This is a genomic window from Streptosporangium sp. NPDC002544 (assembly GCF_040295965.1).
In the GTDB taxonomy this organism is placed as follows: domain Bacteria; phylum Actinomycetota; class Actinomycetes; order Streptosporangiales; family Streptosporangiaceae; genus Streptosporangium.
In genome coordinates this window covers 1-57083 of the sequence record NZ_JBEOWJ010000040.1, presented here as the reverse complement: position 1 = coordinate 57083, position 57083 = coordinate 1, and the positions used below count along the sequence as shown (strand labels likewise).

General features: G+C 68.8%; 54 protein-coding genes (1 of these 54 running past the window's edge). 18 read left to right on the top strand and 36 right to left on the bottom strand.

What is annotated here, in order from left to right; translation table 11 throughout:
- Positions 1-1506, top strand: the 3' portion of a protein-coding gene (locus ABT061_RS41060; RefSeq protein ID WP_350928457.1) for a galactose-binding domain-containing protein. Its footprint begins 1962 nt before the window's first position; the window shows 1506 of its 3468 coding nt (coding positions 1963-3468); its start codon lies off the left edge, out of view; it ends in the stop codon at positions 1504-1506.
- A gap of 192 nt (positions 1507-1698) precedes the next feature.
- On the opposite strand, the gene ABT061_RS41055 is transcribed toward ABT061_RS41060, so the two are convergent.
- The gene (locus ABT061_RS41055; RefSeq protein ID WP_350928455.1) at positions 1699-1959 is read right to left on the bottom strand and encodes a transposase; all 261 of its coding nucleotides are present in this window, start codon (positions 1957-1959) and stop codon (positions 1699-1701) included.
- Between the two features lie 72 nt (positions 1960-2031).
- Here ABT061_RS41055 and ABT061_RS41050 point away from each other — a divergent pair, with 72 nt between their 5' ends.
- Complete coding sequence (locus tag ABT061_RS41050; RefSeq protein WP_350928453.1) at positions 2032-3417, top strand: FAD-binding protein; 1386 nt, start codon at positions 2032-2034, stop codon at positions 3415-3417.
- Positions 3418-3633: 216 nt separating this feature from the next.
- A complete protein-coding gene (locus ABT061_RS41045; protein WP_350928451.1) occupies positions 3634-4710 on the top strand; it encodes a hypothetical protein in 1077 nt (358 codons plus the stop codon).
- 166 nt (positions 4711-4876) lie between these two features.
- Here the strand turns inward: ABT061_RS41045 and ABT061_RS41040 are convergent, their stop codons facing one another.
- Positions 4877-5482: a helix-turn-helix domain-containing protein gene (locus ABT061_RS41040; RefSeq protein ID WP_350928449.1), complete on the bottom strand. Its 606-nt coding sequence runs from the start codon at positions 5480-5482 to the stop codon at positions 4877-4879.
- Positions 5483-5569: 87 nt separating this feature from the next.
- On the opposite strand from ABT061_RS41040, the gene ABT061_RS41035 reads away from it, so the two are divergent.
- Positions 5570-6196 carry an SAM-dependent methyltransferase gene (locus ABT061_RS41035; protein WP_350928447.1) on the top strand — a complete coding sequence of 209 codons (627 nt, stop codon included), beginning with the start codon at positions 5570-5572 and terminating at the stop codon, positions 6194-6196.
- Positions 6197-6231: 35 nt separating this feature from the next.
- Complete coding sequence (locus ABT061_RS41030) at positions 6232-6732, top strand: DinB family protein (protein ID WP_350928445.1); 501 nt, start codon at positions 6232-6234, stop codon at positions 6730-6732.
- Between the two features lie 241 nt (positions 6733-6973).
- On the opposite strand, the gene ABT061_RS41025 is transcribed toward ABT061_RS41030, so the two are convergent.
- The 5 genes from ABT061_RS41025 to ABT061_RS41005 form a co-directional block, all read right to left on the bottom strand.
- Positions 6974-8152 carry an ABC transporter permease gene (locus ABT061_RS41025; protein ID WP_350928443.1) on the bottom strand — a complete coding sequence of 393 codons (1179 nt, stop codon included), beginning with the start codon at positions 8150-8152 and terminating at the stop codon, positions 6974-6976.
- Entirely contained in the window at positions 8139-8816 is a 678-nt protein-coding gene (locus ABT061_RS41020) for an ABC transporter ATP-binding protein (RefSeq protein WP_350928441.1), read from the bottom strand. Before ABT061_RS41020 ends, ABT061_RS41025 begins: the two co-directional genes overlap by 14 nt.
- Complete coding sequence (locus tag ABT061_RS41015; RefSeq protein ID WP_350928439.1) at positions 8809-10548, bottom strand: peptidoglycan-binding domain-containing protein; 1740 nt, start codon at positions 10546-10548, stop codon at positions 8809-8811. Before ABT061_RS41015 ends, ABT061_RS41020 begins: the two co-directional genes overlap by 8 nt.
- Position 10549: 1 nt before the next feature.
- Complete coding sequence (locus tag ABT061_RS41010; protein WP_350928437.1) at positions 10550-11419, bottom strand: hypothetical protein; 870 nt, start codon at positions 11417-11419, stop codon at positions 10550-10552.
- A gap of 221 nt (positions 11420-11640) precedes the next feature.
- The gene (locus tag ABT061_RS41005; RefSeq protein ID WP_350928435.1) at positions 11641-12525 is read right to left on the bottom strand and encodes an NAD(P)-dependent oxidoreductase; all 885 of its coding nucleotides are present in this window, start codon (positions 12523-12525) and stop codon (positions 11641-11643) included.
- Positions 12526-12574: 49 nt separating this feature from the next.
- Between ABT061_RS41005 and ABT061_RS41000 the strand changes: the two genes are divergently transcribed.
- Complete coding sequence (locus tag ABT061_RS41000) at positions 12575-12982, top strand: MerR family transcriptional regulator (RefSeq protein ID WP_350928433.1); 408 nt, start codon at positions 12575-12577, stop codon at positions 12980-12982.
- Between the two features lie 223 nt (positions 12983-13205).
- Here the strand turns inward: ABT061_RS41000 and ABT061_RS40995 are convergent, their stop codons facing one another.
- On the bottom strand, positions 13206-14117 hold the full coding sequence (locus ABT061_RS40995) for an aminoglycoside phosphotransferase family protein (protein ID WP_350928431.1): 912 nt from the start codon (positions 14115-14117) through the stop codon (positions 13206-13208).
- A gap of 1270 nt (positions 14118-15387) precedes the next feature.
- On the opposite strand from ABT061_RS40995, the gene ABT061_RS40990 reads away from it, so the two are divergent.
- A complete protein-coding gene (locus ABT061_RS40990; RefSeq protein ID WP_350928429.1) occupies positions 15388-16287 on the top strand; it encodes a GAF domain-containing protein in 900 nt (299 codons plus the stop codon).
- Complete coding sequence (locus tag ABT061_RS40985) at positions 16284-17618, top strand: ATP-binding protein (protein WP_350928427.1); 1335 nt, start codon at positions 16284-16286, stop codon at positions 17616-17618. The genes ABT061_RS40990 and ABT061_RS40985 overlap by 4 nt, the downstream gene beginning before the upstream one ends.
- On the opposite strand, the gene ABT061_RS40980 is transcribed toward ABT061_RS40985, so the two are convergent.
- From ABT061_RS40980 to ABT061_RS40950, 7 genes are all read right to left on the bottom strand, one after another.
- Positions 17599-18534: a hydroxymethylglutaryl-CoA lyase gene (locus ABT061_RS40980; RefSeq protein ID WP_350928425.1), complete on the bottom strand. Its 936-nt coding sequence runs from the start codon at positions 18532-18534 to the stop codon at positions 17599-17601. The genes ABT061_RS40985 and ABT061_RS40980 overlap by 20 nt on opposite strands.
- Entirely contained in the window at positions 18531-19313 is a 783-nt protein-coding gene (locus tag ABT061_RS40975; protein WP_350928423.1) for an enoyl-CoA hydratase/isomerase family protein, read from the bottom strand. The genes ABT061_RS40980 and ABT061_RS40975 overlap by 4 nt, the downstream gene beginning before the upstream one ends.
- Complete coding sequence (locus tag ABT061_RS40970) at positions 19314-20564, bottom strand: CaiB/BaiF CoA transferase family protein (protein WP_350928421.1); 1251 nt, start codon at positions 20562-20564, stop codon at positions 19314-19316.
- Entirely contained in the window at positions 20561-22726 is a 2166-nt protein-coding gene (locus ABT061_RS40965) for a hydantoinase B/oxoprolinase family protein (protein WP_350928419.1), read from the bottom strand. The genes ABT061_RS40970 and ABT061_RS40965 overlap by 4 nt, the downstream gene beginning before the upstream one ends.
- Positions 22727-22741: 15 nt before the next feature.
- Positions 22742-24811 carry a hydantoinase/oxoprolinase family protein gene (locus ABT061_RS40960; RefSeq protein ID WP_350928417.1) on the bottom strand — a complete coding sequence of 690 codons (2070 nt, stop codon included), beginning with the start codon at positions 24809-24811 and terminating at the stop codon, positions 22742-22744.
- 6 nt (positions 24812-24817) lie between these two features.
- Positions 24818-26110 carry a hydroxymethylglutaryl-CoA reductase, degradative gene (locus ABT061_RS40955; protein ID WP_350928415.1) on the bottom strand — a complete coding sequence of 431 codons (1293 nt, stop codon included), beginning with the start codon at positions 26108-26110 and terminating at the stop codon, positions 24818-24820.
- Between the two features lie 146 nt (positions 26111-26256).
- Positions 26257-28176, bottom strand: coding sequence for a helix-turn-helix domain-containing protein (locus ABT061_RS40950; protein WP_350928413.1), 1920 nt, complete (start codon positions 28174-28176; stop codon positions 26257-26259).
- A gap of 662 nt (positions 28177-28838) precedes the next feature.
- Here ABT061_RS40950 and trpS point away from each other — a divergent pair.
- Entirely contained in the window at positions 28839-29819 is a 981-nt protein-coding gene (gene trpS, locus ABT061_RS40945) for a tryptophan--tRNA ligase (protein WP_350928411.1), read from the top strand.
- 232 nt (positions 29820-30051) lie between these two features.
- Here the strand turns inward: trpS and ABT061_RS40940 are convergent, their stop codons facing one another.
- Genes ABT061_RS40940 through ABT061_RS40900 form a run of 9 tightly spaced genes read right to left on the bottom strand, consistent with a single transcriptional unit; the run spans position 30052 to position 38894 of the window.
- On the bottom strand, positions 30052-30630 hold the full coding sequence (locus ABT061_RS40940; RefSeq protein WP_350928409.1) for a TetR/AcrR family transcriptional regulator: 579 nt from the start codon (positions 30628-30630) through the stop codon (positions 30052-30054).
- 23 nt (positions 30631-30653) lie between these two features.
- Positions 30654-31496 carry an amidohydrolase family protein gene (locus tag ABT061_RS40935; RefSeq protein ID WP_350928407.1) on the bottom strand — a complete coding sequence of 281 codons (843 nt, stop codon included), beginning with the start codon at positions 31494-31496 and terminating at the stop codon, positions 30654-30656.
- Entirely contained in the window at positions 31493-32239 is a 747-nt protein-coding gene (locus tag ABT061_RS40930) for an HpcH/HpaI aldolase family protein (protein ID WP_350928405.1), read from the bottom strand. The genes ABT061_RS40935 and ABT061_RS40930 overlap by 4 nt, the downstream gene beginning before the upstream one ends.
- Positions 32236-32949, bottom strand: coding sequence for an ABC transporter ATP-binding protein (locus ABT061_RS40925; protein ID WP_350928403.1), 714 nt, complete (start codon positions 32947-32949; stop codon positions 32236-32238). Before ABT061_RS40925 ends, ABT061_RS40930 begins: the two co-directional genes overlap by 4 nt.
- Positions 32946-34670, bottom strand: a complete 1725-nt coding sequence (locus ABT061_RS40920) for a branched-chain amino acid ABC transporter ATP-binding protein/permease (RefSeq protein WP_350928401.1) — start codon at positions 34668-34670, stop codon at positions 32946-32948. Before ABT061_RS40920 ends, ABT061_RS40925 begins: the two co-directional genes overlap by 4 nt.
- On the bottom strand, positions 34667-35539 hold the full coding sequence (locus ABT061_RS40915; protein WP_350928399.1) for a branched-chain amino acid ABC transporter permease: 873 nt from the start codon (positions 35537-35539) through the stop codon (positions 34667-34669). Before ABT061_RS40915 ends, ABT061_RS40920 begins: the two co-directional genes overlap by 4 nt.
- On the bottom strand, positions 35539-36738 hold the full coding sequence (locus tag ABT061_RS40910) for an amino acid ABC transporter substrate-binding protein (protein WP_350928397.1): 1200 nt from the start codon (positions 36736-36738) through the stop codon (positions 35539-35541). Before ABT061_RS40910 ends, ABT061_RS40915 begins: the two co-directional genes overlap by 1 nt.
- A gap of 9 nt (positions 36739-36747) precedes the next feature.
- Positions 36748-37866, bottom strand: a complete 1119-nt coding sequence (locus ABT061_RS40905; protein ID WP_350928395.1) for a DUF5624 domain-containing protein — start codon at positions 37864-37866, stop codon at positions 36748-36750.
- Complete coding sequence (locus ABT061_RS40900; RefSeq protein WP_350928393.1) at positions 37863-38894, bottom strand: hypothetical protein; 1032 nt, start codon at positions 38892-38894, stop codon at positions 37863-37865. Before ABT061_RS40900 ends, ABT061_RS40905 begins: the two co-directional genes overlap by 4 nt.
- 279 nt (positions 38895-39173) lie before the next feature.
- On the opposite strand from ABT061_RS40900, the gene ABT061_RS40895 reads away from it, so the two are divergent.
- On the top strand, positions 39174-40070 hold the full coding sequence (locus ABT061_RS40895) for an alpha/beta hydrolase fold domain-containing protein (RefSeq protein ID WP_350928391.1): 897 nt from the start codon (positions 39174-39176) through the stop codon (positions 40068-40070).
- A gap of 272 nt (positions 40071-40342) precedes the next feature.
- Here ABT061_RS40895 and ABT061_RS40890 read toward each other — a convergent pair whose 3' ends face one another.
- On the bottom strand, positions 40343-40933 hold the full coding sequence (locus ABT061_RS40890; RefSeq protein ID WP_350928389.1) for a TetR/AcrR family transcriptional regulator: 591 nt from the start codon (positions 40931-40933) through the stop codon (positions 40343-40345).
- A gap of 141 nt (positions 40934-41074) precedes the next feature.
- On the opposite strand from ABT061_RS40890, the gene ABT061_RS40885 reads away from it, so the two are divergent.
- Positions 41075-41986, top strand: a complete 912-nt coding sequence (locus ABT061_RS40885; protein ID WP_350928387.1) for an alpha/beta hydrolase family protein — start codon at positions 41075-41077, stop codon at positions 41984-41986.
- A 223-nt stretch (positions 41987-42209) separates the two neighbouring features.
- Here the strand turns inward: ABT061_RS40885 and ABT061_RS40880 are convergent, their stop codons facing one another.
- From ABT061_RS40880 to ABT061_RS40870, 3 genes are all read right to left on the bottom strand, one after another.
- Positions 42210-42743, bottom strand: a complete 534-nt coding sequence (locus ABT061_RS40880) for an SET domain-containing protein (protein ID WP_350928385.1) — start codon at positions 42741-42743, stop codon at positions 42210-42212.
- Entirely contained in the window at positions 42721-42957 is a 237-nt protein-coding gene (locus tag ABT061_RS40875; RefSeq protein WP_350928383.1) for a hypothetical protein, read from the bottom strand. Before ABT061_RS40875 ends, ABT061_RS40880 begins: the two co-directional genes overlap by 23 nt.
- A 185-nt stretch (positions 42958-43142) precedes the next feature.
- Complete coding sequence (locus ABT061_RS40870; RefSeq protein WP_350928381.1) at positions 43143-44141, bottom strand: SDR family NAD(P)-dependent oxidoreductase; 999 nt, start codon at positions 44139-44141, stop codon at positions 43143-43145.
- Positions 44142-44221: 80 nt separating this feature from the next.
- Between ABT061_RS40870 and ABT061_RS40865 the strand changes: the two genes are divergently transcribed.
- Complete coding sequence (locus ABT061_RS40865) at positions 44222-44824, top strand: TetR/AcrR family transcriptional regulator (protein ID WP_350928379.1); 603 nt, start codon at positions 44222-44224, stop codon at positions 44822-44824.
- A 112-nt stretch (positions 44825-44936) separates the two neighbouring features.
- A complete protein-coding gene (locus ABT061_RS40860; protein WP_350928377.1) occupies positions 44937-45293 on the top strand; it encodes a helix-turn-helix domain-containing protein in 357 nt (118 codons plus the stop codon).
- A 15-nt stretch (positions 45294-45308) separates the two neighbouring features.
- Here ABT061_RS40860 and ABT061_RS40855 read toward each other — a convergent pair whose 3' ends face one another.
- Together ABT061_RS40855 and ABT061_RS40850 are read right to left on the bottom strand one after the other, a co-directional pair.
- Positions 45309-45911, bottom strand: a complete 603-nt coding sequence (locus ABT061_RS40855; RefSeq protein WP_350928375.1) for a ClpP family protease — start codon at positions 45909-45911, stop codon at positions 45309-45311.
- On the bottom strand, positions 45908-46534 hold the full coding sequence (locus ABT061_RS40850) for a ClpP family protease (RefSeq protein ID WP_350928373.1): 627 nt from the start codon (positions 46532-46534) through the stop codon (positions 45908-45910). Before ABT061_RS40850 ends, ABT061_RS40855 begins: the two co-directional genes overlap by 4 nt.
- 486 nt (positions 46535-47020) lie before the next feature.
- Between ABT061_RS40850 and ABT061_RS40845 the strand changes: the two genes are divergently transcribed.
- Entirely contained in the window at positions 47021-47209 is a 189-nt protein-coding gene (locus tag ABT061_RS40845; protein WP_350928371.1) for a hypothetical protein, read from the top strand.
- A gap of 209 nt (positions 47210-47418) precedes the next feature.
- On the opposite strand, the gene ABT061_RS40840 is transcribed toward ABT061_RS40845, so the two are convergent.
- Entirely contained in the window at positions 47419-47958 is a 540-nt protein-coding gene (locus tag ABT061_RS40840) for a TetR/AcrR family transcriptional regulator (protein ID WP_350928369.1), read from the bottom strand.
- 58 nt (positions 47959-48016) lie between these two features.
- Between ABT061_RS40840 and ABT061_RS40835 the strand changes: the two genes are divergently transcribed.
- Entirely contained in the window at positions 48017-49189 is a 1173-nt protein-coding gene (locus tag ABT061_RS40835) for an FAD-dependent monooxygenase (protein WP_350928367.1), read from the top strand.
- A 309-nt stretch (positions 49190-49498) separates the two neighbouring features.
- Positions 49499-50152 carry a Pr6Pr family membrane protein gene (locus tag ABT061_RS40830; protein ID WP_350928365.1) on the top strand — a complete coding sequence of 218 codons (654 nt, stop codon included), beginning with the start codon at positions 49499-49501 and terminating at the stop codon, positions 50150-50152.
- A gap of 302 nt (positions 50153-50454) precedes the next feature.
- On the opposite strand, the gene ABT061_RS40825 is transcribed toward ABT061_RS40830, so the two are convergent.
- Positions 50455-50919, bottom strand: a complete 465-nt coding sequence (locus ABT061_RS40825) for a GNAT family N-acetyltransferase (protein WP_350928363.1) — start codon at positions 50917-50919, stop codon at positions 50455-50457.
- Positions 50920-50945: 26 nt separating this feature from the next.
- On the opposite strand from ABT061_RS40825, the gene ABT061_RS40820 reads away from it, so the two are divergent.
- Complete coding sequence (locus tag ABT061_RS40820; RefSeq protein WP_350928361.1) at positions 50946-51473, top strand: CGNR zinc finger domain-containing protein; 528 nt, start codon at positions 50946-50948, stop codon at positions 51471-51473.
- Here the strand turns inward: ABT061_RS40820 and ABT061_RS40815 are convergent.
- Both ABT061_RS40815 and ABT061_RS40810 read right to left on the bottom strand, forming a co-directional pair.
- Positions 51452-51664 carry a hypothetical protein gene (locus ABT061_RS40815; protein WP_350928359.1) on the bottom strand — a complete coding sequence of 71 codons (213 nt, stop codon included), beginning with the start codon at positions 51662-51664 and terminating at the stop codon, positions 51452-51454. The two genes, ABT061_RS40820 and ABT061_RS40815, sit on opposite strands and share 22 nt — an antisense overlap.
- Positions 51665-51751: 87 nt before the next feature.
- Positions 51752-52567: a dienelactone hydrolase family protein gene (locus tag ABT061_RS40810; RefSeq protein WP_350928357.1), complete on the bottom strand. Its 816-nt coding sequence runs from the start codon at positions 52565-52567 to the stop codon at positions 51752-51754.
- Positions 52568-52693: 126 nt separating this feature from the next.
- Here ABT061_RS40810 and ABT061_RS40805 point away from each other — a divergent pair, with 126 nt between their 5' ends.
- A complete protein-coding gene (locus tag ABT061_RS40805) occupies positions 52694-53662 on the top strand; it encodes a GlxA family transcriptional regulator (RefSeq protein ID WP_350928355.1) in 969 nt (322 codons plus the stop codon).
- A 266-nt stretch (positions 53663-53928) separates the two neighbouring features.
- On the opposite strand, the gene ABT061_RS40800 is transcribed toward ABT061_RS40805, so the two are convergent.
- Both ABT061_RS40800 and ABT061_RS40795 read right to left on the bottom strand, forming a co-directional pair.
- On the bottom strand, positions 53929-55602 hold the full coding sequence (locus ABT061_RS40800; RefSeq protein ID WP_350928353.1) for a hypothetical protein: 1674 nt from the start codon (positions 55600-55602) through the stop codon (positions 53929-53931).
- Between the two features lie 268 nt (positions 55603-55870).
- Positions 55871-57083, bottom strand: a 1213-nt coding sequence (locus ABT061_RS40795) for a hypothetical protein (RefSeq protein WP_350928351.1), incomplete at its 5' end; no start/stop codon positions are given.

The window sequence follows — 57083 nt, the reverse complement described above, 5'->3', positions numbered from 1 at the left end:
CCGGCCTACCAGCACCTGCTGTACCAGCAGCCGCCGCGGATCTACATCGTGAGCGACCCCAACTCCGCCACCGGCACGCTGATCTCCGGGTCCGGCTTCGGCCCGGACTCCCAGGTGGCCATCGGCGGCTATCCCGCGAAGCTCGTGCAGTACGTCTCGCCCAACTACCTCATCGCGCACTTCGCCCCTGGCAAGACCACGGGTGACCTCACCGTCACCAACGCGGCGGGCGCCGGGACCAAGCCTGGCCTGATTGGCGGTAACAACGTCGCCCTCGGCAAGCCGACGTCCCAGATCTCCACGCTGACCGGCTACGGCGACCTCAGCGCGGGCAAGGGCGTGGACGGCAACACCAGCGGCGACTACACGCAGCAGGCGATGGCTCACACCAACTCCGCTGCCAACGCCTGGTGGCGAGTCGACCTGGGCCAGGTGTACAACCTCGACAAGATCCAGGTGTGGAACCGGACGGGCGCCCAGTCAGAGGTGGACCGCGACAAGGACTACTGGGTACTGGTGTCCAGCACCCCGTTCACCGACGACAAGTCGGCTGCGGCATGGGCGGCGACGCCCGGGGTGTGGTCGTTCCGCGACAGCGGCACCATGGGCCGACCCACCATCATCGACGGGCCGATGACCGGACGCTACATCCAGGTACAGCTCAGCGGGACCAACTACCTGGTCGTGGCCGAGCTGATGGCCTTCATTACCGAGACGGCGCCGCCCCCGCCGGTCATCACGTCGCCGGCTGACGCCGCGGCGGGCAACGGCGCGGTCACGGTCACAGGCACCGCCGAACGGTGGTCGACCATCACCGTCAGGGACGGCGGCACAACGGTCTGCACCACCGAGGCCGACCTCACCGGCAGTTGGTCGTGCACACCCGAGTCGGGTCTCGCGGCCGGCTCGCACAGCCTGACCGCGACCGCGACCAACGCCGACAAGCACACCTCCGAGCCCTCCACACCGATCTCGTACCTGGTGCTGAACGGCGCCGGCTTCACAACCGGCGGCGGCTGGGTGACCGAGCCGAGCCTTGGTACGAAGAGCGACTTCGGGTTCACCGCGAAGTACCTGAAGAACGGCAACATCCAGGGCAACAGCCAGTACACCTACCGGAAGACCCTGACCGCCAACCAGGTCGCCGACTCTAAGGGGAGCTACCTGCCCGCAGGTGACTACGACTGGGCCATCAAGAGTAACGTGATGACCGCTTTGGCACAGTCCTGCACGAGCACTACACCGAAGGTGTGCACCGCCACCTTCACCGGGAAGAGCGCGATCACTGCCGTCAACCAGGCAACTGAGATCGCCTACAGCCTAGGCGACGGCTACCAGTTCCAGGTGGACATCACCGACAACGGCGAGCCCGGCTCGGGCAACGCGACCACCAACCCGGACACCTACGCGATCCGAGTCTGGGACGCTGGCGGCACGTACTACCAGCTCGGCGCGCCCACAGCGCAGCGGCCGCTGAACGGAGGCAACATACAGGTTCGGCCGTAACCGCAACGGGGAGCGGCCCGAGACCCAGCGGTCTCGGGCCGCTGCTTTTCAACCGACGTAAAGGGGCATCGACTTTTTCGTCGTCAGGTCAGTGACGACGCACATCCCCTTCGTGGCCCTGGTTCCGGGGCTGTAAGAACAACGGCTCTGTCTTTCTTTCGACTCTGTCTCTCTTTCGGTGGTGACCGAGAGTCAGGCCAAGGGGATGCGGTGGCGGAGCAACGCGAAGCCGACTCGGCCGCGCATCTGGCGCATGATCCGCTTGGTCTTGGTGTTCACGCCTTCGGTGCCGCCGTTGTGGTAGGGCAGGGTGAGGGCCGCGCGGACGGCGTCGCGGTCCTGGTCAAGGCCGCGGAGGAAATGGCTGGCCCTGGGGATCCCCGTGTGGCGGGTCGACTCCTTCATCGACATACACCGGGAGTACCGGACGGACTGGGCCGCACCGGTGACCACTGACGTCGCGGACCTGGTCGGACGCCCAGCGCGCTCGCTTGCGGCAATCGCCGCCGGCCTTCTCGGATCACGATGACCGAGCCCGCGGCGGCCGACCTTCCGATTCGGACCGATGCCGGGGCACTCGACGCGGCTGCGGGCGATTTTGGAGGCTTGATCCGCTGCCGTCCCGCCGCGGCGCTCAAGGCCACCACTGCCGGCCAGGTCTCCGCTGCCGTGAACCTCGCCGTGGAACGGGGCTGGGGAATCGGCGTACAGGGCCGGCGGCACAGTACGGGCGGACAGGCTCAGATTTCCGGCGGGCTGGCGCTGTCGACCGCAGGACTGGACCACCTCTCCGTCGACGAGCGCACCCGGCAGGCCGACGTGGGCGCCGGCGTGCGCTGGGACACCCTGGTCCGGCACACGCTGAAGCACGGACTGATCCCTCCGGTGCTCACCGACTATCTGGGGCTCAGCGTCGGGGGGACTCTGTCGGCCGGCGGATTCGGGGGTTCCTCGTTCCACGCCGGCGGCCAGACCGACAACGTCGACGAACTGACTGTGGTGACGGGAACCGGTGAGGTGGTGACCTGCTCTGCTCGGCGGAATCAGCACCTCTTCGACGCGAGCCGAGCCGGTTTCGGACAGTTCGGCGTGATCGTCGCCGCACGGCTTCCCCTGGTTCCGGCATCGCCTGTCGTCCGTACCTGCAAGGCGCTCTATACGGACCTCCACCAGATGATCGAGGACCAGCGGATCCTGACCGCCGCCACGGGTGTCATCTCCGTTCAGGGCTTCGCGGTCCCGAATGAGCCGGAGCGGCTCGCGCGCACGTTCGGCCCCGACGCCAGGCTCCACCTGCCGTCGCCGGATGACCGGCCGTGGATCTACCAGATCAAGGTCGCCCATCCGGTGGGCGACCGGTGGACGCCCACCACGACGTGTGATCCGTTGTCGGGCCTGTCCGTGCCGCCCGGCCAGTGGGTCGCGAAGGAGTGCGACGCGCTGGAGTTCGCCGACCGGATGGCCCCGGACGTCCGGCTGATGTCCGAGGCGGGGCTGTGGCAGGCCTCGCACCCGTATCTCAGTGTCTTCCTGCCCGCAGGCCGGTCGGCGGACGTGATCAGCGCCGCCCTCGACACGAGGTCGCCGGCAGATCAGCGGCACGGGCCCGTCATCATCCAGGTGCTGACGCGTCGCGCCCTGCGCACGCCGAACATGCTGCTGCCGGCCGGCGACCAGCCGGTGCTCTTCAGCCTGCTCCCCAACGCGTATCCATCCACTCCGGCGCGCGTCGCGGCCCTGATGAACGACAACCGCCGCATCCACCACCTCGCCTGCCGTGCCGGGGGCACGCTTTATCCGTTCGGATCGCCGCCGACGGATCTGGAACGGCCTCGGCACCACGTGCTGCGTACTCCGCACCAGCGCGACATGAAGCGCCTGTTCGATCCGCATGGACTGTTCGGCCGCTGAGCGCCGATGCCGGGGAACGCGTCAGTGGGCCGACACGGCCCACCTGCGGAACACCGAGCCTCCCCGGTAGTCCGGACACCGGCGATGTGACAGCGGGAGCGACCTGCTCCGATGCTGTTCCCGGGTGGTCACCGCCACCCACTGGTAGGTCGGGGTCGGATCGAAACCGTCGACTTCGGGGGGCGGCGTCAGGCGGAAGTCGTACGATTTGCCACTATGAGGTCGCGAGTGACGGCGCTGGCCGCCTGCTTGATCACGTTGGGCTGTGCCGCGCAGCCCCCGCTCGCCGCGCCGGCCCCCTCACCGTCGAGCACGCCCACCGTGTCGGCCCCTTCGGCATCGGCCACACCTACCACGGAGGTCTCCGAGAGGTGGGTCCAAGTCCCCGGTCTGTCCACCGACACCGCGTGGGAGCGTGGCCTGCGCGACGTGACCGCTGTCGGTCCCGATCTGGCGTGGGCGATCGGGTACACCGGCTGGGAGGACAGCGTGAGGGCGTCGCTGCGTACCTGGGACGGGTCACGGTGGCGCGCGGTGCCCGTCGAGGATGCTCTGGGCGGCCTGGCGAGCATCGACTCCGACGGGCCGCGCAACGCGTGGATGCTGGGCGGAGGTTTCGACGAGACCCTGGCCCAGCACTGGGACGGGCACGCCTGGCGGCGATACCGGCTCTCTGGGTACGGGCGGGACGTGGCTGTGGACGGCCGCCGGGTGGTCGTGATCTCGGACACTGCGGTACTGACCTGGAACGGCACCGCCTTCGTCACCGAAAAGGTGCTCGGCGGCGAGGAGACCAGGCTGGTCGCGGTGGACAGCGGCGCCGGTCACACCTGGGTCGCCGGGATACGGGACTCGGTGCAGCCCGTGATCTGGCACGGGCACAACGGCAGGTACGAGGAGACCACGCTGCCCGAGGGCTCCCTCACCACGATCTTGCAGATCAGCCCCGACGACGTCTGGGCGGTGGGCAACATCGGCGAGCGGCCCCTGGTGCTGCACTGGAACGGCCGATCCTGGGAGCGGCCCACCATCCCGCCGTGGAAGGCCGAGCTGCAGAGCGTGACCGCGTTCGGGCCTGACGACGTCTGGTTCGCGGGCAAGGACCACGACGAGCCCGGTGGGGTCTCGGTCCTGCACTGGGACGGCCGGAACTGGACGAAAGAGGTGCCCCCGCCGGACGGGGAGGGGCACCACGCACTGATCGAGCGGGTCCCCGGCACTTCCCAGCTGTGGCTGATGGTCAACGTGGCCAACGGTGATTCCGAGTCGATCGTCACCTTCCGCCGGGAATAGCGGAGCCGGCCTGGTCGGGTGGCTGTCGGATCGGTGCCGCTCAGATCGTCCCGAAGCACGATCTCGCCGGTGGGGCTCTCGTAGCCGACCTCGGCGACGTAGTCCCACGCGGGTTCTGTGCGGGAAGGCTCGCTGTCGACGCGAACAGACGGTCATCTCGCCGAGCTCACCGCTGGATCCCGCCGTGAGACGGCCGATGAGGGCCGGCGCGCACGTGCGCACGTATCCCTTGCAGGCCGAACAGGATGAGAAGCTCGACCACGCCGCCGTCGGCGCTGCCCAGCCAGTGCGGCAAGGACGTGTCGAACTCGGCCGCCTCACCGGGCGGCAACGTCAGGTCGCGCTCGCCGAGCACCAGCCGCAGGCGACCGTTGAGCACGTACAGCCATTCGAAGCCTTCGTGAGTCTGTGGGGTCGGTTCGAGCGGTTCCGGCCGAGCGGGGATGATCATCTTGAACGCCTGCGTACCGCCCGGCCGCCGGGACAACGGAACGAAGATCATCCCGAACCGCCGGATCGGCTTCAGGTGGATCCGGGGGTCGCCTGTGCGCGGGGCACCGACGAGGTCGTCCAACGGAACGTCGTAGGTACGGGCCAGCGGCAGCAGCAACTCCAGGGTCGCCCGGCGCTGCCCGCTCTCCAGCCGGGACAGGGTGCTCTCCGACACCCCGGTCGTCGCCGCGAGATCGGCGAGGGTGATGCCGCGGTTACGACGCAGCGCACGCAGCCGCGGCCCCACCGCGTCGAGCACGTCTTCCGTTTCATGGTCCACGAGACCATCTTGCCAAAACCGCAAGATTTCGTGCCAGATCGTGATGAGTCCGGCAAGACTGAGCGCATCCCGACAGAAGGAGCCTCGATGAGCACCACCGATGTGGTCACGTTCTGGGAGGGCGTCTACGCGGCCCGACCCGCGGCCACCGACCCGCAGCCGAACGACCGTCTCGCCGAGACGGTCACGGGCCTGCCTCCCGGCGACGTGTTGGACCTCGGATGCGGCGACGGCGGCGACGCGCTGTGGCTCGCCCGCCGGGGGTGGCACGTCACCGCCGTCGACATCTCGGCCGTGGCGGTCGAGCGGCTCGCCGGCCTTGCCCGCTCACGCGGCCTGGGCGACCGGGTCATCGCCGAGCGGCATGACCTGCACGAGTCCTTCCCGCAGGGCGGGTTCGACCTGATCTGCGCCCACTACCTGCACACCCCCTTCGACCTGGACAGGGCAACCGTCCTGCGCGCGGCCGCGCACGCGCTGCGCCGGGGCGGGCGGCTGCTGGTCGTCGACCACGGCTCGACCGCGCCGTGGTCGTGGAACCAGGATCCCGACGTCCGGTACCCGACCCCGCGGGAGGTCGCCGCGGGTATCGATCTGGACCCGGCGACATGGACGGTCGAGCGGGCCGACGCACCCCGCCGGATCGCGACCGGACCGGGCGGGCGCACCGCCGAGGTCACCGACCACGTCCTGCTCATCCGCCGCACCGCCTGACCCGGCGCCGGCGCCGCTCCCCCATGAAGGCCACCATGCCCACCGCCTCCCGCCGCAACCGCCGCGGCGACACCCCGCCGCCCCGGACCGGAAGCAGCGAGATCGAGATCCTGCGCGGCTTCCTCGACTACCTCCGGACCTCGATTGCCGCGAAGGTCGACGGTGCCCCCGAACCGCAGGTCCGAACAGCCGGAGTGCCGTCGGGCACGAACCTGCTCGGCCTGCTCAATCACCTTACTTTCGTCGAGCGCTCGACGTTCCTCGGGGACAACGTCACCGACTGGCAGGCGACGTTCCAGGCCGCACCAGCGGACAGCGTGGCCGACGTCGTCGCCCGCTACCGAAAGACGGTCGAGCGCGCGAACGAAGTTCTCGACGGTTGCACCGACCTCGGCGCACCGGTCCCCCGGCCGCGGCCGGAAAGCCCCGCTCCCAGCATCCGCTGGGCACTCACCCACATGATCGAGGAGACCGGCCGCCACGCCGGCCACGTAGACATCCTCCGCGAACTGATCGACGGCGCGACCGGGCGCTGATCCACCTCCTCCAACGGCCGTTGTCGCGCCGCTTCCTCCGATCCGCGTGCACGGTGGCGACCGTTACGCTGCGGTGGTCGGGTGAGTCGTCGGCCGGCAGGCCCTCGACCGGGTAGACCGCCTCCCATGCCCCGCAGGGCGTGAACTCCGCGGGAGGAAGTGACGGGGGTGCGCGAGAGACGGGCCGCGCCGCACAGTTGTCGAGAAGAGCTTTGTGGCACGGCCGGCCGTGCCACAAAGCTCAGCGCAGTGCGTCGACCGGTTCCATACGGGCCGCGCGCAGCGCCGGATACAGGCCCGCCAGGAGCCCTACCAGCGCACCCGCCACGGGCGCGGCCAGCACCAGCCGTACATCCAGGACCGGGGTCCACTGACGCACGGCCGCCACCGCGACGACGGCCACCATGCCCAGGCTGGCCCCGATCACCCCGCCGGTCAGGCCGGTCAGGCTGGATTCCAGCAGGAACTGGGCGGCGATGTGGCGGCGAGCCGCGCCCAGGGAGCGGCGCAGGCCGATCTCCGCGACCCGCTCCATGACGGTGACCAGGGTGACGTTGGCGATGCCCACCGCGCCGACGACCAGGGAGACCAGGCCGAGGACGAGGAAGAGGCCGTTGACGTCGTCCTGGGCGCCGTCACGCGCCCGCTTGGGGCTGGGCGGGGCGATCACCTGCAGTTCACCGCTGCGGTTGGGGCTGAGCGCGAGCGGCGCCTGGCGGGCGATCAGCTCGGCGGCGCCCAGTTGGGTGGCGACCAGGACGCGGGTGACGTCCTTCAGCCCGAAGTCGGGACCGAGCGCGGGCGGGACGAGGACCGCGCTGTCCAGGATCTGCTCGCGCCGCATGTCGCCGATGATGCCGATGACGGTGTAGGCGCGGTCCTTGATGAACACGGCGGGCGCGTGCTCCAGGCTGGTGATGCCGAGCATGGCGGCGGCCTGCTCCCCCAGCACGACCACGCGGTCGCGGCGGGCGACGTGGCCGGCGTCGTAGAAGCGCCCGGCCAGCATCCGGCCGTGGGTGGTCCCCGGTAGGTCGGGGGTGGCCGCGACGACCGCGAGGGTCTGCCCGGCCACCCTGGTCGGGTCGAGCAGGTTGTTGGCGGTCACGACGAGGTTGGAACTCCCGTCGCTCTGCGCCAGCGCCGTCGCCGACGTCACGCCGCGCAGGCGTCGCAGTTCGCCGGCCGCCTCCCAGGACACCAGGGGGTGGTGGCCCCCGCGCGGCACCTCGACGGTGATGCTGGTGGCCAGCAGCTCGTCGAAGCGGCCGACGATCTGGTTGCCCGCGGTCGCCGCGATGCCCAGGGTGACCACCAGCGTGGTGATGCCCAGGACGGTGCCGAGGGTGGTCAGCGCCGAGCGCACCGGGCGGGCGAGCATCCCGGCCAGGGACTCGGCCCACAGGTCACGGAGCTTCACGGAGCACCCCGTCAGTGATCCGGACCCGGCGTTTGGCCCGGGCGCTCACCTCGTCCTCATGCGTGATCACCAGGATGGTCAGGCCATCGGCGCGCAGGCCGTCGAACAGGTCGAGGATGGCCTCGGTGTTGCGGCTGTCGAGGTTGCCGGTCGGCTCGTCGCACAGCAGCAGGGCGGGCCTGGCCATCAGAGCGCGGGCGATGGCCACGCGCTGGCGCTCGCCACCCGACAGCCGGTCGGGGACGAAGCCGACACGGTGCCCCATGCCCACCTGCTCCAGTGCCTGCTCGGCCCGTGCCCGCCGGCCGCTTCGCGGATGCGGGCCGTACACCTCGGCCAGCATCACGTTCTCCACGACCGTCCGGTGAGACAGCAGGTGGAAGGACTGGAAGACGAAGCCGATGCGGGTGCCGCGCAGCCGGGTCCGCCCGCCGTCGCGCAGCGCCGTGGTCTCGACGCCATCGAGGCGGTAGGAGCCGGAGGTCGGCCGGTCGAGCAGTCCGAGGATGTTGAGGAGGGTGGACTTGCCGGATCCGGACGGCCCAACGATGGCGACGTAGTCGCCCGGGCCGACGCGCAGGTCCACGTCGGCCAGCGCGCGCACCGGCGGATCGGTGGGGAAGTCGCGGCAGACGCCGCTCAACTCGATGACGGGCTCAGACATCGCTCACCACCACCCGATCGCCCTCCTTGAGCTCGCCCGCGCGCACCGGTGTGACCTCCACGTCGCCGTCGGCGGTCAGCCCGGTACGCACCTCGACCTCGCGGGTGCGGTCGCCGTCCAGCGCGACCCTGACCCGCGGCCGGCCGTCGGCGGAGGTGACCACAGCGGCCACCGGGACGGCCAGCACCTCGCCGTCGGTCGAGCCGACCGAGATCCGCACCGTCATCGGCGAGCCGACCAGGGATTTGAGCCCCTTGGCCGAGCCGGGCGTGAGCAGGATGGGCACCGAGCCGGTGTCCGACTCGCCCTTCTGCCCGTTCTCGCCCTCCTCCGGGGTCAGGCGGGCCTCCTCGCCGGTCGCGGTCAGCGTGGCGGACAGCTGGGTGCCGTCGATGGTCTCCATGCTCGCCTCCTGGCCGGGGCGCAGCAGCTTGGCCTCCTTGGCGTCGACCGACCCGCTGACCGCGAAGGTGGAGCTGGTCACGGTGGCGACCTTGCCCTCAATGGTGTCGCCCGGCTTGACCTCCGCCTTGTCGATGCGGGCGGGCAGCTTCGGCAGGAAGACGATCTCGCCTGCCGGCACGCTCACGCCGTAGGTCTTGCGGAACTCAGCCAGCATGGTCCGGGCATCGGCGAGGTTGGCCTTGCTGTGCGTGACCTTCATCTGCAGCGGCGAGACCTTCCTGGCCCGGCTCAGCGCCTGGGCGGCGGTGGCCTCGGCCTCCTTCGCGGTGCGCACCGCCTTGCGCAGCTCCTCCAGCCGCCTGTCCCGGTCGACGCGGACCTGCTCCTCGTAGGCGGCCATCGCCTGCTGGGCGTCGTAGAGGTCCTGCCGGGCGTTGGCCAGCTTCATCTCCAGCAGGCTCGTGTCCACCGCGCTGGGCGTGGGCGCCGGGGTCGTGGTCGGCGTGGGTTCCGGTTTCCTGGCCTCCGTCAGCGCCTGCTCGGCCGTGAGGACCTGCTCCTCGGCAGCTCGTACGGCACGGCGCAACGAGGCCAGCTGGGTCTCCTGCTCGGGCGTGACCTCCGGCGCCTCTGCCAGCGCCCTCTCGGCCGCCCGCAGGTCACGGCGGGCGTTGTCGTGGCGGAGCCGGAGCGGCCGCACGTCGAGACCCTCGCCCAGAGCCTTGCGGTCGGCCGCCAGGGTCTCCTCCGCGGTCTGTACGGCTTGGCGCAGCTGCTGCAGGGTCTTGCGGGATTCCAGGTCGGGTTCCTGCGCCCGGTAGCCGCGCTTGACGTACCAGCGCTTCACCGCCGCCACGGTGGCCGCGTCGAAGACGCCGGTCACCTTCACTCGCAGGGCACGCTGGAGCTGCTTGACGTCGTCGCCCTCGGTGCCGGGCACGAGCGGGCGGTACATCGGCCGCTTCCCTCGCAGGGCGAAGACCGGCCGCCCGTTGACCTGCATCAGCACGTCGCCCTCGCGGATCGGCCCGGGATCGGGAGCCGTGGTGACGCGTTGCGGCGTGCCGTTGGCTCCGCCGTTCGCTCCGCCGACCATTCCGGCCAGCGTGACCGGCAGCGGCGAGCCGTACGTGAGCGTGCCGCTGACCGTGACGGTGCTGGTGAGCTTGCGCCGCTCGACCGGCGCGGTGACCAGGGAGGGCTTGGGCGGTTGGCGCGCGGCCGCCTCGTGGGCCGGGGAACGCAGCCGGGAGCCGACCGCCCAGCCCACACCCGCGATCACCAGTACTCCCGCCACGATGAGGGCGAGCACTCTGGACCTGCGCACGCTACCCCTCGGTTGTCATGGCGGCCATGTTCAGGCCGGGGAGGAGCTGGGCGCGGTCGTAGACCTCGTTGGCTTTGGGCCGATAGGCGGCGTAGAACTCCTTGCCGCACTCCAGGTCGTCCAGGGCCGCTTTGATCTCGCGTTGCAGCAAGGGCCGCGCCTGGTCGGCCGTGGGCTTCTGGCCGAGGAGCTTGCCGAACTCGGTCATGAACGGCCCCTCGGTGCTGCGGACGATCTGCGAGGGGCGCTGGGAGGTGACCCGGTAACCCTTGCCCTTGAGGCAGTCGGCGAACGCGCTCGCCAGCTCCACCAGCTTCGGATCGCCGTCGATCTCGCGGCTGATGATCTGCTTCACCATCGCGCTCTGGGCCTTGGCCACCTCCTCCATCGACTTCAGGTTCTTGCCGGTGGCCTTGTTGATCATTTCGAGCGTGCAGGCGTCCATCGTGTTGAAGTACGCCTCCCGCTGCGGCTTGGACAGCCCGGCGATGACCTTCCCGTTGGGGTCGTCGTCGGCGTTGCCCCCGCTGAGGGAGAGGGCGGCCATCCGGCCGACCCCGTCGTTGGGGTAGACGGTGGAGGCGGCGAACCCGAAGCCGTATTTGCTGCGATACGCCTTCATCGCGGGGTATTCGCCGGACATCTCCTGCTTGACGGCATCTGGTAGCTCTGGCCGGGAGACGACCGGATGGTAGGTGAAGCCTTTGCTCTTCATGCAGGTGGCGAGCTGGGCCTGGTTCTGGCGCTGCTGGTCGGCGGAGGGTGCGGCCGATGGCTGGGGCCCTTCGGACGAGGCGCAACCGGTAAGGGCCGCCAGGAGTGAGGTGGATAGGGCTGCGGCGATCGCGAGCAGCACACGGGCGTTGGTCATGGGGCTGCATTGTCACGAGCGCATGCTGAAGCGAATCTGAAGGCGGCTAAACACATGGTGAAAGGCCCGGCTCCATGATCTGGAACCGGGCTTTCCGACCTGCGGGGTGTTCACGGGTGGGTGTGAGCCGGGGTGGGTCGGAGCCCTGGAAGATCGCTTCCCGGGCCCCCTACACGGAGTCGACCTCACCGAGACCGCTGAGATCCCGGTGTCGGGATCGGTCAGTCATTGCGGGGTTTGCTGAACTCTTCGATCAGCACGGGATACTGCTCCCCACCGTGTCCGGCGGCGACCGAGCGGTCGGCCATCGCCTTGATCAACTTCGGCAGTTCGGCGTTGACACCCACCGCCTCGCTCTCCTCGATCAGGTGTGCCATCGCCCGCACGTCGGTCTCCAGGGCCGACACCTCCGCCGGGAAGGAGCCGCTGTCGATCTGCTCGGCATACCCGGGCAGCCATTCGGCCACAACGGTAGCGATCTGCTGCGCAAACGGCGCGTACGTTGCGGCGTCCACACCGGCCGTCCTGAGCAGGGCGGTGCCCTGGAGCCAGGCGTTCAGGACGCTCCACATCATGGCGAGGCCGGCCACGTCGTACAGGGACGCCAGCCCATGGTCCGCACCCAGGTAGGTGACGGTGCCGAGCGCGTCGAGCGTTGACCTGTGCGCCTCGAAGTACGACTGCGGCCCGCTGTGCAGAATCACCGCATCGGCGGTCCCGATCGCCGACGGGATGGCCATGATGGCGCCGTCCAGATAATGGGCGCCGCGCTGCTCGGCCCATTGCGCGGCTTCCCGGGCCTGGGCCGAGTCGCCCGAGGTCAGGTTGATCAACATCGTGCCGTCCAGCTCGATATCGCTCGCGCCGAGCAGCTCGTGCACGGCCTGGTAATCGGTGACGCAGATGATCGTCAGGGAACCTGCCTTGAGCGCGTCACCGACCGTTGGCGCCAGCCGTGCCCCCTTGGCCACCAGCTGGTCGGCCTTGGAGGTCGTGCGGTTCCACACGGTTGTGGGATGCCCGGCTTTCAGGAACGCGCCGGCGAGCGCCTGGCCCATCAGTCCGAGGCCGATGACCGTCACGGATGTATTGGTTTTGCCGTTCATGGCAGCATCGTCAACGTTGATACCGGTGTGAAGGTCAAGTGAGGTTTTGATGCTGATCGGGGAACTGAGTCGTCGCACGGGCGTCAACGCCCATCAGTTGCGCTACTACGAGGCCCAGGGCCTGCTGGAGGCGGACCGGGGCGCGAACGGTTACCGCGAGTACGACGAGAACGCCGTGCTGCGGGTGAAGCAGATCCGGCACCTGCTTGGTGCCGGTTTGTCCTCTGAGGACATCGCGTACCTGCTGCCCTGTGCGGTCGGAGAGGCCCCGGAGCTACTCGGGTGCCCCGAGTTGCTGGCCGCGATGCGGTCACGGCTGCAGCGACTGGACGATCAGATGGACAGGCTCGCTCAATCCCGCGACGCTCTTGCCGACTACATTGACGCCGCCGCTCGAATGGCCGGCGAGAGCTGTCTCCCCTTTGCCGATACCGACCAGGAGCCCGTGCCCGCCTGAGCGATCTGCTGGGTTTTCGGCCAGGAACCCGGGAGCCCTTCCTGACCCGTTCGCAAGGATCTTCCAGGTGGTAGTGACTGCCGGTTGCCTGTCTCGCGCGGCCGGCGGGTGTCTGCGGACGGGTTCACGTGCGGAGCCAGGTACAGGCGAACATCCAGAGCTTCAGAGCACCCACCGAGACTCTGCGACCCCGACGTGAGCTCGACCGCTGGTCCCGGTGGAGTCAGCCGGCACGATCATGGTCAGCCAGGACTTCATCGATGACGCGGCGGTTGCCCGCGGCTTTCCTCTCGTCCCTGTCGATGGTCTCGACCAGGCTGATCAGGGCCTTCCACAGGGCCCAGCCGCGAGCCCGCGCCCACATGGCGGGATCCTGACCGACAGCGCCGCGGAAGGCCTCCCGGCTGTCGCCCGAGAACATCGTCCACGCGATCACCAGATCGCAGGCGGGATCGCCGACTCCTGATGTCCCGAAGTCGATGACGGCGGCCAGCCTCCCGTTCCTGACCAGCAGGTTGCCGCTCGCAACGTCGCCGTGGAACCACACCGGCGGCCCGGACCAGGCCGCCTTGAGGGCGGCGTCCCACACAGCCGATGCCCGGGTGGTGTCGATGCGGCCGTCCAACACGGCGAGGGAGCGGCGTGTCTCATCGTCGTAGTAAGCCGGTGACGCACCCCGATAGAAGCTGTGCGCACCCGCCGCCGGCCCGCCCGTCGCGTCGACGCGCTGCAGGGCAAGAATGAAGTCGGCAACCGAGGTCGCGAACTCGGGCAGGTCGCCGATGCGGTCAAGGCTCGCGGTCTCGCCGTCCAGCCAGCCTCGGATCGACCAGCTGAACAGGTACCCCTCGCCCGGAGCCCCCTTCGCCAGAGGCGCGGGAATGGCGACCGGCAACGACGGCGCGAGAATCGGCAGCCAGCGATGTTCCTTGTCGACCGCCGGGGCATAGCCGGCGGCAGTGGGAAGACGCGCCGTCATCTCGTCACCGAGACGGTAGGTGCGGTTGTCCCACCCGTCCCTCTCGACCGGGGTCACGGGAAGGGCGCCCCACTGCGGGAACTGGGTCGCGACCAGTCGCTTCACCAGCCCCGCATCGATGCCGGCGCGCCCATCGATGTGCAGGCTCTCGACCATCCCGAGAGTGTGTCGGCCGTTCCCTCTGCCGCGCAAAGGGTTTTCGGCGTCCATCGAACGTGGACGCCGTCACCTGCTCGGGGGCTGAACATCTGCCCGGCCAAGCCCGCGCCGATGCGCCGGCGTTGACGGCACTCGGCTTCGGCTGCGGCCTGACCTCCGGCGAACCGGCGGACTCGAACGCGCAAGATATGTGATCTCAGGGTATGAGGTTCGCCGGCACAGCGAGCGAAGAGCAGGGGGCTCCTCGCTCAGATATCAGCGCCTTTCGGTAAAGCCAGAATCGAGGATGCCCTGTCCGCCGTACACGGGCCTATTGGGGCAGTATGCCGTCGAATACGAACTGGACGGCATGTATACCCAGTTGCCGAGCGCCGAGGTTAAGGTGCCGTCGGGATAATCACAGAAAGCGACCGCCCGATAGGAACCCGTCCCCGCATGGCAGACCGAGATGTAGGCGGTCCGCGAGGCGGCCCCTCCAGAACAATTGGTCGGAATAGCATGGGCAGGAGCGGCCGTGAATGTGGTTGCAGCGATCCCCGCCGCGCAGGCCAGTGAGAGAGACGCGATTCGTAGACGCATTGCTTTCCTTTCCCTGGTGAGGGGTCTACCGTCCAACAGCAACGGTGATGATGTCGCGATGCCCGGTCGGCGACCAACGGGTCTTTCACCTGGGTCCATTCCGGGCCGCGCGAAACCTAGATAAGAATCATCGATTAGCTGGGATCTTGGGAACCTATAAGATTCCAGGGTGCCGCCGGCTCCTCGACGACACCTTTGCGGAGGCGGTAGAACTCTTCGGCGTCGATGCGGTGGGAGCCGGCCCACTTGTGGAGCAGGGAAATCGGACCGCTGGGCATGGTGCCGGCGTATGGGCCGGACCGATCATGCGCACACCTCTCCGGTCCACCTGCGCACCGGCGAGGAGTACGCCAGGTCCGACGCGGCCACGATCGATCACATGCTCGACCTCATCGCAGGCTCCCCGGACCACATCGGCGAGCATCGACGAGCGCGGCCGACGCCTGTGGCCCGGCCAGGTCGGCCATCGGCACGGGCAGGAGGATCACCTGGCCCTCCTGCGGGCGCACGAACTGCCACGCGAGAGCAAGGCCACCGTCCGAGGGTGCGCGGGCATGACGGCCGCTGCCGGGGAAGGCCAGGACCTGGCATTTCTTTGCCGGGACATGAGATTCGAGATGCGGTTCCTCCGTATTCTGGGCGGAAGGTGGACAAAGCTCACCGTGGGGAAGTCTTTGGAGTGAGCCGGATGGCAGAGGGCTGGGACGACGGGGGAGGGCCCGACGAGAAGCTCGTGGAGCGGTTCCTGGATGGGAAGCTCACGGGGAATGACGTACGCGCCGCGACCCTGTATTCGTGGCGGCGGTGCCAGGAGGCGGGACTCACGCCCAGCACCGTGCAGCCGCGCCTGCTCGGTGATCTTGATTTCGACTGCGGAGTGGTGCGCGCGGCACGGCCCGTGTTCGAGCGACTGCGTACCGTCGTCGAGGGCACCCCGGTGAGCATGTTCCTGGGCGATGCGAGTGGGGTCATGTTCCTGCGCAACGAGGGCGAACCGGCCCTGCGCCGGACTCTGGACGCGGTCGGCGCCGCGCCCGGGTTCCGCTTCGCCGAGGCGGACATGGGCACCAACGCCTTCGGCTCGGCGCTGGTGGAACGGCGAATCTGCCAGGTCATCGGCAATGAGCACTTCGCGGAGGAACTGCGCGGGCTCACCGGCGTGGGCGTCCCGATACGCCACCCGCTCAGCGGACGGGTGAACGGGGTCATCAGCGTCGTCGGCCCGAACGACACGGCCAACGCGGAGATGATGGTCCTGGCCCGGCGATCGGCCGCCGCCGTCGAGCGGCGATTGTTCGAAATGGCGGCCGAACACGAGCGGGCCCTGACAGAGGAGTTCCTCCGGACGCCAGATGGAGGCGTCGCGACGGCTTCCACGCCCCCGGACCTGTGCCGCCTTGATCGGCTCACCCTGGAGGACGCCGCCGTGCGGCTGGTCGCGCAGGGCCGGGCGGCAGTGGTGAAGACGGCCCTCTCGGACGGCCGCACCGCCACGCTCGTGGCCCAGCCGATCATCGGTTCCACCGCCATCGCGGTGAAGGCGTGGCTCGCCGACGGCCAGGAGGCCCGGCCGAACGGGGGAAGGTGACCGGACCCGAGGGGTGGCTGCTCGCCGTGAGCGAGCCGGGCATCGGCCGGCTCGCCCTGCGGGCGCGCGAGCGACTCAGCCTGCTGTGCGACGCGGGCTCCCGCATCGGCACCACCCTGGAGGTCACCCGGACCGCCGAGGAACTGGCCCAGGTAGCCGTCCCCCGGTTCGCCGACTACGTCGCCGTCGATCTGACCGACTGCGTCCTGCGGGGCGACGAGCCCGGCAGCATGGACGCGGGGCAGCGCCGGGTCGCCCTCGTGGGCATCAGCGAGGGGACCGATCTGCACCCGCTTGGCTCGCTCATCCACCCGCTCCCGTCCACGCCGCAGGGGCGCAGCCTCGCCACCGGGCAGCCGGTGCTCGGCCCGGTGTTGTCCACCACCTTCGGGTGGCTGGCACAGGATCCCGAGCGCTGCCGGAGAATCTGTGAGCAGGGCGTCCACTCGCTCATCGCGGCGCCGATGCGGGCCCGGGGCGTCACGCTCGGGGTGGTGAGCTTCTATCGCGCCACGGGCAAGGACGCGTTCGAGGATGACGACCTCGCCCTGGTCGAGGAACTGGTCGGCCGCGCCGCGGTGTGCGTCGACAACGCCCGCCGCTACACCCGCGAGCACGCGATATCCGCGGAGCTGGAGCGCGTCACCGCGTCGTTGCAGCAGGCGCTCGACCGCCAGCGACGCTTCACCACCGACGCCTCGCACGAACTGCGCACTCCGCTGGCCGGGCTACGGGTCAAGTTGGAGGAGGCGCAACTTCACCCCGACGAGACCGACCTCGCCGACCTGATGGAACACACCCTGGAGGATGTGGACCGGCTGCAGGCCATCATCAGCGACCTCCTCTTGCTGGCCCGGATCGGAGCGACACCGCCCGCCGCCCTGGAGCCCGTCGACCTGGCCGTACTGGTCGAGGCCGGAACCGCGCGCCGCGCCGGCGATCCGCACCCGGCACGGCTCGACCTCACCGCCGGCGTGACGGCCGACGCCGTCCCGGAACAGATCCGCCGGGTGCTGGACAACCTGCTGGACAACGCGCAACGGCACGCCGCGCGCGACGTGGTGGTCACGGTGCGCCGCGCCGAAGGCATGGCCGAGCTCAGCGTCACCGACGACGGCCCGGGCGTGCCTCCAGCGGAGCGCGAGCACATCTTCCAGCGCTTCGCCCGGCTGGACACCGCCCGCAGCCGCGACCGCGGCGGCACCGGGCTCGGCCTGGCCGTCGCCCGTGACATCGCCCACGCCCACCACGGCACCCTCCACGCCGAGGACGCGCCCTCGGGCGGAGCACGCTTCGTCCTCCGTCTCCCGCTCAACCCGCGGACGGCATGAGGGCCCGGACCGTACGCGAAGGGCTCGGACGGTTCAGACGCGCGGCGAGCCAGGCGCTCGTCTCGACCAGCTTGCCCAGGTCCACGCCGGTGTCGATGCCGAGTCCGGCCAGTTGCCAGAGCAGGTCCTCGGTGGCGAGGTTGCCGGTGGCGCTCCTGGCGTAGGGGCAGCCGCCGAGGCCGCCGGCGGACGCGTCGACCGTGGTGACCCCGCGGCCGAGCGCGACGAGGGTGTTCGCCAGGGCCTGGCCGTAGGTGTCGTGGAAGTGCACGCCGATCCGTCCGACCGGCACCCCGGCGCCCACCAGGGCGTCGAGCAGCGCGGCAACCCGGCCGGGGGTCGCGACGCCGATCGTGTCGCCGAGGCCGAGCTCGGTGCAGCCGAGCGCGAGCAGCCGCGTCGCGACCGCGACGACCTGAGGGATCGGCACCTCGCCCTCCCACGGGTCGCCGAAGCACATCGACAGGTAGCCGCGTACGCCCAGGCCCGCCTCGCGGGCGCGGGCGACCACAGGGGCGAACATCTCCAGCGACTGGGCGACGGTCCGGTTCAGGTTGGCCCTGGCGAAGGACTCGGTGGCGCTGGCGAAGACGGCGACGTCGGTGAGCCCGAGGCCGATCGCCCGGTCCAGGCCGCGTTCGTTCGGGACGAGCACCGGGTAGCGCACGCCATCGCGCCGATTCAGCCGGCGCAGCACCTCTTCGGCGTCGGCGAGCTGCGGCACCCATTTCGGGTGCACCAGCGAGGTCGTCTCCACGACGGTGTGCCCGGCGTCGGCGAGCCGCTCGACGAGTTCGACCTTCACCTCGACGGGCAGGATCGCGGCCTCGTTCTGCAGGCCGTCCCGTGGCCCTACCTCCCAGATCGTTATCCGGCCGGGCAGGCTGGGCAACGGGTCGACTCCGTAGTGGTTCACCCTTGCCCCTTGCGTGAGGGGAACTCGGGTGATCGGCGGGCGGCGAAGGCCGCCAGGCCCTCGCGGGCGTCGGGCGAGGTGAACGCCCGCTGCCCGTAGCGCGCCTCGGCGTGGAACGCCTGGTGGAGCGGGAGGTCGCCCAGGCGCAGGACGGCCTCCTTGATCGTCTCGACCGCGGTGCCGGACAGCCCGCCGATCCGGCGGGCCCACGCGAGCGCCGTCGGCATCACCTCCTGCGCCGGTACGACGGCGTTGAGCAGGCCCAGTCGCAGCGCTTCGGCGGCCGGGACGCGCTCGCCGAGCAGCAGCAACCGCATGGCCCAGGCGTACGGGATCTGCCGGGTCAGCCGGGCGAGTGTGCCCCCGGCCGGCACCACTCCGACGCCCGGCTCGGGAAGGCCGAACTCGGCGTCCTCGCTCGCGACCCGCAGGTCGGTGGAGAGCATGATCTCGAACCCGCCGCCCAGGCACAGGCCGTTGACGGCGGCGATCACCGGCTTGAACAGGTTGGTGTGCTTCTGGTGCGCGCCGTCCCAGCGGGAGATGTCGAACCGCCCCTCGGCCAGCGCGGGGATCGACTCGCCCAGGTCCGCGCCGACGCAGAACGCGCGTTCGCCCTCACCGGTGAGGACGGCCGCGGCGATCGTGTCGTCGTCCCGCACCCGGGCGAAGGCGTCGGCGAGCTCGTCGTACATGGCCAGGGTCAGCGCGTTGAGCTTGGCGGGACGGGCGAAGGAGATGATGGCCGTGGACCCGTCCCGCTCGAAGCCGATGGTCAATCAGATCACCCCCGCGGCGCGGAGTTCGGCGATCCGCTGCGGTGAGAGGTCCAGCAGGCCCCGCAGTACGGCGTCGGTGTGCTCGCCGGGGCACGGGGCGAGCGTACGCGGCCGGGCGGGGGTGACGTCGAGCTTGATCGGCTGGCCGAACATCCGCAACGGCCCGAAGTCCGGGTACTCGACGTCGACGATCATGTCGCGCGCGGCGATCTGCGGATCGTCCACCACTTCCGCGATGGTCTTGACCGCGCTCAGCGGCACCTGGTCGCCGGCCAGTTCTTCGAGTTCGGCGCGGGTGCGTGGCGCGAACCAGTCGAACAGCAGCGGACGAATCCGGTGGGAGTAGACACCGGGGTCGAACCGCTTGGCCATGGTGTCGATCTCCGGGTCACCGGCGAGTTCGGGACGGTCGAACATCGTGCAGGTCAGCCGCCAGAACTTGTCGGTGTAGCCACCGAAGAAGACGTACCCGTCCTTGCACGGGTACAGCTCGTACGGGCGTACGAACGGGTGCTGGTTGCCCAGCGGCCTGGGCACCTCGCCGTCCACCGTGTACGACACGACCGCGTTCTCGGTCAGCGACAGCACCGAGTCCTGTTGCGACACGTCGACGAGCTGGCCCTCACCGGTGCGTTCGGCGTGCCGCAAGGCGGCCAGGGTGCCGATGACGGCGTACAGGGTGGCCGACAGGTCACCGATGATCGTGCCGACCCGGACCGGGGGCCGGTCGGCGTAGCCGTTCATCGACCACAGGCCGCCGGTGGCCTGCGCGGAGTTGTCGTAGGCCGGCCTGCTCCGGTACGGCCCGGTCTGGCCGAAGCCGGAGATGGCGGTGTAGACCAGGCGGGGGTTCTCCGCGCGCAGGACGGCGGGCCCGACGCCGAGCCTGTCCATGGTGCCCGGCCGGAAGTTCTCCACCAGCACGTCGGCCCGGCGCACGAGCTGCTTGAGCAGGTCTCGCCCGTCGGGCGTCGCCAGGTCAAGGGTGAGCCCGAGCTTGCCGCGGTTGTACTGCGCGAAGAACGCGCTGAACGTGCTCCCGTCGGCGGCCGGCAGATGAGGGGGGAAGTCGCGGGCGTAGTCCGGTTCGGTCGGCCGCTCGACCTTGATCACCGTCGCGCCGAGGTCGGCGAGGATCATCGAGCAGAACGGGCCCGCGACCACCCGGGTGATGTCCAGCACCACGACTCCGGCGAGAGGCCCGCGCTCCGCCGGGGCGGGGTCGCCGCCGTCCCAGGTCTCGGCGGTCATCGGGCGTACACCTCCTCCGGCGCGGCCACGCGCACTCTGGTCTCCAGCAAGGTGCCGCAGGCCGGGCTGACGAACTCGTCCAGCAGGACGGCTGGCTCTCCGGACCGGGGCCGGATCCGCACGCCGAGTTCGGCGAGGCGTTCGGCGGCGGGACGGGTCCGGATCACGGCGTCGTCGTGCCAGTCGTCGGCGGTGCCGATCGGGGCCCCGCTGGCCGGGCAGTACCAGTGGCCGTCCTGCCCCCGGGCCGGGACGGAGGCTCCGGCGACACCGATCATCGTGTCCCGGACCGCCGCCTCGGGGGGTATGCCGCCCAGCCGTTCCGCGCGGAGCGCGGCCCTGCGCCCGGCGGTCGCGGCGAGGTCGGCATGGTCGCCGTCGAGCACCACGCCGTAAACACGCTCGGCCACGGCCGCGGTCACGTAGCCGTCGCCGACGTCCTGCGCGACCCGCGCCGGGTCGCGCAGCAGGGGGTCGCCGTAACCGCCTCCTCCGGCGATCCACTGGACGAAGACGTCGCCGCGCCGGACGGTGAGGTCGTACTGGTTGATGTCCAGCAACTGCCTGGTGGCCGCGGAGAGGCTCTCCTCGGTGGGGACGGCGCCGCCGGACATGAGCCGCCACACGTCGGTGTCGCGGTACAGAAGGTGGCCGCTGCCGCCGCCGGGCAGGCCGCCCCCGTAGCCGTCGGCGGGCACCTGGGCGCTGGGCGCGAACACGGTCTGCGTCACCTCGCTCGCGCCGTGCAGTGTCCAGGCGAATTCTTGGCCGAGGCCGCCCCGGTGCGCGCCGTGGCCCGCACTGGCGGGAGAGAGCCGCTTCCACAGGTAGAGCACCGGGTAGAGCATCTCGTTCATCTCCACGTCCGGCAGCATGTTGTTCATCTGCGTCATCATTCCGGCGCAGTCGAGGCCGTCGGCCTCGGGCTGGGCGCCGGCCCCCATGCCGCCGCCGTCCATGTTGAACAGCACGAAGTACTCGCCGTTGTCACGGGTTCCGGCCGAGATCCCGCCCGTCCAGGAGTCGGCCCAGACGCCCTGCGTACGCTCCCGGAGCACGGGGTCGTCACTGGCCCGGCACGACTCGTTGAACAACTTGGTGATCAGTCTGCTCACCCGGGCCCCGGTGGTGAGGTGGCCGTTGCTGATCGGCGCCGGCGGGCGCGGGTTGACGATGCTCCCCGGCTCGGCGACCACCTCGAAGGCCGTCATGACGCCCTCGTTGAACGGCACGTCCCACGCCAGGATCGGCACGATGGCGGTGGCGACGCTGCCCACCAGGGCCCCGTAGCTGCAGTTGACGAACCCGTCGGTCTGCGGGCTGGACCCCGTGAAGTCCAGCGTGGCCTGGCCGCCGCGCTTGGTCAGCCTGCACCGGACCCGGTAGAGATCGTCGGCGTGCCCGTTGTGCTCGGTCCACTCCTCCGCCTCCCACACGCCGTCGGGCAGCCGGGCCAGCCGGTCGCGCACGACCTGCTCGGCGATCTCGAAGTTGCGCCGCGTGTACGACCGGAAGCGGTCGAACCCGAACTCGGCGATCGTGGCGAGCAACCGGCGGATGCCGGTGTTGTTGCTCGCGACGAGGCTGCGCACGTCGTTCCAGTACGGCACGGGGACACGGACGTTGTTGAGCAGGATCCGCCGGACCCACTCGACCGGCTCGCCCCGCTCGAAGACCTTGACCCCGGGCGGCAGCCGCAGGGCCTCGCTGTAGCAGTCGTACGCGCCGGGCGCGAAGCCGCCGGGGGTCATGCCCCCGACGTCGAGCAGATGCGCCTGCGACTGCGCCCAGCCGATCAGCTCCGCGCCGTGGAAGATCGGGGAGATCACGTTGGTGTCGGGCGGGTGGCTCGCCCCCGCGGTGTGCGGGTCGTTGCAGATGAAAGCGTCGCCCGGATACAACGGCTCGCCCCGGATGGCCTCGACGAGGTTGCGGACTGCGACGCTGCCCGACCCGATGTGGAACTGCACGTAGTCCGAGTACGCGTAGATGCGTCCCTCGGGATCGAACAGCGCGGTGTTGAAGTCACCGGCCTCGGTGATGACGGGCGATCCGGAGGACCGGATCATCGCGATGCCCATCTCCTCGACGATCGAGTCGAGGCGCATCCTGATCACTTCCAGCGTGACCGGGTCGAAGTCGTCGGACGTCGGTGAGCTCACGGGGGTCTCCTTCGATCAGGCGGCGTCGCCGGCGCCGGCGTGGTTCAGGCGGATGAGGAAGTGCCCACCGTCGATGACCTCGACCGCCGCGGCCGGCGGCACGTAGACGGTGGTGTCGGGTTCCTCGATCAGACACGGGCCCTCGGCCTTGCCGAGCGCACCGAACCCCCGGTGCACCTCGACGTGGCGGCGGTGGCCGGACAGCGGCTCGACGACCTCCCGCGTGGTGACGGTGTGCCGCTCCTGGCCGGGGGTCTCGGTCACGGTCTGCGTATCGGTGCGGCCGACCGCCCGTACCCGCGAGTTGACCAGCAGCACCTCGGCCTCGGTCCACGCGGTGCCGGTGCCGAACTCGGCCTCGTAGTCCGCCACGAACCGGCGGCGCAGCGTCTCCTTGTCGCCCTCCCGGAACGGCTCCTCGGGCAGGCGCGTGGTCACCTCGAAGATCTGGCCGACGAACTTCATGTCGGCCTCGCGGAAGACCGCGCGGCGGTCCTGGGGGATGCCCTCGGCGTCGAACCAGTCGCGCGCCCGCTGTTCCAGGGCGGCGAACTCCCTCTCCAGCGCCTCGGCCGGCTGCTCCATCGTCCACGGGCTGGTCTGGACCGCGGAGAAGACCGAGTCGGCGTGCATGAGCCCGTACGCCGAGAACACGGCGGCGTTGCGTGGAATGATCACCTCGCCCACTCCCGTATCGGCGGCGATCGCGGCGGCGAACAGTCCGCAGGCGCCGCCGAAGCCGACCAGGGTGAACTCACGGGGATCGTGCCCGCGATTGACGGTGATCTTGCGTAGCGCGTTGGCCATCTGCGAGGTCGCCAGCCGGTACATGCCGTGCGCGGCGGCGTCCTCGGACAACCCGAGCGGGTCGGCGAGGTGCCGCCGGATCGCCTCGCGCGCCTTGCCCGGCGACAGGGTGACCGTCCCGCCCAGGTAGTACTCGGGGTTGATCAGCCCCATGACCAGCGCGGCGTCGGTCACGGCCGGACGCTCGCCGCCCTTGTCGTAGCAGGCGGGCCCGGGCACGGAACCGGCGCTGTGCGGGCCGACGCGCAGCACCCCGCGACCGTCGATCCAGCCCAGGCTGCCGCCCCCGGCGCCGATGGTCTCGATGTCCACCGCGGTGAGGCTGGTGGGCAGCCCGCCGATCTCGGCCCGCGGCAGCACCCGCAGCTCGTCGTCGATGATCGCGGCGGCGTCCAGGCTGGTACCGCCCATGTCGGCGGTGAGCACCCGGCGCCGGCCCAGCCGCATGCCGAGCAGGCGCGCGCCGGTCACCCCGCCGACCGGGCCGGAGTTGAACATCGAGATCGGTGCCCGCGCGGTCTCCTCGACCGAGAGGAACCCGCCGTGGACCTGCATGATCTGCACCCTGGTGCGCAACCCCTTGGCGGCCAGGGCGTCGGCGAGCTGCTGGAAGTGGGTCGCGACGATCGGCTTGACCGCCGCGTCCAGCGCCGTCGTCACCATGCGCTCGTACTCCCGGTACACCGGGGTGAGCGCGCTGGACAGCGAGTACGGCACGTCCGGGTGGTGCTCGCGCAGGTAGCCGGCGATCGCCCGTTCGTGCGCGTCGTTGCGGAAGGACCACAGCAGGCACACCGCGATCGACTCGGCGCCGCCCGCCAGCACCTGTTCCACACTCGTACGCACGGCGCCGGGCGACAGCGGCACCAGCACGGTGCCGTGCGCGTCGACGCGTTCGGGCACCTCGACGATCAGACGCCGGTCCACGATGTCCGGCGGCGGCGCCAGCTTGTGCGAGTCGCGCTCATCGGTACGCGCGGAGCGGGCGATCCGCAGCGTGTCCCGGAAGCCCTGGGTGGTCAGCAGCCCCACCCGGGCGTACTTCTGCTCGTCCACCGCGTTGGTGACGATGGTGTTGCCGAGCACGAACCGGTCGATCGCCGGGTAGAACTCCGCCTCGCTCAGCCCGACCTGCTCGCGCAGGATGCTCAGCGCGGCGAGGATGCCGGTGGTCACGTCCGGCGTCGAGAACGCCTTGCCGCGCACGGCGCGGCCGTCGGCGATGGCGACGGCGTCGGTGAAGGTGCCCCCGACATCGATGCCCACGTCCAAAATCATGGCTGCTCAGTCTCCTTCGGCTGCACCGGCTCCGGCGCGGAGCTCGGCCAGGATCTGCTCGGCACGGTCGGCGCGTACCGCCTTGGCGGCGAGCATGCGCGCGACCACCGTGGGGATCTCCTCGGGGCTCGCGCCCGCGGTCACCGCCACGTTGCGCGCGTGCAGTGACATGTGTCCTCGCTGGATGCCCTCGGTGGCCAGGGCCCGCAGCGCGGCGAGGTTCTGCGCGAGCCCGACCGCGGCGACGATGCCGGCCAGCTCGCTCGCGGTCCGCACCCCCAGCAACCGCACCGCCGCGCGCGCCACCGGGTGCACCTTCGTGGCCCCGCCGACCAGGCCGACCGGCATGGGCAGTTCCAGGGAGCCGGACAGGTTGCCCTCGGCGTCGCGCTCGAAGTGGGACAGGGAGGTGTAGCGGCCATCCGGGGCGACCGCGTGGGAGTGCGCGCCCGCCTCGACCGCGCGGGTGTCGTTGCCCGTCGCCAGCACCACGGCGGTGACGCCGTTCATGATGCCCTTGTTGTGGGTCGCCGCCCGGTACGGATCGGCCTCGGCCAGCGCCGCCGCGTGCACGATGTCCCGCACCACCTGCGAGCCCCCGAGGGCCTCGGCGTCGAAGACGGCGCGTGCCCTGGCCAGGCGCAGGTCCGCCTTGTTGGTCAGGATCCGCAGCAGGGTGCGGCCCCCGGCGATCTCCCCCACCCTGGTCGCCACGGCCTCCGCCATCGTGTTCACCGCGTTGGCGCCCATCGCGTCCCGCACGTCGACCACGAGGTGAAGCACGACGTAGACGTCCTCGCCCGACGGCACGAGCCGTACGGTGATGTCCCGTACGCCGCCGCCGAACTCCACCAGGCGCGGGTCCTGCGCGTTCGCCAGCTCGGCGAGCTCGCCGCGCGCCTCCAGCAGTCGCAGCCGCGCCGCGTGGGGATCGGCCGCGCCCAGCACCTGCACCTGCGCCTGCATGATCGGCGCCGAGCACGTCGTGGCGAAGCCACCGTGCAGGCGGGCGATGCGCGCGGCGTTGCTCGCCGCGGCGACCACCGACGGCTCCTCCGTCGCCATCGGCACCAGGACGTCGGATCCGTTGACTCTGAAGTTCGTGGCCACGCCCACCGGCACCCCGAGGACCCCGACGACGTTCTCGATCATGTGGTCGGCCTGGTCCAGGGTGAGCCCGGCGGCCGGATCGAGTACGTCGAGCGCGCCGGGATCGAGCCCCGCGCTCTTCGCGGCGAGGGCCCGCCGCTCCCCGGGCGACAGGTCGCGCAACCCCGCCAGCCGGCTGTGAATACCCACGATGCCTCCCGCATACCGCCGAAACAGGCTGATAATCGAGCCGAAACGCAAACGGCCTGTGCGGAAGGTTAGGTCCGACCGGAACGCCGCGCCCATGGGTGAATCACACGGCGTTGAAGCCGTTGCCATGTGTGAATCGACGTAGATCACAGACCAGTCGCGAGGGCGTGCATACGTACGGCCACGGTGACGCGAAAGAACGGCTCCGGCTCGCGCCACGCGGGGCCGAGCAGCAGGGTGATCCTGTCCAGGCGCTGGTTGACCGTGTTGATGTGCACGTTCAGCGCTCGCGCCGCCCGCGCCGGGCTGCAGTGCGAGTCGACGTAGGTGCGCAACGTCTTCACCAGGTCGGTCGAATGATCGCGGTCCCAGCGCAGCACCGGCCCGAGCACCGCCTCGGTGAACGCGACGATCCCGTCGCGACCGGCGCCGAACAGGGCCAGGTACGGCTGGTAGGCCGCCGCGTTGACGGCCGTGTCCTGGATGCCCATGCCGTGCAGCAACTCGGCGCACTGGCGCAGCGGCTCGAACCGGGCGCCCAGCTCGCCCCAGGTGGCGACGGGTGTGTCGGCCACCACGAGCACCGGCGCCCCCGTCAGCGGGCGCACACACTCACGGACCTCGGTCGCCGCGCTGTCGGGGTCGGCCGCGTCCGTCAGCACGACCACACAGCCCGCGTGCTCACTGGCCAGCAGGCCGGGGCGCCAGGTGCCGAGCGCCTGCACGGCCGCCCTGCGCCGGTCACGCGGCACCAGCACCGCGACGACCATGCGCAGTGACTCCAGACGGACCCCGCGGGCGCGGGCCCGCAACATCAACTCCTCGCGGTGCGCGCCGTCGCCCAGCAGGATGTCGGAGATCAGTTCTCCCCGCACCCGCTCCTCGGCCTCGGCGACCGCCTCCCGCTTCAGCGCCAGCAGGGCCACGATCTGCGCCGCGCGCTCGATCGTGCGCCGCTCGACCGAGCCCAGCGCGAGATCGCCGTGGCCGACGAGGATCGCGCCGAGCAGCGTCTCGGCCGCCACCACGGCGACCACGACGGACGCCCCGTCGTCCGACGGGTCTAGGAACACGCACCGCCCCGTGGTGCGGCTGCGCTCGACCGCGGCGCGTACGTGCGCGGTCATGGGCGAGGACTCCCCCGAGGCATCGGTCCGCGCCGAGGCGAGCGGGGCCAGGTCGCGGTCGAAGATCTCCACCGACCGTCCCAGCGAGGCGGCCAGCGTCCGGGCCACCTCGTGCGCGGTGCCCCCGCGCAGCACCGCATTGGTGAGGTCCTGATGCACCGCGCTGGCGCGTTCCCTGGCCGCCATGGTGCGCGCGAGATCCTCGTTGGCCACCCGGGCCGCCTCGGCCGACGCGCGGGCCTGCGCCAGCAGGTGCACCGTCTGCAACACCACGGCCGCGTGGTCGGCGAACGCCGACAGCAGCGCGATCTCCTCGGGCGTGAACGCGTGCTCGTCGCGGTTGGCCGCGAACAGCACCCCCAGCACGCGGTCGCCCGCCGCCAGCGGCACACCGAGCAGCGACACCAGTCCCTCGGCCCGCACGGCCTCGTCGATCTCCGCGTCATGCGGGGCGTCGAGATAGTGGTCATAGTTCGTCGTCCACTGCGGGCTGCGCGTGGACACCACCTTTCCGGCCAGGCCCTTTCCCGGAGGCACCCGAAGCCGGCGGAACTCGGGCGCGAACGTGCCCAGCGTCGAGCGCACCCGCAACTCATCGGTCTCCTGGTCGAACTCCGACAGATACGTCACGTCGGTGCCCACCAGGTCATGCGCCCGGGCCACCAGGCGGTCCAGCAGCGCGTCCAGATCGCGCAGCTCGGCCAGCTCACGCGCGCTGGACAGCAGCGCGGACAGCTCCTGATCGCGCCGGCGCCACCGCGCCAGCGCCGCCCGCACCCGCCGCGTCCGCCGCAGCACGCCGGCCAGCTCGGCGCCGTCGAGCGACTCGGCGAGCGGCGCGACGGCGCTCTGCTCGTCGGCCGTCTCATCGAGCAGCAGGTCCAGCAGTCCGAGCACCGAGTCCAGGGGCACCAGCGCCCGCTGCGCGGGCAACACCATGTTCCCCAGCATATGGGCCCCGTCTCACCTGCCGGTATGGACGTGGCCGCTGCGTATATCGCCCTCATCAGGCCCTGGACCAGAGGCCGCCGGTGAACGAAGCCGGCTCGGTGATCGACCTGACCGCTCCGATTCGGCACCGACGAGCTGTCGGAGGGTTGATGAACGAGCACCGCAGAGCGGCCTATGGATCTTGCGAAACGCCAGGTTGGAGCCGGTGCGCGAGTTTTGGTGCGGCCTCAGGACCTCGGAAACGAGGAAATCCCGCCCGATCAAGCGATCGGACAGGATCTTGTCAACCATCCTTGAGCCAACCCGAGAACGGCCCCTGGTGGGGTGTTCACGAGAGCGTGTGACCTGGCGGAACGGACACGTCAGAGGATCGCTTCCCGCGTTAGTCGTGATCGTTTCCCGGACTCAGCCCGCGTAGCCGGCCTACATAAGGATCATCGCCGGCTTACCGGTGATCCTCCGCCTGTCGGATGGTATGGTCACGGTGTGCGGATGATCTTCTTGTCTCTTGGCTGGTGGCGCCCCTGACGGGCGGCACTGTTCATTCGCGTGACTGATAACGCGGCCGCCCGGTTCGGGCGGCCGTTTCGTGTGTTCGCACCTCGGTGGCCCGGCCAGGGTGGCCCCCCGACCCCGAGGGAGCCAAACCGATGCCACGACGACTCACCGGCTTCACCCCGTCCGGCGATCTGCATCTGGGCAACTACATCGGCGCGATCGCACCGATAATCGCCGAGCAGGCCACCACGGATACGGTGGTGTTCATCTCCGACCTGCACTCCCTGACTCTGGAGCATGATCCGGTCGAGGTGCGGCGGCGGACACTGGAATTCGCGACCATCCTGCTGGCGGCAGGCGCTGACCCCGACGCGTGTCTGTTCCTGGTTCAGTCGCACGTACCCGAGCACACCGAACTGCACTACCTGCTGGAGTGCACCACCGGGTACGGCGAGGCCCAGCGAATGATCCAGTTCAAGGAGAAGTCCGGCCGTCAGAACCAGGTCCGGGTGTCGCTGCTGACCTACCCGATCCTGATGGCCGCCGACATCCTGCTGTATGACACCGACGAGGTACCGGTCGGCGAGGACCAGAGCCAGCACGTGGAGTTGGCCCGCGATATCGCCCAGCGGTTCAACACCCGATACAACCCCACCTTCACCATCCCCCGAGCGGTCAATCCGCCGGTCGCCGCCCGCATCATGGACCTGGCGTCACCTGGCGACAAGATGAGCAAGTCGGCCCCCTCGACCGCGGGGGTGCTGCGACTGCTCGACGAGCCGGATGTCCTGCGGCGCAAGGTGATGCGTGCAGTCACCGACACCGACAGCGTGGTGAGCTACGATCCGGATCGCAAACCGGGGGTATCGAACCTGCTCGCCATCCTGGCCGCCTGCACCGGCGACGAGCCTCAGCGGCTGGCCGGGCGGTTCAACCGGTACGGCGAATTGAAGAAAACAGTCGCCGACACGGTAGTGGCCACCCTCGCCCCCATCCGGGACCGCTACCTGCGACTGGCCGAAGACCCGCAGCACGTCCAGGCGGTTCTGCGGGCCGGCGCCGCCCGTGCCCGTGGGTTGGCCAATGTGAAGGTACGCCAGGCCAAGGCGGCGATCGGTCTGCTACCCGGATGACTCAGCGTGCACGGGAGTTCGGCCATCCGGGTAGCTGACGGCGACCCGGACGGGAGGCCATCGTGGTGCGCCGTTGCCGGTCGGGCCGTCCAGGCTGTACACCACCCGCGTCATCACCGCGATCGTCCCCACCATGATGACGACGCCACCGCCCTTTCCACCTGTGGGAAGCGGGCGGTGGCGGCGGCACGAGCGGTCACTTCGGAGGCGGCCCGTTCAGGTCACTCACCGGTCACCCCAGCAACCCCTTGGCGATCAGCTGGGTCAGGGTTTCGATGTCCTCGTCGTCGTCGCCTCCCGGGCTCTCCGCGAGGCGGTGGTAGCAGAAGGACTCCAGCATGCAGGATATTGCGAGCGCGGCCAGCCGGGCGCTCTCCTCGCTCCTGGCCGCCGGGGTGTCAGTCTCGCGGATGTGCCGCGTCCAGTTCTCCACGTGGCGCTGGCGTAGTTCGTCGTGGATGTGGCGGAAGGTTCCGCTGGACATGGACGCCTGGAAGATACCGACGATCTCCGGCAGGTGTTCGCGATAGGTGGCCCAATACGCGCCGACGTGGCGGCGGATGTCGTCGGTCGTGGAGAGCGAGTGCTCGTGACCGAGGTGATCGACGACATGGGAGCGCAGCGCCGTTTGGAAGTCCCCGGCCAGCGAGGCGAGCAGGGTGTCCTTGTCCTCGAAATAGCGGTAGAACGAGCCCACCGCCTTCCCCGCCTCCGCGGTGATATCGGTGATCTTGATTTCGGCATAGCTCTTGCGGGTCAACAGCCGCCGCACGGCGTCCTTGAGCTCTGCCTCGGTACGCTTGGACTTCACCAGATACCTCCCCATCACCGAGATTACTGCCCGTAGAACAGCCTTCCGGGCGCCTCGACGAGGATCCGGTGGCGATCTTCCGGGGTGGGCGCCCAGTCGGCCAGCAGATTCAGCAACTCGCCGGTGTCGCGTTGGCCGTCGGGCAGGTGCGGCCAGTCCGAGCCCCACAGCAGCCGGTCGGGGTGGGCCTCGACCAGCGCGCGGGCCAGCGGCTCAACGGCCGACAGCGGCCCGTCTTTGGCCAGCCGGTACGGTCCCGACAGCTTGAGATGGCAGTACCCGCCCGCGAGCAGCGGCAGCAGCCCGTCGAGGTCCATCCCGTACCCCATGTGGTCGATGACGAAGGGGTGCTCGAACTCGGCGAGGAAGGGCAGGAGATTCCGCACGACCGCGCCCGGCGTGTAGAACTGCAGGTGCCAGCCGCGCGGCCGGGCGCGCTTGGCCATCGCGCGGATGTAGGCGACGAGCTCGTCGGTGCGCCACGACGCGCGGGCGAACAGGTCGAGCCTGATCGCCCGTACCCCCGCCTCGTGGAAGCGGTCGAGCTCCGCGTCGCTCACGGAGTCCTCGATCCGGACCACGCCGCGGCAGCGCGGGCCCACCTTGCGCAGCACGTCGAGCAGCAGGCTGTTGTCGGTGCCGTAGAAGGTCGGCTGCACCAGCACCATCCGCTCGATGCCGAGCCAGTCGGTCAGGCGAAGGTACTGGTCGAGTGTGCCGTCGGGAAAGGTGTAGAGCGGGTCGGGAACATGTGCGTAGCCGGGCTCGAACACGTGGAAATGGGCGTCACAGCTCAGCGGTGGCATCGTGAAACCCGGCCGGGTGTTGCTCGTCGTGGCCCGCATGGGCGTGGTCTGAAGGGTCATGACGCATCCTTCGCGGCAGAGCTGATGGCCTGGAAGAGCAGGGCGGAGTCCATCCCGGTGATTCGGAGTGGGCAGACACCGGCGAGACCGGCCGCGGGCATGCCGCCGACCGCCAGTAACCTCCCGTGCGTACGGCAGGCCGCGGCCGCGGTGGCGATCGCGTCGAGCACTCGCGGATCGTCGTAGGCGCCGGGCATGCCGAGCTCCGCGGTGAGATCGTTGACACCGATCGCGAGCATGTCCACGCCGTCCACCTGCGCGATGTGGTCGGCGTTGGCGATCCCCGCCGGGGTCTCGATGAGGATCTGCACCACGGCCGCGGCGTCGAGCGCCGGGTTCAGCTCCCTGGCGGGCACCGGACGCATACCGTACTGAGGCACCTGGGCGGTCTGCGAGCGTTGCCCGCGCGGCGGGAACCGGCAGGCGCGGGCGATCCGCCGTGCCTCGTCCGCCGTCTCGACCCGCGGGGCGACGATGCCGTGGGCGCCACCGTCCAGGAGCCGGCCGATCATGCCGTATTCGCGCTCCGGCACTCGCACCAGCGGCGTCATTCCCAGACTGTCGGCGGCCGAGCAGAGCTGCGCGGCCACATCGGTGGACATGGTGGAGTGCTCCAGGTCGACCAGGACGGCGTGGTGGCCGGTCGCGTGTGCCATCCGCACGACCTCGGAGGTACGGCTGCCGCGGATGCCGAGCATGAGCGTCGGCAGCCCTTGCCGCAGCCGGTCCAGGAAGGCGCTCACGGGGCGCCGCCCAGGAAGAGCGCGCCCATCTCCGGGTCGTCGAGAATCGTCCGGGCGGAGTCCGCCATGAGCACGCGGCCGCTCTCCATGACGACGCCGTGACCGGCGATCCCGAGCCCGAAGCGCACGTTCTGTTCCACGATGAGCACGGTGATGCCGCCGTCGCGCATGGCGTTCACGGCATCTCCCACCAGACCGAGCGAGCGCGGGTCGAGCCCCAGAGACGGCTCGTCGAGCAGCACCATCGCCGGTTCCAGCATGAGCGCCCTGGCGAACTCGACGGTTCGCCGCTGCCCGCCGGACAGGTTCCCCGCCGGCTCGCCGCTCCGCTCAGCGATGATCGGGAAGCGCTCGGCGAGCCAGGCGAAGCGCCCCTGCAGATACGCCTTCTCGCGGCGGCGCAGGTAGCCGCCGAGAAGTACGTTCTCCGCGACGGTCATCGCGGGGAACAGGCCGTTCTTCTGCGGCACCTGCACGATCCCCGCCTTGATCAGCTCGGCGGGATGCCGTCCGGCGATGTCGCGGCCGTCGAAGCGGATCGCGCCGAGACGCGGTGCGAGCTGGCCGCTGATGGTCCGCAGCACGGTGGACTTGCCCGCGCCGTTGGGGCCGACGATGCAGGTCACCGAGCCGGGGAGGACCTCCAGGTCCAGCCCCTGCAGCACGTCGCCGCCGCCGTACCCGGCGAAGACACCGGTCATCGAGATCATTGGCTCGCTCCCGTCAGGTAGGCGTCCAGCACCAGCGGGTCGCTCCGCACCTCCTGCGGCGTGCCGGAGGCGATGCGGCGGCCGCCTGCCAGGACGTGGACCGTGTCACAGAGCCCGAGCACGAAGGGCATGTTGTGCTCGACGATCAGGAAGGTGGTCCCGGTCCGGTTGAGTTCGCGGATCAGGGCGCCCATCTGCTCGATCTGCGTCGGGTTGATGCCGCCCGCCGGTTCGTCGAGCAGCACCAGGCGGGGCTGGAGCAGGAGAATCTGGATCAGTTCGATGAGCTTCTGCTGGCCGTAGGAGAGCTCGCCGGCGGGCAGGTCGCGATAGTCGCCGAGCCCGACGAGATCGAGGAGCTCAGCGCCCCTGGCGGCCTGGACACCGGTGATCGCCGGAGCCGCCCAGGACCCGTTGGATCCGGCGACGACGTTCCGCAGCACCGACAACCGGGGGAACAGCCGGGTGATCTGGTGGGTACGGCCCAGCCCCGCCTGGCTGCGTGCCCACCGGCTCGCGGTGTCGATCCGCCGGCCGTCGAGCAGGATCGTGCCGCTGTCCGGCTTCATCGCGCCGTCGACAAGGTTGAACAGCGTGGTCTTGCCGGATCCGTTCGGCCCGATCAACCCGGTGATCGAACCGGGCTCGACGGTGAGGTCCAGGCCGTCGAGGACGGTGAGCCCGCCGAAGCGTTTGCGAATGCCGTGCACCTCCAATCGCCCCCCGTCGCCGACCGCGAGCCAGGACGGGACGGCGGCGAGGGCCAGGCGTTTGCCCACGGCGGCCGGTCGCTTTCTGGCCAGCGCCTGCCGTACCCCGGGAATGATGCCCTTGGGCAGGAAGAGCAGGATGGCCAGGAGCAGCCCACCGAAGACGACCAGCCGCCAGGCGCCCGCGGTCGGACCGGTGAACAGCTGGTTGGTCAGCTGGGAGAACGGCTCCAGCAGGAAGGCGCCCAGCACGGGGCCCCACAGCGTGCCCGAGCCACCGAGCAGGGCGGCGAGCACGATCATGATGCTGGTGACGATGCTGAACATGGCTCTGGAGTCGAGGAAACCCAGGTAGTAGCCGTAGAAGCCACCTGCCACGCCGATGGGCACGCTGCTGGCCACGAAGGCGGCGAGCTTGGCCGCCGAGGTGTTGACGCCGATGCCCGCGGCCTTCTCCTCGTCCTCGCGGACGGCCGTCAGCCCGAGGCCGAAGCGTGTGGAGGCGATCGCCTTCGACATCACCAGCGTCAGGATCAGCAGGCCGAGCAGGGCGTAGTAGAAGGGCCAGAGGGCGTAGTCCCTACTCCAGGTCGGCGTGGGAAGGATCATGCCGTCGTTGCCGTTCGTGACCCACGTCCAGTTCAGCGCCACGATGCCGAGCAGGTAGAGCATCGCGAACGTGATCATGATGAACGCGTTGCCTCGTGCCCGGAAGGTCACCAGGCCGAGGACGGCGGCGAGCACCCCCGCCGTGAGGCCGCCCAGGGGGGCGGCCAGAAGTGGGGAGATCGACCACGCATTGGCCGCGATGGCGGTCGTGTAGGCGCCGACGCCGAGGAAGGCGCTCTGCCCGAGGGAGATGTAGCCGGTGTAGCCGCCCATGATGTTCCAGGAACTGGCCATGATCGCCAGAAGGAAGATCAGGATGAGCATGTTCAGGTAGTAGGCGTCGCCCCACAGCACGGGCAGCGCGAGGAGGGCGCCGCCGGCCGCGATGATCAGGATCCTCATGCGCTGACCACATCCTGTCGAACTCGAACGCCGAAGATCCCCTGCGGGCGCAGCAGGAGGGTCAGCACGATGACGGCGAAGGGCATGGCAGTGGCCCACGAGGGCGACCCGTAGGTGGCCGTCAGTGTCTCGGCCACGCCGAGGACCAGGGCGCCGATCAGCGCGCCGCCGAGGCTGCCCATGCCGCCGAGCACCACGATGGCGAGCCCCAGGCCGATCCACTGCTCCCCGGAGTCCGGGGTGAAGGGAGACAGGACCGCGAGGATCGAGCCCGCCGCGCCGGTCAGCGCGACGCCGAGGGCGAAGGCGGCGACGTTGACCCGCTCCACCCGGATGCCGACGAGTTCGGCGCCCTGCGGGTTGGCCGTGGCCGCGCGTACGGCTCTGCCCAGCCACGTGTGGTTGAGCACCACGTACAGCGCGGCCAGCAGGGCCAGCGCGCACGCGGAGCCGTACACCTGGGCCGTGGGGAAGACCAGGTCGCCGAGCCGGATGGACGTGCGGGCGTAGGAGGTGGCCACGGTGTGCGGTTCATGGCCCCAGATGAGGATGGTGATGCCCTCCAGGATCATGGCGAGCGCGAGCGTGGAGAGGATGATCGTGCCCTCACCGCCGCGCTCGGCCCGCTGGATGACGAGCTTGTGGATGAGCCAGCCCAGGCCGAACAGCACAGTGCCGGTGACGGGGATCGTCGCGAAGGGGTCGAGGCCCGTCGCCGTGCAGATGCTGTAGGTGAGGAATGCCCCGGCGATGAGGATCGCACCGTGGGTCAGGTTGACGATGTGCATGACGCCGAAGATCAGCGTCAGGCCGCTGCTGGCCAGGGCGTATACGCCGCCGACGAGTAGGCCGAAGAGCAACGCCTGCATCAGGTCGCCCAGCTCGGCTTGGCGGCGATCACGGAGGTGACGGTCGCGGCCGAGGCCGGGGCGACGACCTCCAGCTTGCCGCGCTGCCACTGCATCAGCAGCAGGCTGCCGTCGGGAACGCCGCGCTCGTCCCACTTCAGCGGGCCGACGATGGTGTCGACCGTGTTGGCGTGCAGCCAGGCGGCGATCGCATCCTGGTCGAGCTTGCCGACGGCTTGGACGCCGGCTTGAAGCACTTGCGCCGCGGTGTAGGAGTTGGCGGCGTCCTCGCTCGGTTCCTGCTTGAACTGCTTGCGGTAATCCGCGACGAACTCGGCGTTGCCCGGATACTTCGAGGCCGGATGCCAACTGCCGGCGGTGAAGACGGCCTCGGTGTTCGTGGCGCCGATGGCCTGCGGGTAGGTGTTGACGCTGGAGGGCGCCCTGGTCTGGTAGAGGATCGACGGGGTGAAGCCGATCCGCTGCAGGGCCTGGACCACGGCCACGCCGTCGACCTCCAGCGCGCCGTGCACCAGCAGAGCGGGGTTGGCCTGCCGGATCGCGTTGGCGATCGCGTCGAAGTTCTTGGTGTCCGGCGGATACTTCTGCCCGTAGACGGTCTTGATGCCGAGCCCTTCGAAGGCCTTCTGGAGGTTCTGGACGGGCACGTCGGTGCTGGGGTCGTCCTGGTACAGGTAGGCCGCGGTGGCGGGCCGCTCCTTCAGTCCCTCCACGTAGGCGGCGAACGGCCGATGCGCGGTGTCGGTCGTGCCCGGCTGGCTGAAGAACAGCCTGGTGTGGCCGCGCGAGAAGATATCCGCCGCACCACCCGACGGCTCGATGTAGAGCATGCGGTTGCGGTCGGCGACGGTCGAGGCCGGCAGGTTCAGGAACGAGGAGAACGTGCCGATCAGCAGGTCCACCCGATCCTGGGTGATCAGCCGGTTGTAGTTGGAGACCACGGTGTTCTGGTCGAAGCCGTCGTCCAGGATGACGAACTCCACCTTGCGGCCCAGAAGCCCGCCACGCGCGTTGATCTGGCTCTGCCAGACCTGGTAGCCCTTGTAGCCGGGGTCGGCGACGTCCGCGGCCGGGCCGGTGAGCGGCAACGATGCGCCGATCTTGAGTGAGTTCGAGGAGGAGGAGCCTGACGCACCGCATGCGGTGGTCAGCGACAGCAGTGATGCGCCGATGAGGAACGAGCGCCGGTCAATGGTCATGGTTCGCTCTCAGAGGTCGGTCAGCCCAGGCACCACTACCTGGGTGGGATCGTCGCCCGCCGCCGCCAGGGAGGCGGCGGCGAAGTCGGTGACGCAGCTGGACAGCAGCTGCCTCGGGTCCTCCAGCACGATGCGGAGCCTGGTCACAAGCGCACGCATGTCGTCGGCCGAGTGGATGGCGGGCATCTCGCTCACCTCGGCGACGCCGGGGTCGGTGACGTCGGGGAGCGTGAGGCGGCCAGGGGCGTAGCGCGGATAGCCGTCGAACATCACGTCGCCGAGTTCGACGGTGGCCCTGGTGCCGCACCAGAGGGTGCGCAGGTCCTCCTCCAGCGCGATCACCTGGGTGAGGTCGCCGTCGGCAGGTGAGGGGAAGGTGGGCGCGTGCGGGGCCACGTACACGCGATCCAGCGGAAGGCGGCCGCGCGAGGCGGCGAGGATCATCGTGGCCACGCTGCTGGTGTTCCAGGTGACGCCCGCGGTCGGACGCCCCTGCCTGCCCGCGATCACCACCATGGCCCGCTCCCAGTCCAGGTCCTGCTCGGTGAACCAGCGCGTGACGCGGAAGCTGATGTCGAGGCTGACCAGGAAGAACGTGGCCACCATCATTGAGTTGATGCCGTTGTCGAGGTAGTCGCGGCGGAGCGTCTCGGGAGTGAGGTACTCCTCGTCGTCCAGCGCGGCCGTGAGGTAGCGGGCGGTCACCGCGCACGCGTGGTCGATCATGTCGGCGATCTCACGTTCCCTGCCCCGGTAGGCCTCGACCGCGATCCGGTCCCGCCACAGTTCGGTGCTGTTGGCGGCGCGGGTGGCCTTGACCTCGGTCAGCAGGCGCTCGGCGGCCTTCCGCCAGGACTCCTCGCCCAGGTCGCGGAGCCTGACCAGCGAAGCCACGGCGGGACCCAGGTGGGAGATCGCCGTCAGCTCCTTGAAGCCCCTGGTCGAGAGCCGGAACCCTTCGACCGTGGGTGGCCTGCCGTCTCCCGGGTAGAGCGCGAGGTCGGTGGCCGTCGCGGCGATCAGCGGGTTGTTGCGCGCGCGATCAGTGACCGCGCGGCCCAGCCTCCTGCCGATGCTGTCCGGATCGGCTGTGTAGGTGGCGAACAGCCGGATGAACTCCTCGGTCACTGGTGCTCCTGCTCGGTGAAGCGGTAGATGACGCTCTCGGTGGCGAACCGCACGTCGGCGCTGAGCCCGTTGGAGACCGCCACGAGTGGCCCCCGGTCGTCGGTGAAGACGGCGACGTCCGTGCCGCCGCTGGTGGGGAACTCCTCGACGACGCGCAGCCCACCGTCCTGCCAGTGGTAGAGCTGGGAACTCAGCGCGGTCGTCGGCGCGGCGGGGGTGCCGTGAATGAAGTTGACCCGCAGCACGTACAGGCCGCCCCTGCCATGCAGGACCGCGAACTCGCGGGTGCCGAGCCCGTCCAGCACGGCGTGCTCCACGAACGACTCACCATCCCAGCGCAGTAGCCGCGACGGGCTGAGGATGCAGCCGACGAGTAGATACTCCTCGCCGTCGGCGCTGAAGGAGGCGAAAGCCCGGCCGTGCTGCTCGGCCAGCTTCTGGTGTACGGCGAAGCGCGCTCCGTCCCAGCGGTACAGGACGGACGGAGCGAGGTGGTCGGCGTGGGCGAGGAAGTCGTGCCCCGCCACCCGGAAGGCGTGCCAGTTGTAGCCCTGCTCGGAGGCGATCTCCTGGAACGGTTCGAAGGCCCGGCCATCCCATCGGTAGATCCGCGACGGCCGGCTCCCAGGCAGCGGAAGCCCCTGTGCCAGGGCCAGGAAGTGCTGATCGGCCAGCGTGAAGTGCCGCCACTGCTTGGCCGCGAAGCCTGGCACGCTCTGGAAAGGGACGAAGCGCGCGCCGTCCCATTCGTACAGCTGGGAGTCCACGCCGAACTCATAGGGGCCTTGGCCGCGGCGGATGCTCGCGGTCGCCAGGAACGCCCGCCGGCCGATCCGGAAGAACTCCGCGTCCTCACCCCCCGACACCCGAAGGCTCTGGAAGGGCTCGAAACCTTCGGCTGTACGGCGGAGCACCCGCAACTCGGTGTCGCTGTCGCCACCGTTCATGCCGGGCGGTTGCCCGGGCACATCGACGGCCAGCTGCGGGATGGCCAGCAGTGAGAGGCCGTCAACCTGGAAGAGCTCCACCGCCCGGGCACCTGAGGTGCGAATGCGACACGACTCCACGAGATACATGTGATCCCTCTCACAGTGAATGTGAATTCCTATTCATCATGCAGGCATCGCCTGGGGTTGACAACCCCTGCTCAATGGGTGAATTTGAATTCATCTTCACTCTGAAGGGAGATCAGTGTGCACCTAGGCCTGAAAGCGCGTCTGGGACGCGTAGTCGCCTTGTCGGCGGCAGTATCGGCCTGCCTCGGCGTTCTCGTCGCTCCGGCGCAGGCAAGCGGAGCCGACGAGCGCGTGCGCTCCGTGAGGTCCGACGGCTACACCACCTACTCCGATGTGGCCTACGCATCCGGAGGCGACCAGCAGGTCCTGGACCTGTACGTACCGAAGGGCACCCGGTGGGCGCCTGTGATCGTCTACATCCACGGCGGCGGCTGGTCCGCCGGAGACAAGAGCGAGCTGCAGCGGATCCCTGAGTGGACATCACTGCTCTCGCAGGGATTCGCTGTTGCCTCCGTCAACTACACCCTGAGCACGAGCGCCAAGTTCCCGCAGCAGATCCACGAGGTGAAGGCCGCGATCCGGTATCTGCGCGCCAACAGCTTCCGCTACGGCCTCAACGGCCGGATCGGCCTGTGGGGCGGATCTGCGGGTGGGCAGCTTGCCGCCCTGGCGGGCACGAGTTGCGGGGTTCCCGCGCTGGAAGGCGATGTGGGTGGACGCGGCCCCTCCAGCTGTGTTCAGGCGGTAGCGGACCTTTCGGGGCCCGCCGATTTGTCAGCGCTGGCCGACAACCCGCTCCTGGCGGGAGCGGTGGCCACCTACCTTGGCTGTCCGGACGGCGTACAGTCGTGCTCCCCCGCTCTGCTGAGGCAGGCCAACCCCATCACCCATCTGGCTTCCGGGCGGCGGCCCCCGCCGTTCCTCATCGGGCACGGTGACGCTGACCCCGTGATCCCCATCGGGCAAAGCCGGCTACTGTTCTCCGCGCTCAAGGAGGCCTGCGGAAGCGTCCGCTTCTTCACCTTGCACGGGCAGGACCACTTCTTCCCCTTCACCGGCGGCCTGTCGGAGCCCTTCCCGGCCAGGACCGTGCAGACTTCGAAACGCTGTGCTGAACCCGTGACCAGCACTGAGCCTCCACTGAGCTTCAGCACGCTGGCGTCGTTCTTCCGCGCTCATCTCAGCTGACGAGCGCATGCAGTGTCGGCGCCGCTGAAAACCGACCCTGTGTCGTCGCCTGGGTTCTCGTGCTTGCCGCAACACACCTGATCATTAGGGGCGTGTTGCCGGCGAGGCGAGGACCCAGGCGCAGGTTGGATGTCGAGTCGGAGTACTGGCGGCTGGTGCTGTCAAGCGCCAGAACATGGTCGGGCCGGTACTCGACCTGCCGCTCCCGGCTCGATCTCCACGTTACGAGCTGTCTGGTGGGCGCGTCGAGCCGGGAGCCGAATCCACCACTGTCAGCACGGCTGGCGTAGCCCTGCGACGAGGAGCGCGGCCAGCCGTCGCGCGTCGTAGCGAGGGTCGCTGTCGGCGCCGATACAGAGGTTTCCGACGCCGCGCATGAGTTGGTAGGCCTCGAGGTCAGGGGGGACCTCGCCGGAGGTGGCTGCGGCGTCGAGGAGCTGGGTGCACACCGGCAGGAGCCGGTCGAGGAAGTAGGCGTGCAGCGCCTCGAACCCGGCGCCGTCGTTCTGCATCGCGGCGGCGAGGCCGTGTTTGGTGACCAGGAAGTCGACGAACAGGTCGATCCACCGGGCGAGGGCGGCATGGGGGGTCGGCCCGGAGGCCAGCAGGGCAGGGCCGGCTTTGGCGCAGGCGTCGACCTGGTGACGGTAGACGGCGATGATCAGTTCGGCTCGGGTGGGGAAGTGCCGGTAGATCGTGCCGATCCCGACGCCGGCCTTGGCGGCGATGTCGCGTACCGGGGCATCCACGCCGGAGGTGACGAAGACCGTGGCGGCCGCGTCCAGCAGGGTTTGCTGGTTGCGCCGGGCGTCCTTCCGCTTGGACGCGGCCGAGCTTGCCGCGGGCCGGTCGCTGCCGTTCATCGTGGTTGTCCTTCCCAACGGTTGCAAAGCGGAACCTCGTTCCGTATTGTCAGCGGAACGCGGTTCCGTTTCTCCATGGTGTCAGACACCGGACGGAACCGCCGAACCGCGAGCTCGACAAACCGACCGGAAGGCATTTCCATGTCCCACTTGAACGCCGCCTCCGTGATATCCGTGAAGCCGGTGATCCTGCCCGTCCCTGGCCGCGGTGACGACCTCCAGGTGCGTGTCTCGGCCCCCGTGACCGGCAGCAATCTGCCGGTCATCGTCTTCTCGCACGGCTTCGGCTGGTCGATGAACGGCTACGCGCCGCTGGCCGACTTCTGGTCCGCTCACGGCTTCGTGGTCGTGCAGCCCACCCACCTCGACTCCAGGACGCTCGGCCTCCCCGCCGACGACCCCCGCACGCCGCGGATCTGGCGGTTGCGGATCGAGGACCTCACTCGTGTCCTGGACGGGCTCGACGCCCTGGAAGCGTCCGTGCCGGGCCTGGCCGGGCGCCTCGACCGCGGCCGCGTCGCCGTGGCCGGTCATTCCTGGGGAGCTCAGACGGCGAGCGCACTGCTGGGGGCGCGTGTCCTGGACGCGGACGGCGTACCGGGCGAGGATATGTCCGACCCTCGCGTCAAGGCGGGGATCCTGCTCGCCCTTACCGGCCTGGGTGACGACCTGACCCCGTTCGCCGCCGAGCACTTCCCGTTCATGAGACCTTCCTTCGACGACATGAAGGCACCGGCTCTGATCGTCGCCGGGGACAACGACCAATCCCACCTGTCCACCCGCGGACCGGACTGGTTCACCGACCCCTACACCTACAGCCCGGGCGGCAAAAGCCTGCTCACGCTGTTCGGGGCAGAGCACTCGCTCGGCGGCGTTTCCGGGTACGAGGTCGCCGAAACGACGGACGAGAATCCCGCGCGCGTCGCTCTGATCCAGCAGCTCACCTCGGCCTTCCTGCGCAGCGCCCTCTACCCCGAGGACACCGGCTGGAAGGCGGCGGCCACCGCACTGGAGGAAGACCCCAACCCGCTGGGGAAGCTGCAGAGCAAGTAAGCGAGCCTCACCAGAACCCGCCGCATGGGGCAGGCGGTGCTGGTGTGCGGCATGGCGAAGGCATTCGGGCGCCCCTTCGCCATGCCGCGAGGTGCCGCCTGTCGGCGTGAACCGGAACATCACGTGCGCCGGTCGTGGAGTACGAAGCCCATGGTCTTCCCTTCCACGACGCTGCCCACGCTGTGGGCAGCCTTGTCGGCTTCGGTGGGCGGCTCTGGCGACGTCAGGTATTCCAACTGTCCGAATGCCTCTGCCTGGCGGCGGTCTTGATGCGATCGAGTAGTGGCGGGCTCCAGTGAGTGCCGTAGGCGGACCGAAGTTGAGGCAGTTGCCAGTCGTTGCCGGTCACGGTGCGGCGGCAGCGGGGCCTGCCGCAACGGCAGACCATCGACCAGGTTTCAACGCCGGTGTGAGTGGCGTAGTCGATGGTCAGTTCATCGCCGGGGTTGATGTCGCGTCGTGCGACCACGGTTGTCGCGTCGCGGTGCCAGAGGTTGGGCTCGCAGGAGTGATTGCCGAAGCGCACTGGATGAGCGGGATCGAGAAGCAGGTGAAGGCCCTCCCCGACGGTCAGGCTGCTGTAGGGCGGTGTGAGGGAGGCCAAAGTCTCATCGTTGATCAGCTGCCCGCCGAGCCGCATGACGACCTCGTCTTGGCGGATCTGTTCGATGGCGAACAGGCCGCTGCCGTGGATTGGCGAGGGTTGGGGCTGAGCTCTTGGCGTGAGCCGGCATTCAGTCGCGTAGGTCGTGCTCATCGGGATGTTCTCCTTCCGGGGTTCGGCGGCTGACTTCGGCGGCGTAGGCGGTCCAGTCGCCGGCGGAGGCGCGTTGCCAGGCGACGGCCACGGTGATGTGGATACCGAGCATGTGGGCCAGGACGGCGGCGGGCAGGTCGGTGTGTGGGGTGCGTAGCAGGTGGCGGTATAGGCGCTCCTGCGTGTCGGTCAGCCCCAGGCTGGTCAGGCTCATCGTCGCTCCAGGTCTCGGCACGGCCGGAACATGATCAGGAACAGCGGGTGGAATGATGTTTGGAATGCCCAACGCTGGTCATTCTCGACAGGCTTGACACCGAGGTCTCGTGGCTGTCCGGGGTCGAGCGCCATCCGCCCCGGACCGCGAGCCTGAGCACGCGGTCCGGACTGTGTGCCATCGCGTCATGCGGAAGCCGCGCCGGACCGACCTCCCTGGTCCAGCAGGGCGTTGATCATCTCCTGGAGCCGGGCGCGTCCGACAGCGCCGAGTGCGCCGGTCAGAGCCTGGGCGAGCTTGTCGAACGGGTCGTCCATCGGCAGCTCTCGCACCTTCTCGGCCAGTTCCTCCACGCTCCACAGCCCGTCCTTGTGGATGTGGTCGCCGAGGAACCAGCCGTGGTTGACCGCGACCGTTCCGCCCCGCACCGACAGCACCTGGCCGGTGAGCGGGCAGGCCGCGCCGGCCAGGTAGGCGGCGACAGGCGCGCAGGCGGCCGGGTGCAACGGGTCGAATCGGCCCGCCGGTGATTCCTGGCTCATGCCGGGAACGGCGAGAGTGAGGCGGGTACGGGCCATCGAGGGCGAGATGCAGTTGACCCGCACGCCGTAGCGACCGAGTTCGAGGGCGGCCACGATGGTCAGCGCCGCGACCCCGGCGTTGCCCGCCGCGTAGGAGACCTGCGCGGGCAGCGGGTTGAGCAGCCCGGAGCCGGAGGAGGTGTTGACCACGGCGCGGTCGGCGTGGACTCCTGCCTGATATCGGTCACGCCAGTGGCGGGCCGCCCAGTGCGTCACCGCGAAGGTGCCCTTGAGCTTGACGGCTACGACGTCGTCGAAGTCCTCCTCCGACAGGTCGGTCAGGCCCATGTTCCGTTCGATGGTCGCGTTGTTGACCACTACGTGCAGGTCGCCGAAGGACTGCAGGGCCGTCTCCACCATGCGGCGGGCGCCGTCCCAGTCGGCGACGCTGTCGGTGTTGGGCACGGCCTGCCCACCGCGGGCAGTGATCTCCTCGACGACCTTCGCGGCCACGCCGGCGTCGCCGCCCGTGCCGTCGATGGCGACGCCGGGGTCGTTGACGACGACCTTGGCGCCTTCGGCGGCGAAGAACAACGCCTCCTCCCGCCCGATGCCGCGCCCTGCTCCGGTGATGAGGACGACACGTCCGTCCAGGCTCCCCATACTGACCACCCTTCAATTGCTGCAGTCTCTGTAGAGTTTCACAGTATGCATCAATTCAGAGGATGAAATAAACTGCCCGCATGGTGGAGCGACACGGATTGCGGGAGCGCAAGAAGCAGCGCACCCGGCAGGCACTGATCGAGACGGCGGTGCGCCTGTTCGAGGACAAGGGCTACGACCACGTGACCGTGGCCGCGATCGCCGACGCCGCGGAGGTGTCCCCTCGTACCTTCTTCCTCCACTTCCAGGCCAAGGAGGACGTGCTCCTGGCCAATGCCGACGTGCGCGTCGACCTGGCGCTGCGGGCGATCGCCGAGCGCCGCGCCGAGGAACGGCTGCCCGAAGTGTTGGTGCGGGCGATGGACCAGATGATCGCCAACACCTGGGACAGCGACCTCCCCAACGGGCTCGCGGCACTTCGGGCACGGCTGGTGGCCTCGGTGCCGGCGCTGCAGGCTCAGCTGCTGCAGCGATACCTCACCGCGCAGGCCGAACTGGCTCAGGCTCTGCAGCGGGCATTCCCCGACAGACTCGACACGATCACCGCCTCCGCCCTGGTCGGCGCGATGGTGGGTGCGATCAGCGCATCCGCACTGACCGCACTGCAGCGCGGCGACGGACCCAACGAAGTACGGAACGCCATGCGACAGGCCATGGCCCTGGTGGCGCAATCTGTCACCTGACCTCGTCCATCTCCGCCAGATTGGCTCGGTCAGGGACTGTGAGGAGGCGGGGACGGTTCTGCTCTGCGCGAAGTCGGCGGAACTCGAACGCGCCGTCTACCTATGGTGAGATATGGCTTCCTCTGTCCCACCACTACATCCGGCGATCGATCGGACCGATCCCAAGCCGTCTCCGGCTCGCGAGCCGCTGTGGCGGCACGCGCTCGGTGAGTGTCTCAGAGGTCTTCGTCACGAGCGGGGCGAGAAGTTGAGTGAGACGGCGCGTCGCGCCGGCGTCTCGCCGCAATATCTCTCCGAGATGGAACGAGGCGTTAAAGAGCCGTCGAGCGAAATGATCGCTGCGGTCGCCGGCGCGCTGGATGTCACCCTGGTCGATCTGACCCTTGCCGTTGCCGAGAGCTTGCGGTCTGCTCAGAACAGCACGTCGAGAGGTGCTACCTGCTCGGCGGCATATGCTCTGGCCGCGTAGCGTGGCCTGCCGGGATCATCCACGAGCCGATGAGTGCTCCTCGATGATCTGATCGAGGAGCCCGTACTCCAAGGCCGCGGTCGCGGTGAACACTCGATCGTGATCGGTGTCGGCGCGTAGGGTCTCGACAGTCTGACCCGTGTGCCGTGACAGTATGCGCTCGATGTCCGCTCGGACACGTACGACCTCGTCGGCTTGCAAGATGAGATCGGGGATCGTTCCGCGCCCCTGAGCGGCCGGTTGGTGCAGGATCACTCGTGCGTGCGGGAGAGCGGCACGTTTTCCTTCGGCGCCCGCGGCGAGAAGGACGGCACCCACCGCGATGGCCTGTCCAACGCAGGTTGTCTCAACCCGCGGGCGGATATAGCGCATGGTGTCATATATCGCGAGCATCGCGCTCGGGTCCCCGCCTTCACAGTTGATATAGAACTGTATGTTGGCATCGGGGTTTTCCGACTCCAGAAAAATAAGCTGTGCGACGAGCGCGTTCGCGACGCCCGCATCAATCGCGGTCCCCAGATAGACGATTCGCTCGGTGAGAAGGTGCGAGTAGACATCCATGATCCGCTCGCCACGAGGATTCTGGGCGATGACGTTAGGGATCGTGTACGTGGTCACTGGCCGACTCCTTCGGTGACGCCGAATCCGGGCCGTGGGCGATTGCGTGGCGCTATTTCGTCGAAGCTCTGAACGATTGCGTCTATGAAGCCGTAGTCCAGTGCCTCTTGCGCTGTGTACCAGCGATCGTGCAGGGAATCCTCGAATATGCGCGCTACGGGCTGACCTGTGTCCCCGGCGATAAGACCGAGCACCGTGTCGCGAGTATGCCGGAGGTCATCGGCCTGCAGTTCGATGTCGACCGCGGTGCCACCGATTCCGGCCGATCCTTGGTGCATCAGGACACGTGCGTGCGGCAGGGCGCGGCGCTTCCCTCGGGTACCCGATGACAGCAAGAACTGCCCGGCGCTGTAGGCGATACCCAGCGCGAGGGTCGATACGTCACAGGGAATGAGCCGAATGATGTCACGGATCGCAAGCATCGATGGAACCGAGCCGCCCGGGGAGTGAATCCACAACGCGATATCGGTCGACTCGTCCTGCGTGGCGAGTGCTATCAATTGCGTGGCGAGCAACGTCCCGTTGTCGTCATTGAGAGGACCGTCGAGAACGAGAACACGCCCTTCGTAAAGCTGACGTCTTACCCGTGCGTCGAACAGTGGAAGTTTCGATTCTTCGCCCATGCGTCCATCATGTGGGGCGATCCGCATCGGCGTCGACGCGATCTGCCTGCGGCAGATCTGCTCTGAGCAGAGCAAACTCGGTTTCCGGCCCGGTTCGTAGCATTACGGTCGGGAATCGACTCTCGCCCGCAGGATGACGGCCTGAGTTTCCCCCACGCGAACGAGGCCCCTGTCCCCATGGTCATATCGGTGGTACTGCTGGATCCACACCCTGCGCAGCACCTGCACCTCTTTCAAGATCACATATGCAGGGCGAGGCTCAAGGTCAAGGCGCGACTTGATCTTTGTGCGCGCAGCCCGGGGCGAAACGGCCGGCGCTGGAGGAGGTGTCGGTGACGGAGACCGTCTATCGCAAGCAGCTCCGCCCAATGCTTCCTGAAGGAGCTGAGGCTATGGATCAGTTCTTTCCAGACCTGTGGACGGTACGGGATCATCGGTGCCCATTAACGTCGAGGTTTTCGAAGGGACACCGTGAACGGTCCCCGCATGTTCTATCTGATTCCGCTGCTCCTCGGCTGGCTGGTCCTGCTTTGCGGCAGCTTCATGGTGGTGTTTATGCCGAGGAGCGCGATGTCGCTCGTCATCATGGTTGCAGCTTTCGGCCTGGCGTTCCTTCTGACGGCGGTGATGATGGCGATCACCGAACTGATCTCAGCGATCAGGCACAGCAGGTAGTCACTCAGCAACGCAAAAGGCCGCTTCCGATCTCTCGGAAGCGGCCTCTGACCTGGTGGGGTGTTCACGAACAGGTCTGACCTTGTGGGCATGTTCGCCATCGAGAACAGCGGCACGCCACCGCCGAACCCGACGACGGCGCTGAGCAGCGCGGTGCCGAGGCGGCCAGGACGACTGAGAGTGCGGTCACGACGCCACCGAATCCTAGATCATGACGACGTGCCCAAGGTCGATCCCACCAGGGTGCGCAGGCCGTCCAGGAGCTCTGCCGGGGTCGGGGTGGCGTCGGGGTCCACGAGCCACTGCGCCGCCAGGCCACCCAGCAGGGTCTGGACCACGGCTCCCAACCGCTCGGAGTCCGAGCCGAACAGCTCCGCCAGCCCGAGCCTGGCCTGCCGTCCCGCCTCCACGAACGACTCGCGCAGCTCAGGGGTGCGCTCCATGTGCGCGATCAGCTCGAACTGGATCGCCCACAGCGGTCTGGCCCTGACGAAGGAGTCGATGACCTTGCCCCAGGTCGTCTCGAAGTCCCCCGGCTCGGCCAGCACCCGGCTCAGGTCGTCGCCCCACTCTCGCATCGCCTCCACCAGCACCTCGTTGAGCAGGGCCTCCTTGGTGCCGTAGTGATAGCCGATCGCGGCCAGGCTCACCCCGGCCGCCGTGGCGATGTCGCGTGCGGTGGTGCGGGAGTAGCCCTTGTCGTAGAGGCAGCGCTTGGCGCCGTCCAGAAGATCTTCACGGTTGCCCATGAACCAATCTTACACATACGTCTTGCACAATCGTCTAACACGTACGTACTATTCAGGCATGTCGAACATCCTGATCTCCGGAGCGAGCATCGCGGGCACGACCCTGGCCTACTGGCTGCGCGAGCACGGCTTCACCCCGACCGTCGTCGAACGCGCCACCGAGGTGCGCGAGGGCGGCTACAAGATCGACATCCGAGGCGCGGCCCTCGACGTCGTCGAGCGGATGGGGCTGCTGGAGAAGGTCCGCGGACTGCGCACCGACGTGCGCACCGGCTCAATAGTGGACGACGAAGGCCGCCAAGTGGCCGGCATGAACGGCGACAGTTTCGGCGGGCGCGTCCACGAGGACGCCGAGGTGCACCGCGGCGACCTCGCCCGGCTCCTCCACGAGGCGACCAACGGCGTCGAGTATCTCTTCGGCGATTCGATCGCCTCGATCGACGGCACCCAGGTGACCTTCGACAGCGGCCTGGTACGCCACTTCGACCTGGTCATAGGCGCCGACGGGCTGCACTCCAACACCCGTGCGCTGACCTTCGGCCCCGAGGAACGCTTCGTCCACGACATGGGCTACAACGTCTCGATCTTCAGCGTGCCCAACCACCTCGGGCTCGACCGCGAGGAGCTGACCTACGTCGGACCCGGCCGTACCGCCCTGCTCTACAGCACCCGGCAGGACACCGGCGCCAAGGCCATGTTCCTGTGGGCTGCCGACAGCAAGGTACGCGAGCGCGCCGAACAGCAGCAGGCACTGGCCCAGTCCTACAGCGGATCCGGCTGGGAGGTGCCGCGCCTGCTGGAAGGCATGGCCGACGCGCCCGACTTCTACTTCGACTCCCTCAGCCAGGTGCGCATGGACAGCTGGCACACCGGCCGAGTCGCGCTGGTCGGCGACGCGGCCTACTGCGCTTCCCCCGCCTCCGGGCAGGGCACCAGCCTGGCGCTGGTCGGCGCGTACGTGCTGGCGGGCGAGCTCAAGCGGGCCGCAGGCGACCACACCGCCGCCTTCCCCGCCTACGAGGCGCGGATGCGGCCCTTCGTCGAGGCCAACCAGGCCCTGGGCACCGACAACATCAAGCGCATGGTCCTGTCGAGCCGGTTCCAGGTCCGCATGTCGATGGTGACGCTGCGCCTGATCAACCTGCTGCCGGGCAAGGACCGGATCATGGCCAAGGTCGTCGAGCAGATCCACCGCGCTGCCACCGCGATCACACTGCCCGCCTCCTGGTAGACGTGTCACCGTCGAACTGGACTCGGGCATCATCGAGCGGGCTTTCACCAGCTGAACCCACCGACTCAACGTGCTCATACCGCCCCGCCACCAACCGCACAACACCACGACGACCGCTGGGTTTCGCACGCCCACCGGACAGTCGTGAAGGTCGGCGAGCTCGGCATCGCCGGTGACCGTGGCGACGGCCTTGGGAGAACTTGGTGCCGTAGACGGCCGTCGCGGCCAAGGGCCGGCCTTTGCTTTCGGCGTTCCAGCGATCGGCGAACTGTTGGTCGGTGTGATGCGTCCTGTGCGACCCTCATCCCTATGATCTGGGTGACGGTGTACCGCTTGATGCTGATCCTGGCTGCGGTGGTCGGCCTGATCTATACCTGGCTGGCCCTGGGCAGCCCGCTGAACCCGCTCGTGCTCTTCACTGTGCAGAGCAATCTGCTGCTCACGGGGTTTTACTCCTGGCAGGCGGTCAGCAGATGGCGCCCTCCTGCCGAGCTTAAGGGGGCGGTGACGCTCTACATCGTGATCACTGGGCTGGTCTGGCACTTTCTGCGCATGCGCGGAGCCAGCCCCTTTGAGCACCTCTCCCTTCACGGTCACGGTCTGGGCAACTTCCTTCTCCACTACGTGACGCCCGTCATGGCCGTGATCGACTGGCTGTTCTTCGACCGGATCGCTTCTCGGCCGAAATGGACGGCTGCTCTCAGGTGGCTGGTCTATCCGATGGCCTATCTGACCTTTGCCCTGGTCAGAGGTGCCCTGCTGCCTCCAGATGCGTGGAAGCGGTATCCCTATCCGTTTCTGGATGTGGGCAGGTTCGGGTACGGCGGGGTGGCGCTTATGGCGCTGGCGCTGGCCGTCTGCTTCGTACTGCTCGGCTATGGGTTGATCGCCCTGCACCGCCTGGTCAACCATGCCGGCCGTACGGCCGCGGTCCCCATACCTTCACCCCCCGGAAACCCCTGAAACGACAAGATCCCACCCGATCTCGATGATCGGAAGGGATCCCGTCAACTTCAGTCCAGCCGTCTCGAGAACGGCCCGTGCGAAGCAAGACGGGCGGGCGCGATACTACGAGCTATACCCGCTCCCACCTGCGCATACGGTCCACGGTGATCCACCTTCGTCCGGCCTTGTCCAGGGTCGTTGTCACCCAGAGATTCACCCGTCCGAGCCGGTCAGAGCGCGCTTTCATCGCACGAAAAACGCGGCCGCGGCCTGAGTGAAAGTCGCGACCCCCAGAATGACCCAGCGGTATTGCGATGTCTTCACGGCTTCCAGCACAACAGGGGATCGGGGTGGTCGGAGAAGCCGAGCTGCCGGTAGAGCGGTTCCGCCTCGTGGGAGGCGGTGAGGTCGACCCGTACGGCGTTGCGGTCGCGGAACCAATCGAGCAGACCGAGCATGATCGCCCGGCTGTGCCCACGCCGCCGGTACGACGGGTCGGTGACCATGCCGATGACGTGGCCGACCCTCCCGTTGCGGGAGTGGGGGCCGGGGAACCACTGTTCGATCGTGCCGATGCCGCAGGCGGCCAGGCCGGTGTCGCCGTCCACGACCAGGATCTGGCAGTCGGGTTCGGTCAGCTTCTGCTTGAAAACCCGTGCGAGCGCGTCGCGCCAGTCGTCACCGGCGTTCGCGGGGTTGAAGAAGTCGCCGCCGAGGTCGTCGAAGAGCAGTGCCCGGAGGCGGACGAGTTCCGGAATGTCGTGCTCTGTTGCTGTTCGCGTCATGACGTACAGGCTGATGTAATGAGCTTGTGCACCTCAACCCTTACGGTGCGGACGTGGTGAACTTCGCCGCGGAACTGGCGAACCGCCCACCGGCGAGCGCCGATGAACTCGCCGACCGCTGCCGCACGGCCGGTCTGGTACTGGAACGCCCCGTCGAACCGTCGGATCTCGACCAGACCCTCGCCGTCATCGACGCCTGGACGAACGTCGTCGACGCCACGGGCGAGCGCGCGAAGGCCGAGCTGGTCAACGAGATGCCGGCCCGGTCGGCCGCCTACCCCCGGCTGACCGACCACGCTCATGGTTGGCACCTGCACTATCGCGACGACCTGCAGCCGCTCGGCGCGGTGCTGTTCGCGCTGATCTCCGTGGGCACGGCGATGCACCTCGTCAGCCGGGGCATGGGCCGGCTCGGACGGTGTGCCGCCGCCGGTTGCGGGACGATCTTCGCGGACACCTCACGCACCGCACGGCAGCGTTACTGCTCCCAGCCGTGCGCCAACCGGGATGCGGTACGCCGCCATCGCGCCCGTCAGTCCACGCCCCCCACCTGACTGGCCGGCAGGCGACGGTAGCCGGCGTCGACGGCCAGCAGCTCGTCGTGGGTTCCGGTGACGATCGTGCGGCCGTCCTGGCGCATGGCCACGCGGTCGGCGGTGCCGGATGACAGACAGGCGGTGGGCGATCCCCCACAGCCCGGCCTGAAGGCCGACCAGCTGCCGAAGATCTGCCACCAACACACCATCACCCTGCACCCCGGCGACCTCGGCCACCTGTGGCGGGCGCGGCGCCCGGATCTGATCGCCGATTGCGCCGGCGACCGTTGTGCCGCTCAGTCGGATGTCGTCTCGGTATGTTCGAACGGGCTCAAGCGGTCGGTCAGGAAGGCGATGATCTCGTCCCTGGCCTTCAGCGTGGGATGTCCGTCCTCGTCGACGAGATGGGCGGTGACAACGCTGTGGGGGGTCCCGACCACGTCGCCGAAGAACGGGGGCGGGCTGGTGTTCGCGGAACTGCCCGGAAGAACACGGCCGTCGAAGGCGTCGCCGAGGAGCGCCTGGTAGGCGGCGAAGCGCTGGCCGGTGCACCAGCGGTCGTCGTCGAAGCGGTAGGCAAGAACCTTCAGTCCGTCGCGCGCGATGCGGTCTCGGACCGCGCGTGCGTCCTCGTCGCTGATCTCGAGTCCGGCAGGGTCGTCCAGCGGCAGCGACGGGTGGTTGACCACTGGCGCGATGACAGCCGGCTCAAGCGCCATCGTGAGAGCGAAGTTGCCGGTGAAGCACAGTCCGATCGCGCCGACTCCCGGACCGCCGCATTCGCCATGGGCTTGGCGCGCGAGCCCACGTAGCCATGCCGTGACCGGGCTGGTGCCGCCCCCGGCGAACGCGCGGAACTCGGCACTGACACACGCGCGGCGGAAAACCTCCATACCGCCCTCGGCCGTGGGATAGGCACCATCGATCCCGAAAAGCGAGGGGACATAGACGGTGAAGCCCGAATCCCGCACCCACCGCGCCAGTCGAAGGACGTCAGGACTGATGCCGGGCATCTCCGGCATCAACACGACGGCCGGCCCGGAACCCGCGGCGTACACCGTCTTCACCACCCCCTCCACATCCACGAGTCGGCGGGAGAAATCCGTGATCATGTCGTCAAGTCCTCCGCTGGCAGCGCTCATGGTGACAGCGTGGACCGTTGCCCCAGCACAAGGTGAGAGGCCAGATCGCCATATATGCAGGTAATCTCGCCAGAGGCTGATGGTGAGGAGGCGAGCGTGAGCGCGCTGCGGGTTGGTGTCCTGGCCTATCCAGGCTGCTTCGCGTCCGAGGTGTTCGGCGTACCCGATCTCTTGACGATGGCCACGCACGTTGCCGGACCGGACAGCTCCGGATACGAGGTGTCGATCGTTTCGCCTCGCCGTCGTGTCGCCGCATCGGGTGGTGCGGCGTTGGACGTCTCACCGCTGCGCGAGGTAGACGTCCTTGTCGTGCCAGGGTTCGAGCTCGTGCCGGGCCTCGACGTGGACACGAAGCTCGCACCCCTCGCCCCTGAAGTCGCGGCGATCCGCTCACACGCTGCTGCGGGCACTGTCGTCGTCTCGATCTGTGTCGGTGCGTTCCTGCTCGCCGAGGCTGGACTCCTCAACCGACGCCGTGCTACGACGGCCTGGCTCCTCGCGGACGAACTGGCTCGACGCTGTCCGGACGCTGACATCCGACCTGAGCGTCTGGTCGTCACCGACACGGGGGTGACGACAACGGCGGCCTTCAGCGCCATGTACGACTTCGCGCTGGATCTGATCCGCCAACACAGCGGTGCCGACGTGGCACGGACAACCGCACGGGTGGCGCTCGTCGACGATGCGCGATCGTCCCAGACTCCATACGTTGACGCGCGATTTCTTCCGCAGCCCGGAAACGAGTTCTCCCACAAGGTCATGCGACGGCTCGACCAAAACCTCGCCGCCCGATACGACCTCGCCGCGTTGTCGGACACGTTCAAGGTCAGCACTCGGACGCTGCTGCGGCGCTTCGCGGACGAGACCGGCCAGAGCCCGCTGGAGTACCTGCAGTCGTCGCGTGTCCGTCGCGCCCGCCACCTCCTTGAGACCACGAACCGAACCGTCGCCGGCATCTCCGCCGCGGTCGGATACAAGGACCCCAGCACGTTCGCCGCCCTCTTCGCCAAGCACACCGGACGACGCCCGAGGGACTACCGCTCGGCCTTTCGTCGTGTCGACTGATTACTCTGACGGCCAGAGCGCCGAGCTGCCCGGGGCTGCCGGTTGGGGCAGGAACCCGTCCAGCGGCCTCAAGACGTGGAAAACGCGAAATCCCGTCCGATCAAGCGATCGGACGGGGCCGCGGAGTGGAACTCGATCATCGTTTGCTGAGCGGGCGCGAAGCACATGGCAGTGATCTCCGCGGGCGCGTGACCCGTGGAGATCACTGCCCAGCGGCTACGGTCCGGCCGACCGGTGGTCCGATGCCGCTGAGACGGTGTGGATCGTCAGCCCACCGGGCCGTTGACCACAATGTTGTCGACCGTCATGGCACCGCTGTTGTGGATGCCCCAGATGAGGTAATAGTCGTCGAACGCACCGGTGGTGAACGTCACCGATCTGCTTTTCACCCCGGAGCCGGTGGAATCGGTCAACATCCCGCCCCACCAGTCGTTGCCATATCCTCCGCTGGTGGTCCGCGCCAGGAAGTAGTGCTCGACCTGGGAGTTCGCAGGCCCGAGAATCCGGTACCGGTAGGTCACCGTGTAGGTCGTCGAGCGCTTCAGCTTCATCTTGGTCCTGTTCGAGATCAGGAACTCCGTCCACTCCCCGCCGGGCAGGCTCTGACCGTAGGCCGAGAAGGTTCCCGACACCACATGGGACTTGTCCGAGGTGATCCACATGGAATGGTCGACGCCCCACGAAGAGTAGGCGGTCTTGTCGTACGAGCCCGCCTCGAAGTTCTCCCCGATACAGCGGCACGGCCCAGAGGAGCCGTCGTAGTTCATCTTCCACTCCACGTTGCCTCCGAGAGGACCGGCACGGCCGATGTTCGTCGGCTTGACGGTGATCTTCTGGTCATCGAAGGCGGCGGGAATCGTCGTCTCGAACCCATGGGAATCGCCATACTCCGGATGGGCATCACGGATGTCGGTACGGAGCTGAAAGGCTGAGGCCGTCTTGACCAGCTTGCCGTCCGCGAAGATCGAGACCTCTACCGGCGAGCGGGTGTCGGGGTCGATCGCCCAGCCTTTGACCAGGATGTTCTCGCCCTGCCAGCGCACTTCGTCCAGCGCCCCGAACGGATCGTGCCGGGAGTTCTGGGTCATGCAGCCAACCTGTTTCCCCACCCCTCCAGAGTCGGCGTTCACACAGAGCTCGCTGGGGGTGCCTTCGATTCCGTCATGCTTGATCCACACTTCCCAGCCATGATTGGGGCCGAACGTGGGGAAAGCCTGGGCGACGCCGGGGTGCGGCAGGGGGGCGCTGTAGCCGCGGAAAAACTCTTGCTTGTCACGGAATCCGCTGAATGTCGCGGGACCGGCGGTATAAGGGTCGATCATCCAGCCGCCGATCACGGAGTACGCGCCCGATGCGACGACCGCGAGAGGAATCCGGTACTCGACGGCGCCGAACGCCCGGGAGTCGAACTCGATGCATCCGAGGTCGGTGAACTTGGTGGTGGTGTAGAACGCCGATACGCAAACCTGGTGCAGCCCTCTGGTCGGTGGGATCTCGACGTCGAAGTCGAACCCGTGCGCGTCGCCGTAGGGGGTGCCCGGCCTCGTGGTGTTGGCCCGGCTTGTGACCTGCGCCTGTCCTAATGTGCCGCCGATCACTTGGACGGTCCTGGATGGGGAGTAGGTGTCCGCGGCCCATCCCTTGACGCGGATCCGTCCTCCCGCCTCCAGGATCGCCTCCTCGAGTTTTCCCACCACCGTGTTGGTTTCCGGGGCACTGGTGGGTGCGACCTTGGGCTGCTGCGGGAGGTTGAGGAAGCCGTCGGGAGTCCGGTCCAGCCGCCGCATCTTCGGTGGTTCGACCTTCCGCGTGCCCGACAGGTCGGGGAGTTGGGCGCGGTCGAGCTCGTTCGGCGTGTAAGGCGTGAACTTCTCCTTTTTCTTCGCCTTCTCCTTTTTCTTTGTCCCCGGCTCCGGCTCCGGCTCCTTGACCGTATCCACGAGGTTCCCCGCAGATACGGTCAGCGCCGGCGCGTTGGCGAGTGTGCCTCCGGCGGCCTGCGCCGGTGGCGCCATCGGGAGGAGCAGGAGCGCACACAGCACGCTCGCCGCTCGCAGGGCATTGGTTCCTCTTCGCATGGTCATTCCTCTGACTCCCTGGACGGGATGAGATGGGGAACAGACGTCGGTGGGGTGGATGAAGGCCACGGACCGCGCGTCCGGGTTGTCATGTGGACGGGTTCCATCCAGGGGCTCCGTCCGGTCTCTTTCATCGGGCGGAGGGACGGGTCATGGTGTCGTAGGTTTCGAGGAGTTTGTGGGCGGTGGTGACGGGGGCGAGGGTCTCGGTGTAGCTGTTTTGTTTGAGGCTCTTGGAGTGGTGGTCATAGCGCAGGCGCAGGGTGTCGGCGGTGTGATAGGCGAAGGCCACGATGGTGTTGGCCAGCGGATCCTGGCTCCACCTGGCAACGGGCAGCTGGTTCTTGTACCAGGTCAGACAGTTGGTCAGCCAGGCATGCTGCTGGCCGGCGAAGGGATTGAAAGTCGCGGCGCAGGCCGCGTCAGAGGTGGCGGTGCAAGAGTTGTAGGTGCTTTGCGCCGTGCGGAAGATGGTGGTGATGGTGGTATCACCAGGAGTGTCGGCAGGCAGGCGTTCGGCACCGTGCAGCAGGACCTGCAGGAGTTCGTCGTCATTGAGAGCGGTGGGGAAACCCGCCGCGGTGTAGGCCTGCAGCAGGCGCAGGGCGGTGGTCAGATCGGCGTTGGCCTGGAAGAGGGGCTTGCCCGGGGTGGTCAGCTCGGTGACGACGGCGTCGTAGTAGCCCTTTTGCCGTTCAGTCAGGAACCGGGTGACCTGGGTGCGAACGGCCTGCTGGGGCTCGGGGTATTCGGTGAGGGTGGCGGTTTCGGCGAAGGACTGCCGATAGCCGCCGCTGACCCAGCGCTCACGGTAGTGCTGGGTGGGGTTGCAGGCCGACGGGGGTTCGGGATTGGGATCGGGTTTGCGGCAGACGGTGGGCACCTCCCAGGTCTTGGTCCAGGTACGCAGCGTCTGAGGCGGATTCGCAGGCTGGCCAGGGGCGCTGGGCCAAGTGATGCGCAGGTGCATGGTGACCGACAGGGTCGAGTCGAGGACGGATTCGTCGCTGACACCGAACTGGTTGCAGTAGCTGAGAGTGGGCCGGGAGCCTTCGGGGAGGGCGTATCGGGCCATGGGGATGGCGTTGCCGCTGTAGGTGACGTTGGCGGGCCGTTCGAGGTTGAGGATCGGGCCCTGCCCGGAGCTGCTGTTGCAGAACGGCACGATGTTGGGAGGTGAGGGCTGGGTGGCGATGGCCTGGTCGGCGGTGCCGAAGAGCTTGTAGTCCTTGTTGTCGACGGCCTGTCTCTGCAACGGCAGCAGGGCCGCGTTGAAGTCGGTGGCGGCGTTCTTGTAGTCCTCCACCAGCCCGGTGTAGAGCTTGTTGGTGTGAGACCCGTCG

Bases quoted from the DNA above. Each gene is read 5' to 3' on its own strand.
- ABT061_RS40845 (WP_350928371.1), top strand. From the start codon at position 47,021: ATGTTCTATCTGATTCCGCTGCTCCTCGGCTGGCTGGTCCTGCTTTGC.
- ABT061_RS40995 (WP_350928431.1), bottom strand. From the start codon at position 14,117: ATGGTCGAGAGCCTGCACATCGATGGGCGCGCCGGCATCGATGCGGGG.
- ABT061_RS40830 (WP_350928365.1), top strand. From the start codon at position 49,499: ATGATCTGGGTGACGGTGTACCGCTTGATGCTGATCCTGGCTGCGGTG.
- ABT061_RS40870 (WP_350928381.1), bottom strand. From the start codon at position 44,141: ATGGGGAGCCTGGACGGACGTGTCGTCCTCATCACCGGAGCAGGGCGC.
- ABT061_RS40825 (WP_350928363.1), bottom strand. From the start codon at position 50,919: ATGACGCGAACAGCAACAGAGCACGACATTCCGGAACTCGTCCGCCTC.
- ABT061_RS40840 (WP_350928369.1), bottom strand. From the start codon at position 47,958: ATGGGCAACCGTGAAGATCTTCTGGACGGCGCCAAGCGCTGCCTCTAC.
- ABT061_RS41035 (WP_350928447.1), top strand. From the start codon at position 5,570: ATGAGCACCACCGATGTGGTCACGTTCTGGGAGGGCGTCTACGCGGCC.
- ABT061_RS41050 (WP_350928453.1), top strand. From the start codon at position 2,032: ATGACCGAGCCCGCGGCGGCCGACCTTCCGATTCGGACCGATGCCGGG.
- ABT061_RS40835 (WP_350928367.1), top strand. From the start codon at position 48,017: ATGTCGAACATCCTGATCTCCGGAGCGAGCATCGCGGGCACGACCCTG.
- ABT061_RS41005 (WP_350928435.1), bottom strand. From the start codon at position 12,525: ATGAACGGCAAAACCAATACATCCGTGACGGTCATCGGCCTCGGACTG.
- ABT061_RS40935 (WP_350928407.1), bottom strand. From the start codon at position 31,496: ATGACCCTTCAGACCACGCCCATGCGGGCCACGACGAGCAACACCCGG.
- ABT061_RS40850 (WP_350928373.1), bottom strand. From the start codon at position 46,534: ATGGGCGAAGAATCGAAACTTCCACTGTTCGACGCACGGGTAAGACGT.
- ABT061_RS40885 (WP_350928387.1), top strand. From the start codon at position 41,075: ATGTCCCACTTGAACGCCGCCTCCGTGATATCCGTGAAGCCGGTGATC.
- ABT061_RS41010 (WP_350928437.1), bottom strand. From the start codon at position 11,419: ATGACCAACGCCCGTGTGCTGCTCGCGATCGCCGCAGCCCTATCCACC.
- trpS (WP_350928411.1), top strand. From the start codon at position 28,839: ATGCCACGACGACTCACCGGCTTCACCCCGTCCGGCGATCTGCATCTG.
- ABT061_RS41045 (WP_350928451.1), top strand. From the start codon at position 3,634: ATGAGGTCGCGAGTGACGGCGCTGGCCGCCTGCTTGATCACGTTGGGC.
- ABT061_RS40920 (WP_350928401.1), bottom strand. From the start codon at position 34,670: ATGAGGATCCTGATCATCGCGGCCGGCGGCGCCCTCCTCGCGCTGCCC.
- ABT061_RS40865 (WP_350928379.1), top strand. From the start codon at position 44,222: ATGGTGGAGCGACACGGATTGCGGGAGCGCAAGAAGCAGCGCACCCGG.
- ABT061_RS40990 (WP_350928429.1), top strand. From the start codon at position 15,388: ATGGCAGAGGGCTGGGACGACGGGGGAGGGCCCGACGAGAAGCTCGTG.
- ABT061_RS40910 (WP_350928397.1), bottom strand. From the start codon at position 36,738: ATGACCATTGACCGGCGCTCGTTCCTCATCGGCGCATCACTGCTGTCG.
- ABT061_RS40970 (WP_350928421.1), bottom strand. From the start codon at position 20,564: ATGACCGCCGAGACCTGGGACGGCGGCGACCCCGCCCCGGCGGAGCGC.
- ABT061_RS40950 (WP_350928413.1), bottom strand. From the start codon at position 28,176: ATGGTGTTGCCCGCGCAGCGGGCGCTGGTGCCCCTGGACTCGGTGCTC.
- ABT061_RS40925 (WP_350928403.1), bottom strand. From the start codon at position 32,949: ATGATCTCGATGACCGGTGTCTTCGCCGGGTACGGCGGCGGCGACGTG.
- ABT061_RS40810 (WP_350928357.1), bottom strand. From the start codon at position 52,567: ATGATCACGGATTTCTCCCGCCGACTCGTGGATGTGGAGGGGGTGGTG.
- ABT061_RS40890 (WP_350928389.1), bottom strand. From the start codon at position 40,933: ATGAACGGCAGCGACCGGCCCGCGGCAAGCTCGGCCGCGTCCAAGCGG.
- ABT061_RS41030 (WP_350928445.1), top strand. From the start codon at position 6,232: ATGCCCACCGCCTCCCGCCGCAACCGCCGCGGCGACACCCCGCCGCCC.
- ABT061_RS40815 (WP_350928359.1), bottom strand. From the start codon at position 51,664: ATGGTGTGTTGGTGGCAGATCTTCGGCAGCTGGTCGGCCTTCAGGCCG.
- ABT061_RS40915 (WP_350928399.1), bottom strand. From the start codon at position 35,539: ATGCAGGCGTTGCTCTTCGGCCTACTCGTCGGCGGCGTATACGCCCTG.
- ABT061_RS40860 (WP_350928377.1), top strand. From the start codon at position 44,937: ATGGCTTCCTCTGTCCCACCACTACATCCGGCGATCGATCGGACCGAT.
- ABT061_RS40960 (WP_350928417.1), bottom strand. From the start codon at position 24,811: ATGATTTTGGACGTGGGCATCGATGTCGGGGGCACCTTCACCGACGCC.
- ABT061_RS41000 (WP_350928433.1), top strand. From the start codon at position 12,575: ATGCTGATCGGGGAACTGAGTCGTCGCACGGGCGTCAACGCCCATCAG.
- ABT061_RS40880 (WP_350928385.1), bottom strand. From the start codon at position 42,743: ATGAGCACGACCTACGCGACTGAATGCCGGCTCACGCCAAGAGCTCAG.
- ABT061_RS40875 (WP_350928383.1), bottom strand. From the start codon at position 42,957: ATGAGCCTGACCAGCCTGGGGCTGACCGACACGCAGGAGCGCCTATAC.
- ABT061_RS41020 (WP_350928441.1), bottom strand. From the start codon at position 8,816: ATGTCTGAGCCCGTCATCGAGTTGAGCGGCGTCTGCCGCGACTTCCCC.